Below are 57671 nucleotides of genomic sequence, written 5' to 3' on the forward strand. Positions count from 1 at the left end.
GCAAACCCATTAAAAAGGATGAGAACTACGCAAACGCTTGCATAATAGTTCCATTTAATAAGAAGATACGGATGTTTTTTACCTGATGTGATACAAAATAAATGTATAATCAAGAAAATTATAGTTGCTTTAACGTTTTAAATAAAACCTGAGAGGTTAGCCGTTAAATCTCAGCACAAACGTTTGTTTTGAATTATCAATCCCGATTCAGACAATGACTTTAGTCGGATCACCATTTAATCCACGCAAACGGCGAAGAAACATTTCGGCCATGAGTTCAGCTCTGTTTTTAGCCTCTGCTGCCATTTCCCCTTCGAAATCTTCCTCAATAGTTGCCCTGAACAAGATTAACCAGCGTTCAAAATGTTTTGCTTCAATAGCCAGTGGAGCGTGTTTGGCAAAAGGGTTTCCCCGAAAACCAGGAACCCCGAATAATGCAGCATTCCAAAACCTGTACATTTGCTGCAGATGAGGGTTCCAGTCTTGCAGTACACTTGCGAAAACAGGCCCGATCAGTTCGTCCTGCTGAACTTTCCCGTAAAATTTATCTACGAACAGCATAATATCTTCCACGTTTTTAATGTCAGCCTTCATTGTTACAAATTTACGGATTAAGCGCTTTGAAAAAATCATATCAAAAATCATAGTTATGTAACATTCCTAAGATAATAATATATTATTTCAGGAAATATTTGTTTTTGTGATTTAAAAGTAGAGATTTGTTTCAATGGGTTTAATCAGACACTTACTTTACACGCTTCGAATGGCGATTGCATCAAAAATGCAACCTGCCCGTGTTCTGCAACGTCAACCCGTTTCTTACCACTCTAATTTAGGATACTTTTTCCGTAAAAATAGCAAAGACTTTATTCAGTAAGTCCCGGCCCCGCATCAGGTTTGGGGCCAGCGATAAAGCTTTATTTTTTTATATCTTAATTTATTTTGTTAATGAAAACAATCCTTACACACCGCTTTATTTATGCAATGCTCGAAATTTCCTTTACCAGGGAAATGTGCGCTTCATTTGCAATGTATTGCCGCATGATAGCTATTCATTATCATTTTGGATTCCACTCCCAAACTACCAGCAAGGACTTTATTAAGTAAGCCCCGACCCTCATTTGGTTTGGGGCCTTCAGGAAAATCATGAAGCTGTATACCAGACAGCTCCACTCTCTTTTTTTACTGAATTAATAGTTTATATGATTAATAAATTTAAATCCATTTCATGGATCGGCTTGGGCTTGATAGGTCTTTTCGGCTTAAATGTAATGCTTGTTCTCGCTGCTTTACTTCTGGATGATGATTGGTTAACTGTGCTGTCTATCCTGTTCACTGTGCTGCAATTATTCCTGTATCGTAAGCTTAAACCGCAACAACGAAAGTTTAAAATCCATAGCCGGCTGCTCAATCTTCAGAAATCGCATGCTGCGAATTAATAAATAAAATCTAATAAATATCATATGGACCCGACATCATTATTTTAATGATCAAAGGCTCCATATGACCAAAAAAAACAATAAACAAATAAGCATATGAAAACGGAACAATTAATGATCGTTAAAAAAGAACTGGATCTGTTAAAAAAACATCTTAAAGATTCTAATCTTTCCGAATACAATAAAAACCAGTTACTTGCAGAGTTAGGTTCTGCAAAAGTTGTCAAAGAAGATGAGCTACCTGATGATGCGGTATGTATCGGATCAGAAGTAGAGATCCAGGAAGAATTAAGTGAAAGAAAATATACTTTTCAAATTGTCTTTCCTGCGGAAGCCAATATGAAAGAAAATAAAATGTCTGTCTTTGCCCCTATCGGCACCGCCTTATTAGGCTACCGCGTGGGCTCCAAAGTTCAATGGGAAATGCCCGATGGCATGAGAACATTTGCTATTTTAAAGGTTACCCATAAAAAAGGCTAAGCGAGTTAAAGCCTATAAAAAATGCCCTGTTAATTAGCTTAACAGGGCATTTCAATTTAAAAACCTGGTGCTGTTTAGAATCCAGGATTATTTGGTAATAAGCTTGAATTCACATCCGTTTCCTGTTTAGGCAAAGGGAACAACAATTGCTTCTCTGAGAATGTTGCGCCGAAAACTGTTTTGTGCCCTACAAAATTGTCCCAGTTGCCAGTCACATCATTGTGAACCTTCCTGGTACGAATCATATCAAACCACATTTTATTCTCGAAACACAATTCATAGTAACGTTGTGCCCATACTTCCTGCTCAAAAGCCGCCGATGATAACGCGCCGATCGGAGCTAGTTTAGCTCTTCTTCTAATATCATTCACAAACTGAATCGCTGTCCCATTAGGTGCACCTTCTGCCTGATTTGAAGCTTCTGCGTACATTAATTCTACATCCGCTAAACGGTACAAAGTAAAGTTAAGATCAGACTTCAATGTACCAGATACTGCAGTAGAGTCAAACCATTTATAGATATAATTCCCTTTAAACTGCACAATATCGTTGTTCTTATAGCTCTTATAACTTGTATAGAAAAACTGTTTTTCTGCTACCCTTTTATCACCAGGTGCATAAGAACTGATAAACTGTGGCGTTGGATAAACTGAACCATATTCATCCGAATAACCCGAAATACCTGAATAATTCGGGATAGTCAGTGAAGTCAATGGATTGTTTGAAGGAACAGAAGCTGCATACTGAACCTGGAAAATAAATTCCCCGTTGTTTTTATTTGCAGGTTTCAGCATATCCGTATACTCCGGAAATAAAGAAAAACCTCCTGTTTGCGCAACCGCCAGTGAACGTTTGGCCGATTCAGCATAATATTGTTTTCCGCCGTTGATTGCTGCACCAGCATAAGTTAAATATACATCTGCCAGAATTGATTTTACAGCGCTCATAGACACTTTTCCTGTAATATCCTTCCAGGGTAAAGTAGATTTCTCTGCTTCCAGTAAATCCGGGATAATCACGGTATCATAAATATCCTTTGCAGCTGTTCTTGGAATCGACAGGTTCAGGTTTTTAGGAATTTCAGTAACCTTTGGAACAGCTCCGTACATTCTCACCAGGAAAAAATAGTATAAAGCTCTAAGCGTACGCGCTTCGGCCATCAGGTTTGTTTTATCTGCTTCACTAAGTCCCGGAGCGTTGATACCAGGTATTTTTTCGATAGCGATATTACATGCACCAACTCCCTGGTACATTTTCTGCCACCAGGTATCGATATAAAATGAAGTCGTATTGTAAGAAAGATTCTGGAAATTAACTGCTCCGGTTTGTCCAAGATCACTATTTGCTTTTCCGGTCATAAATTCCATCAGGTTATAGGTATTTCCTCCGTATGATGAAGGTTGTCCCTGCAACATCCCCTGCAGATATTGATAACTTGAATTCGCAAAGGCTCTGGCTACTTTAGCACTGGAAAGCTCTGAATCCGGAGTTATAAAATCGGTGGGCTTTTCATCCAGGAATTTTTTACAAGAAGCACAGGTAAGTAAAACCAGTACCGCAAATAATATATTTTTTGTCGTTTTCATGTGATTCAGTTTTAAAAGGTAAGTTGAACGCCTAAATTCCAGATACGAGGTCTTGGCGTAGCGAAAAAGTCAATATTTTGAGAGAAAGAAGCATTTGAACCGTAAGTCTGGTTAAATGTATCTACCTCCGGATCATATCCTGTGTACTTGGTGATGATAAACAAGTTCTGAACGTTTGCGTAAATTCTTAAACGATTGATGTGCAACTTCTGATTTACTGCCGCAGGTAAGCTATAACCCACGATAAAATTCTGACCACGGATAAATGAACCATCCTCTACCCACCAGCTGTCAAAGTGTGAATCCTGAGCGAATTTATAGTTACGTACCTGGGAAATAGAAGTATTTTGATTTTGTGGTGTCCACGCATTTAACACTGTTGCCAAACTATTCGAGATCGTCTGTCTGTCTTCAGTAGAGTGTTTAAAGTTAGCTGCTGTATTGACACCCTGAACAAAACGAATATCAAATGATAAATCCCAGTTTTTATATTTAAAACTACTGCTGAATGTTCCTGTCCATTTTGGATAAGCCCGGCCTATAATACTATAGTTCACGCTACCATCCTCATTGTAAAGGTATTTTCTGTCTCCGGTTTTTAAGCCATGTGATGCGGCCTCAGCTGCTTCATTTTCACCATAAGTGCCCAGACGTGTCATTCCGTAAAAAGATCCGATTGGTTCGCCTACACGAACTACATAATTCTGACCAAGGAAGTTCGGGCCAGGGAAAATGTCAGCGTTACCATCATTCAACTTGATAACTTTGTTTTTATTCGCAGAGAACAGGAAGCTGGTTGACCAGGTGAAATTATCTGTTTTAACATTGACCGTATTCAAACTGATCTCTATTCCGGAATTTCTTACTGAACCTACGTTTTTGTAAACATTTGCATTGGTAAATCCTGCGGACCACGGAATTGGGGTCTGTAACAATAAATCTTTGGTGACACGGTTATAATAATCAAAAGTCAGGTTAATTCTATCATTGAATAACCCTAATTCAACTCCTGCATCTGCTTGGATTGATCTCTCCCATTTCAAATCCTGATTACCGATATAACTAGGCAATAGTGTTGATTGTGCTGAACCACCTAAAACAGTTGTACTTGGCTGAATTTGTGATAAAGAACGGGCTTGTCCAATTTCCTGGTTACCTGAAGTACCATAACTTGCACGGATCTTTAAATTAGAAACGGTTTTACTGTTTTTAAGGAAATCTTCTTGTGAAACGCGCCATGCAGCACCTACAGAAGGGAAAAAGGCATATTTATTGTTTTTTCCAAATCTCGAAGAACCATCATAACGGCCTGTAGCTGTAAATAAATATTTATCATCCAGACTATAGTTTACCCTTGCATAGAATGAACTTAAAGCAGATTTAGTATCATAAGATTCAGATGCAGATCTTACTGAACCAGCCTGAAGATAATGATATTGAAAAATATCATCTACAAAGTTTTGCGTTTCTGCACGAACTCTTTCATAACCAGTTTGCTGTAAAGATGCGCCTAATAAGGCTGTAAATTTTTGACGTTCATTGATTTTTTTGTTCCACGTCAAATAATTTTCTGTCTGCCAGTAATAGTTATCATAAGCATTGATATTGGCTACCCCGCCTTCATCGGCAGATAAATGCTGCAAATTCTGAGAAGAAAAGAAGTTATTTTTATTGGAGCTCAGGTTATATCCAAAGTCAGTTTTAAAATCAAGTTCGCTGGTAATATGAACTAAAGCATAAACATTACCCAGCATTTGTAAAGTATTATTGATCGTATATCTGTTGTTTGCAATATCTATCGGATTTGGTGCACCCTCTAAACCAGCAATATCAAAATTCCCTGCATATAGGCCATTAGCATATTTTACAGGTAAAATCGGCACTTCTTCGCCTACTGCCCTGGCAACATTTAAACTTCCGTTACCATCGGTAACTAAACGTTGTATGCTTCTGATCAGGTTCACATTACCACCTAATTTTAACCAGCTTTTCACATCATTATCTAAGGTCATCTTTACAGAATAGCGCTTAAAGCCTGAAGTAGGAGCCAGTCCTTTTTGATTCAGATAACCTAATGATAAACTGTACAGGGATTTTTCATTACCACCTTGTACATTTAACTGGTGATTTTGTGAGAAAGCAGGTTTATAAGTTTCCTTTTCCCAGTTTGTATCATAAAGAGGTTTATTGTTGGTATCAAATAATAATGGATAATTTGCATAATTCAAGGCTTTTGGAGGAGTCCATACGCCACCTGCAGGGTCAAATTTTGTACCGTTCGCGAAAGCCTCATTGTAAACTTTCAGGAATTCTTCTGAATTTAACGATTTCACATGTCTGTATAATTCACTCACGTTTGCATTCGCCTCGTAACTAATTTGCGTTCCCTCTCTGCGCCCTCTTTTTGTGGTGATCATAATGACCCCATTTGCACCTCTTGAACCATAAATAGCGGTAGAAGAAGCGTCTTTTAAGACTTCTAATGAAGCCACATCATTCGGGTTAATCGAATTCGGATCAACACCCGCAACCCCGTCAATTACATATAAAGGATCAATATTGGAGTTAATAGATCCAATACCCCTTACCCGTACTTTCGCGGCTGTTCCTGGAGCTGCACTGTTCAAACTCACCTCAACACCTGCTATTTTACCTTGCAGGGCCTGGGAGATATTTGCAACAGGTTTATCCATCAGCTGTTCACCTTTAATGGTGGCAACAGCTCCGGTTAAATCTGATTTCTTAACCGTACCGTAACCAATTACAACTACTTCGTTCAGGTTATCGGCCTTTTCATCCAGCTGGATGTTGATGGTACTTCTACCGCTGATCGTTCTTTCCTGTGCTGTAAAACCTGTAGAAGAGAAAACCAGGATAGCCTTATCATCAGCTACCTGAATTTGGTAATTTCCAGCAGCATCAGTTATTGCGCCTCCAGCTGCCCCCTTTATTTTGACACTAACCCCGGGGATCGCGAGGTTGTCCTTTAAACCGGTGACCTTCCCGGTAATTTTAATTTGTGCCATCACCTGCAGGGAAAGCAGTGAGAGCAAAATGGAGTAAATAAATGCTTTTTTCATAATTTGGTTTTTAGTTTTTGGTTTTTGGTGTGGTTATATGATCGTTTTAAAAGCTGTTCAGTTGTTAGTTTTTGGCGGCCCATTGTTTAAGAGATTCAACGGCATCGAATAAAACGCCCGCCTCTCCTCTGAAATCACCGGACCCTTTGGCTTCGCCGGTTTGTACATTGTACCATTCATAAAATCCTTTATGGGCAATTGCGCGGTCTACCATAGGCATTAATTCTTCATAAGCTTCTTTAATCAGCTGATTAGAGATTAAACCAGGAATCATCCGGCCACCGAACCAGGTCCAGTCACCGCCATTTTGATAAGAATAAGGAAGCATATTTGGAAATTCACTTTCCGGATAAGGGGGATAAACTGTAAAGCCTATCGTTGCAAATTTTTCTTTTGCTGCGGCAGCTACGATTTGAAGGTTAATTTGTTGTACCTCTTTTGGAGTGTTAAATCCAGCCAGAATTGCACATACAGAGCCACCACAGTATAAAATCTTGTCTTCGTCAAATGTTTTAGAGAAAGGACTGCCGTTTAAATACAAATGAGGTCTGTATTTTTGAGCTTCAGGCATCCACAGGTGTTTGCGGACATTTGCTTTAATTTTACTGGCCACGCCCGCCCAATCTTGCTGTGTTTTGTAGTTTGCAGGTTTCATAGCCAGAAAATCATTTATGGCGATGACAAACATGGCATTATCATAAATATCAACTGCCCATTTGGTATGTGCATTGATCGCTACCCCCCAGCCTTTTTCTGGTTGTACGTCTCCCCAGTCAACCGTAGCAGCACCTTTTACAAGACCATATTTAGCTGACCATCTATCTTTTAAGATATAGGAGAACGATTCTTCCATACGTTGCAAAATGGTTTTAGCTCCGATACGTTCGGAAAGAATACTTTGATCACCAGTCACGTCAATATACTTGCTCACCGCTTGTACCAATGAGGATTCCTGATCAGTTTCTACTGTATTTTTATGGGCGGCCCATCCTGGCAATAAAGTGGAGTAACGGTACTGATAGCCACCGTTTGCTTTTGCACTATCCACTACACCATCCACAATATTACCATCATCACCCTGAATTTTAAAGAACATCAGGAGCATATTCCGCACTTTCTCTTTGGGTTGAATTTTTAAAGAGCCTTTGATAAAGGTATTAAAGTCTCTGATCCATACTTCGTCATAAGATGTACCAGCAGAAAATCCGGTAAGTAGTTGAATTGCCCTTGCCTGAATCGTATCTAAACGAGTATCAGCGCGTATGGACCTCGCGAGTGCTGCCCTATCTGCTACCTGTGCGGTAGAGTTCAGATGTAGTAAACAAAAAACAGCAGAAAAAAGGAGTAGAGATTTTTTCATTCAGTTTTATTTAAATACGATAAATAAAAGCGCACATATCCCTGTTTTTAATAGGAAACATGATTACCGTCTATATTTGGTTGTTAATAGTTATGTACAAACATAGAAGTATTCTAGGTATTTCCAAATTTTAGATGATCTTTTTTCATATTGATAAAACGGTTAAGCTTTATCCAGGTTTGATTGCCATTTTACTTATTATTCATAGTTAACGTTGTGAATAATTTCACTAACTATGATCTTTTCGTCAGACTTCTATTTTTGTTCATTCCGCTTAACCTGAATGAGTAATCGGCAGGTATCAAGTTGCAGCACATATATACCTACATTCCTATTTGCTATGTATGTACTAAAAAGCTTAATTTTACAACCGATCACCGCATCGTTATTAAACTACTATGAATATTTCCATTGACCATAAAAGTCATATCCCACTTCACATCCAGGCAGAACTCTTACTCAGAGAACTTATCAAAGATCCAGCATACCAGGCTGGTAAACTCTTACCGAATGAAGTAGATCTTGCCAAGAAACTGGCGATCTCCAGAACAACCCTTCGCCAGGCTTTGAACAAATTGGTTTATGAAGAATTACTAGTGCGTAAAAAAGGGTATGGAACCAAGGTTGCTCCTTCTAAAATAAGCTCTAAATCAATGAATTGGCTGAGTTTTTCTCAGGAAATGAAAGCAAGGGGCGTACCTGTCAAAAACTATGAGTTACATGTAAGCTGGGTCTACCCGGATGAACAGATTGCCAATTTATTCGATATTAAAACCGATAAAAAGATCTTGAAATTAGAGCGTTTGCGCGGTGGGGCTGATAGTGCTTTTGTGTATTTCATTTCTTACTTCCATCCCAGAATAGGCCTTACAGGAGAGGAAGATTTTAAGCTGCCTTTATATGAAATGCTGGAAACAGAACATTCAGTCATCGCCAATTTATCGAAGGAAGAGATCAGTGCCATCACGGCAAACAAATTTATTGCCGGCAAGCTGGAAGTGGAAACCGGAAGCCCTATTTTATTCAGAAAAAGATTCGTCTATGATCAGGGTGATCGTGCAATGGAATATAACTTAGGCTATTACAATGCCGAAAGCTTTATCTATACCGTAGAGAGCAGAAGAAATCACTAGATTTTTATCGATTTTAAAAAGGGCTTTGAATATTCAGGAGAAATGTCATATGTTTGGACATTATAACATATAACTAATCAAACCTGATGACGGATCCTTACCCAAACGGAATAAATACCGATATAGGTACTTTGCGGAATACAACGCAATTTATTATTCCAGCAGAAAAAGCTCAAACCACTCAGCAGGGATATGATATTTATCCCGCTTTTAAGATTGCAGACACCATCTATTCAGGTTTCAACAGCCTGGCTGAATGGATCGTTAATCAGGATCAAAATATTGTAATTGATGGATATTCCGGTGTCTGCTGGGACCAGTTCGTCAAACAGCTTCATAAACATTTAACGCAAAAAGGTAAAACCGTCCGCTGGATAACAATTGATACGGCGTTAAAACCCGCCGCAGTAATTGAGGAGTTAATTGCTGTTAATTTACAGCAAAATGATCCTGTATTTGGTAAAAGGTATGAAGGGGAATTAATAGACTTTTTTGATTTGAAAAAGCTCCGCTCAATTCAACCAGATTCCCATGAATTAACCATTATCTATGGCTGTGGAGCTGCATTAGCCCCTATTCATGCTAAAACAATTTATATTGATGTCCCCAAAAATGAGATTCAGTTCCGTTCCAGAGCAAATGTGCTGCGTAATCTTGGTGCCTCAGAAACTGCCGATCCTAAAACACAGTATAAACGCTTTTATTTTGTAGACTGGCCTGTTTTAAATAAACATAAGCAGCAGTTATTAGCGCGTATTGATGCTATTGTGGACGAACAGCGAATCATTGAAATAGCCTGGATGACTGGGGCAGCGCTTCGCAATTCATTAACTAAAATGTCCAGACATGCTTTCCGGGCCCGGCCTTGGTTTGAACCTGGTGTATGGGGTGGCCAATGGATTAAAGACAATATAGCGGGACTCAATCCGGACGTTATAAACTATGCCTGGTCATTTGAATTGATAGCTCCCGAAAACGGGATTGTACTGGAAAATGAAGGCCGGTTATTGGAAGTCTCTTTTGATTCCCTGCTTTTTCATAACAGTAATGCGATCTTAGGTAAAGCTGCCAAACGTTTCGGTTATCATTTTCCGATACGCTTTGATTTCCTGGATACCATGAATGGCGCTCCATTGTCCTTACAGTGCCATCCTACCATAGCTTATACCAAAGAACATTTTGGGGAAGACTTTACACAGGATGAAACTTATTACATTCTTGAACATCAGCAGCAAGCCAAAGTATATTTAGGTTTTCAGGAAAATATTGATCCGCAAGAATTTAAACGGGTTCTGCAAGACAGTTTTAATCACCATACACCTGTAGCGGTAGAAACGTATGTACAGACATTTAATTCTAAAAAACATGAGCTATATCTGATTCCAAATGGCACTGTGCATAGTTCTGGCAAGAACAACCTGGTATTGGAAATTAGTGCAACACCTTATATTTTCACCTTTAAAATGTACGATTGGCTGCGCCCTGATTTAAATGGTAAACCAAGGCCATTGAATATCGAACGTGCTTTTGCCAACCTGAATTTTGAAAGAAAGGGTGATGTAGTTAAAGACACCCTGATTGCAAAACAAAGTATCATTAAGCAGGGCGACGACTGGCAGGTAATCAACCTGATGACTCATCCTGATCATTTTTATGCAATTCACCGCTTTGAATTCGATACCGTTATTGAAGGACATACCAATGGGCAATGTCATATCCTGAGCCTGGTAGAAGGAGATCTTATTTTGGTTAGAACCGGACAGATGGAACAGGTAATTCATTATGCGGAAACTTTTATTATTCCTGCTGATGCGGTACAATACCAAATCATAAATAAAGGAAAGGGACGGGCTAAAGTCCTCACTGCCTTTGTAAAGGACGAATGTTGTTAATTAATTTAAAGACTATCAATCACCATGGGAACCACACCTGAAAAGTATCAATTTAAAATACTATTTATTGCTTTTATAACCATAAGCAGCTTCAATGTATTTGGGCAGCAGGCTATTTTTACAGACATTCAACTACAGCCAACCATAGCTTATTTAAAGTATAATGGAGAAAGCAGAAGGATGGTCAGGCTGATTTTTAAAAACGGCAAAAACTATCAAAAGGGAGAAATCTCTGTATCTTTTAATAACTTAACGGAAAAGATCAGTATCGCTGCAAATAAGCAAGGAGCAGCGTATTGGGAGATCCCGCTACCCGGTATTCCGGTTACTAAAGCGACACAAGCAACAGTTTCAGTTTCCTTTAATCGTCAAACCTATACAGCACGCTGCATTGTTGAACCTTCCAGGAGCTGGAACATCTATGTGCTGCCCCATTCTCATGTAGATATTGGCTATACCAATACACAGGCTAAAGTGCTGAAACTGCATATGGATAATATTGACGAATCTATCGCTCTTGCAGAAAAGACAAAAGACTATCCGGCTTCTGCACGCTTCAAATGGACAACTGAAGCGATGTGGGTGGTAGATAATTATTTAATGCTTGCCAGTCAGGAGAAAAAAGACAGATTCTGGAACGCCGTAAAAAAAGGATGGATCAGCCTGGACGGTGCTTATGGAAATATCAATACCAGTCTTACCGATTCCAAACAATTAATGCAAATGTTCGCCAAATCACAAAAACTGGCCAAAGAACAGGGCATTGAGATCAACACCTTATTTCAGGGTGATGTACCGGGAGCTTCCTGGGGTTTGGCGGCGCAGGTTGAGCAAACAGGAATCCGATATTTCCTCTCTGGCCCGAATGCTTCAGACCGGATAGGAAATCTGGCGAAATGGCAGGATAAACCTTTCTACTGGCTCTCCCCTTCCGGCAAACAAAAACTCTTGTTCTGGCAATGTCAGCCTTATTCATTAGGTTATCAATTGAAAGGAGACAAAATACCTAATTTCTTTACGATCAAAGATCCGAAACCTTTCTATACAGGTCATCCTTCAGAAAACTTCCTGAACCCTTATTTATTTAACTATCTGGATGAACTGGCGCAAAAAGGCTTCCCTTATGACATGTCCATTTTAACCTGGGCGATGAGTGATAATGCACCAATTGATCCGGAATTACCAGATGCAGTGAAGGCATGGAATGAAAAATATGCGTCACCGCAGTTGATTATTACCTCTACAAAACAGTTTTTCACTGACTTTGAGCAAAAATATGCGGCTAAAATCCCTTCTTTTGCAGGGGACTATACCGAGTACTGGACAGATGGGGTATCTTCTGCGGCTAAAGAAACTGCGCTTAACCGTAATTTATCTGATCAGCTCAAACAAGCGGATGCAATCTGGGCTATCCGCAATAAATCTTCTTATCCGGTGCAAAGTTTTGATGAAAGCTGGAAAAACTTATTACTATTCAATGAGCATACCTGGGGTGCTTTTAATAGTGTATCTCACCCCGATGATGAAAAAGTAAAGAGTGAATGGGCAGTCAAGCAATCTTATGTTTTGAAAGCAAAAGATATTATTGATACTTTAACTGCACAGTCTTTAAAAAGTGAGCGAAGTAAAGATAACCAGGTTGATGTTTATAATACGGTTTCCTGGTCACGTACAAACATAGTTTATATCCCCGCATCTTTAAGCGAGGCTGGTGATCTCGTTAAAGATTCATCCGGAAAACCTGTAATTTCTCAACGTTTAAGCACTGGCGAACTCGCTTTTATAGCCGATCAGGTACCACAAATGGGGAAAAGCACTTTTAGCATTTATCCCGGAAAAGCTTACAGCCGTGCAGAAAAAACTCACAACAAAGGTGGTGGGAAGAATCAGATCTCTGCAAACACCTTAAACAACGGAGTTTATCAAATTGAGCTGGCCCCACAAACCGGAGATATTAAAAAGCTGATCAAGCTGGCGAATAACCGCAATTATCTTTCTGCAGATTCTGCCGGCCTCAATCAATATTTATACATGCCGGGTGACTCTATTGAGAAAATTCAATCCAGTTCAAACGCCAGTATAACATTCAAAGAAAAGGGGCCATTGGTCAATAGTTTACTGATTACTTCTGCCGCGCCTGGTACCAACGGAATTACCAGGGAAATACGGTTAATTACTGGCCTTGATCAAATTGAGCTGATTAATACGATTGATAAGCAGGCAATCCGGAGAAAGGAAAGTGTTCATTTCGCCTTTCCTTTTCATGTACCGGATGCCAAAGTCCGTTACAGTATTCCATGGGGAAGTATTACCGCAGAAACTGATCAGTTACCTTATTCAAACAGAAACTGGTATACGATGCAAAGATGGATAGACATATCAAATAATAGTTATGGGATTACCTTATCCAGTCCTGATGCTCCGTTATTTGAAATTGGAAAGATAACTACAGCCAATTTACTTGGTGGCCTACCTCATGCACCACTTTGGTTATCATTTACGCCACAATCTTCTCATATTTATTCGTGGGTAATGAATAATTTATGGCACACGAACTTCAAAGCAGATCAGCAAGGGCCTGTTACTTTCCACTATTTTATTCAGGCACATGAAAGCGGGTATGATAGCTATCAGGCTAATCAAACCGGGTTAAATAACCATCAACCGCTGCTGGTCGCTCCTGCTGCCGCAACTCTTGAAAAAGGCCTGCCTTTTACTATCCAGGGAAATAATGTCTATGTGGAAGCTGTTAAAAAAGCCGGCGATGGAAAAAGCATTATCCTGCAGCTGGTGAATTGCGGTGAAAAAGATAGTGAAGTTATTATCCATCCAAAAAACAATTCATCCCTGGGTATTTGGGAAAGCGATCTTTTAGAAACACGTAAAAAGTCATTGAAGAACCAATTTATCCTTCCGGCAAAAGAGATCATGACAGTTTGTATTGAAAATTGAATTAACCTTAAACAACCATGAACCTAAACAATGAACCACAGGTTTCGGCTCCAAAGTCAACCGTTTTTTTAATCGCAATTACCATGGTAGCCACATTAGGCGGGCTGCTTTTTGGCTTTGACATGGCCGTTATTTCAGGCGTACTGCCTTTTGTAAAACAACAGTTTAGTTTATCACCAGCGGCAGAAGGCTGGTTTGTTTCTTCGGCACTGGTCGGCTGTATTATCGGAGTTGCTTTTGCCGGAGAGCTCAGTGACCGTTTTGGCAGAAAGAAAATGCTGATGTTATCAGCTATATTATTTTTACTATCAGCAATTGGTACGGCAGGTTCTGCTGATTATACTTTATTAATTCTGGCAAGGATGATGGGCGGCATGGGGGTCGGTGTGGCATCCATAGTCGCCCCCTTGTATATTTCAGAAATAGCTCCGGCTGCTATCCGCGGCCGGTTGGTTACTTTTTATCAACTGGCTATAACAGCAGGTATTCTGGTTGCTTACCTGACTAATGCGGGCTTATTAAGTTTATCAATTACCTATCAGAATCAATCTTTAGGAGAACTATTAAATTATATAGTGATTCAGGAAGTATGGAGATCGATGCTCGGGTTGGGGGTAATTCCATCACTGCTGTTTTTAATTGGGTTGTGGTTTGTACCCGAGAGCCCGAGGTGGCTGATTTATCAGGGCAGGGAGCAGGAAGGCATCAATATCTTAAGCAGGATCAGTGGTTCTGCAAGTGCAGCTGCCGATCTGGTATTGCTTAAAAAAACGCCAAAACAAGAATCAGGTTCTTACAAAGAGTTATTTGCTAAGGAGATGAGAAGGCCGTTATTGATTGGTTTATTACTTCCTTTATTCTCTCAGTTTAGCGGGATCAACGCGATTATCTATTACGGGCCCCGTATTTTAAATGATGCAGGAATTAATATCACTAATGCTTTATCAGGACAGATCGTTTTCGGTCTGGCGAACTTCCTTTTTACCCTGATTGCGGTATGGAAAGTTGACCAGATAGGACGCAGGCCTCTTTATATTATTGGTGCTATTGGTGCGACTATTTCCTTGTTTTTTACGGGCTGGTGTTTTTACAGCGGTGCGACAAACAATATTGCACTGGTTATAAGTATCATTTTGTTTCTCGCCTGTTTTGCCTTCTCTATAGGGCCATTGAAATTCGTAATAGCTTCCGAGATTTTCCCGACAAGAATTCGCGGGAGAGCTATGGGTTTAAGTATCATGGTCATGTGGATTGCAGATACTATTGTAGGGCAACTCACGCCGCTGTTATTGGGTTCTGCGGGTGCAGCGGTCACGTTCTGGTTTTTCGCTGCCTGCTGCCTGGTTTCATTTATAGTGGTTTATAAAATGGTACCAGAAACTAAGGGAAAGTCACTGGAAGAGGTACAGGACATCTTTGTACATTAGAATGAAAAGATGATAATTAATTATGATTATATAGTTGATGATCAATTAGTCGGTATCGCCGTACAGCTAATAATCAATATCACTATATAAAGATGTATAGATATCTTTATATAGTGATATTGATTTACTATTTCAGTCCACCCTGCCCCTGATATAAACTCACGGGTTTATCCAGTTCCAGTGCCAGCACTGACATATATTCATCCTGTGTATCTTCAGGAACATTAATAAATACTAGTCCCGGAACCGGGCTCCAGGAGATCTTGCCAACAACTTTAGGCTCAATGGTTCTGGAAGTACCCACTACACGAATTTTCTTAATTGTATTCTTTAACCCTTTCACAACTACATTTCCGGAAACCTTTCCCTGAAGGAATAAATACAGTGTAGCAGAATCTTTTGGTAAAGTGGTAGGGCCGTAGAAATGACCCTGAGGCAGACCACCTACCGTACTAAAGATAGCTTCGCCATGTTTATTATTCCATTTGCCCAATTCTTTCAAAATATGCACCTCTTGTTCCGGTATTGTTCCGTCTTGTTTCGGGCCAATATCAAGAAGCATATTTCCGCCATTACTGATCGCATCTGCAAAAATAGAAATCACTTCAGCAGGTGTTTTCCAGGCGGTATCCTGCGGCTGATAACCCCAGTTGTTATTGATCGTCATACAAAGTTCCCACCAGTTGAAATGAGGTCTGCTGACCGGGAAATTCTGCTCAGGTGTATCATAATCGCCATAACCCTGCAAGCGTCCGTTGAGGATCGCATCTGGTTTAATTTTTAAGATATTCTGACGGATCAATGGTGCTTTCCATTCGGCAGCAGAATGTTCCCAGTCTCCATCAAACCACCACAGATCAGGTTTAAATGTTTTATTGAGCTCATCTATTTGCGCCTGGTTAAAGGTAAGAAAACGTTGCCAGCGTGCCGGATCGTCACTTATTTTATAACGCGTACTATCTTTTGTAAATGCCGGGTAATCGGGCGAACTCCAATCTATCAAAGAATAATAAGCACCACGTTTGATACCCTGCTGATCAAGTGAAGCATAAAATGGGGTAAGCAGATCTCTTTTTGCTGGCGTATTTTTTACCACGCTATAATGTTTTTGTTTCGTGTTCCAAAGCGCAACACCATCATGATGTTTGGTGGTCATCACTGCATATTTAGCTCCGCTCTCCTTGATTAATGCTGCCCATTCTTCCGGGTGATAGTTAGCAGAAGTAAAGCCTTTTAGCTGTTTCATATAATCAGCATAACTAATCTTTTTATTGTAAAAACTCCAGCTTTCATCAATCCCGTTCACCGAGTAAATACCCCAATGAATGAATATGCCCAGTTTTGCATCGGCAAACCACTGCATTTTAGTCCTGATGGAATCGGGATTAATCTTTGATTGTGCTGTTGCAGCAGTAAAAAGCGACATCGTTATCAAAAAAATACAGCTTAATCTTAAAAGGAACCGTCTTATCATAGTTGTTTATTATTTGGAACCTAAACATAAGATTTATCTGTTTTTTTTACCAGAGAATCTCCCCGAAAACTTTATTCCTCCTATAAATAATACAAAACCTATTCCTGAATAATGCAAAACCTATTCCTGAATAATGCAAAACCCATTCCTGAATAATACAAAACCCATTCCTGAATAATACAAAACTCACTCCTGAATAAGATATACTTATCCTGGTATATAGAGTTCCTTTTCGCCAGTTAACAATTGATGAATAAGCAGGCCATGCGCCGGAATAGTTCTGCCCTGAGTTGTAAAAGGCACATTGCTGAAATTGGCGGTGATCTCCATGTTTTTCCCAAACGTAGTTCGCTGTACCAGCCTGTCTTTTGTTAACCAATCAAATCCGGTCATTTCCAATTGAACCGCCTGCTCATGTGTCTTAGAAAAAACCTTCACCTGTTTACTGATAATCCTTTTATATTTTATCCATTCCAACTGATTAAGATGGTACAATGGTGGTACATTATATAAAATCTCCTTCAGCGCCGTATTTTTAATTTCACCAGGAATCTTCAAACTCCCGCATTCCCAATGATGAGAAGTAATTACAGCATTGTTATAAACCAATTGATACAAAGGGATATTAAAACGACTATCAAAATAGATATACAAATATTCATCCTTTAGGGGTGCCTGCAAACCATATCTGCCCGGTACTCCCCCGTCGCTGGAATAATAAGCACCAATATAATAAGGAGAATTCTTATTTTTCCGCATATCCGGGTCACTCCATGCAATCACCGGAGTGGTCATCCCATGCCCGAAAGCAATCGTATTGGCAGCGTAATCATTTCCGACCTCAGTGCCAATAACCAGTTTATACTGATCTCTGATCCAGGCCATTCTCATTAACCTTGCTTCCAGATCCTGCTCCTGATCAGTCATTCTGCCCGGTGTATAATCATCCAGAATTTCACCTGTTCCATCGCAATCAATAAACCAGGAATTGAATTCCTGTGCCGGGCCTTTCATTAAACCCATTATTCTTTGTTTAACCACAGGCATTGCCAGTACAGGACTTAATTGTCTCCCCTGCCCTAAAAAAGCATGTGCAGGTTTGCCGTTTTTATTCATTACATAAGCCCGGTTGTATAAAGTTGTATCTTCAAATTTTGCAGTTATCCAGACCTCTTTTCCAGGAGGATGTATACTATGATAAGAATCATAAGGCCCTATTAAATATCCTTTATCCTTAGCCTTCAACACAAACTCCGGATGAATCTCACCTGCCTCCCAGTCATTCAAACCTAACCACGCATCTTTTATACCGGCGGCCTTCATCTGATCCAACATCGCTAACGGAGCTCCACCCCAATCCTGAACTGGTTGAAAACACAAAGGATAGGCTTCATTTAATGTTTCCTTACTCAGACCCCGGCTTTTTAAACTTAATTCTCTATTTTTCAAATTCACCTCTCCACTTTTCAAATTCACCTCTCCACTTTTCAAATTCACCTCTTCACTTTTCAAACTCACCACTCCGTCTTTCAAGGCTTCATTCAAGGCCCTTAATAACAAGCTTTTGTGGAACTTGCTGATATAAGCATCCTTTTTAAATTCACTGAACGCTGCTAAAAATTCCCGGCCTGCTTCCGCATTTTTATGCCCAAACAATTCAAAAATATGTTTTGTCGGGTTCATGGTGGCGGCAGCAGATTCCTTAATTATTTTATCTTTTAATAGTTTCCAGTTTTTGACATCATCATTCACCAAAAACTCATTGTTCCAGATATAAATATGGGGAGCACCGTATAATTTCCTGATATTACCATTATCTCTTGCCTTCTCTGCCAGTGTGAGAATTGGTGATTTCTCTTCGACATATTTCCGATAAGTTTTCGCAATAGTTACCGGATCATTATTGACCAGGTATATCCGAAAACCAAACTGTTTATCCTTTACCGTAGCCGGGAACTCATGCTTAAACTGCAGGGCCAGTGTCTTCTGATGCGTATAGAATTCCAATTTATTGTTAAACATGTTTTTAATCACATAGACCAATGCCTTATCATCAAAATTCGTTGCAAAGAACTGCATAGACAAATCCTGAGATCCGGAAACTGAAGGATTTTTTGTAAAGTGGGCCTGCCATTTTTCGTCTTGTGCAGGAATGTATTTCCCCTGATGTAAAGGAATGGTAAAAGCACTAAACCTGGATTCAACTTTTGGCCAGCTCAAATGCGCTGTATCAGCAGACTTTACAGTCACATCAAGATAATCGTCATTCAACTCCACAAAAACCGTTAAATCTTCTCCAAAGGCCCAGGAAAGATGAGTTTTATCTTGTTTAACATGCCGTGCAATACGTTTGACTAATGGAGCTGAAATCACGTATTGATTACCTTTTTTATCGGTTGTAGTTACGGCAAATGTTTCAGGATTTACTGATACTTTTATCTGCTCATTTGATAACTCCCTATCCTGAGCCAATCCCGCCTGAGCAGTCATCAGCAAGATAAAAAACAGACTATACTTTATTGATAAGCTCACGCAGTTAACCAATCTCATCTTCACTTTAAATTAAATTTTGTGTATTCTTAGTTTGTTATCAATTTATAACCAAAACCCCTGATATTGACAATCTGTATATCAGGATCATCTTTTAAGTGTTTACGCAGTTTGGTTATAAAAACATCCATACTCCGGGCATTGAAAAAGTTATCTGCTCCCCAAAGTGATTCAAGTGCAGTCTTTCTGGATAAAACCTCATTCTTATTCTCAACTAAAAGCTTCAACAAACTAGATTCCCGGAAAGACAGCTTAGCCAGTTGATTTCCTTTAGTCAATTCCTGGGCAACAGAATTAAAATAATATTCCCCTATCGGACACTTTAACTCTCCGTTAGCCTGTTGATTTTTCCTGAATGGGATTCTGAGTAAAGAATTGATACGGACAATCAGTTCTTCCATACTAAATGGTTTTTTTAGATAGTCATTTCCCCCTATTTCAAAGCCATTCACCACATCTTCAGTTAAAGACCTGGCCGTTAAAAAGATTATCGGCGTTTCAGCATTCATTTTCCTAATATCCTGAGTCAGCGTAAATCCATCCATTTCAGGCATAGTCACATCAAAAACACAGATGTCCGGTTTATATTCAACAAACAGTGCAAGCGCTTTTGTTCCATTATCTACCTGTTTCACTTCAAAACCTCTTGATTCCAGGCTCTCTTTTACAATACGGGCCAAAAAAGGTTCATCTTCAGCTAGTAATATTTTAATTCGTCCCATAATCAGTATAAAGATTTATTGTAAACACACTTCCTCTTCCAGGTTTGCTGCTTAAAGCTATACTTCCATTGTGCATATTGATAATGTTAGCAGCATAACTCAGTCCCAAGCCAAAACCACTTACATTAGCAAGTTTACCGCTTGGTACCCTAAAAAACTTATCAAATATCTTTTCCTGATAAACTTCATCAATACCAATCCCGTTATCTTTAATTTGAATACAAACCATGTTTCCTTGCTGACTACAACTAATTTCAATCAACGGAGACGTACCGGAATATTTGATACTATTATCAATCATATTATAGATCACACTATTCAAATGAACCCAATCTGCTTTGATAAAAAGTGCTTTTTCATCATGTTTAAAAACAAGTTTTACCTCCTTGCTTTTTAGCTGTAACTGCATATTGTCGATCACCCGCTGAATGAGTAAAATCACATCTACAGACTGCAATAACAATTTGATCTCACTGCGCTCAAAAGCTGACATTTTCAGTACTTTCTCCACCATATCTCCTACCCGCTGGATCTCATGCGCACAGATTTCCAGGTACTCCATTGCGCGGTCTGGCTGATGCAGTACCTCGAAATTCTTCATCGCCTCGATGCCCAACGCAACGGTTGTTATAGGGGTTTTAAACTCATGAGTCATGTTATTGATAAAATCATTCTTGATTTCAGCAATCTTTTTCTGTTGAAATATAGTCCGTAACATATAAATAAAAGACCAGCCGATAATCAGCAAAATAAGCACAGAAGCCGGCAGAATCCATTGCATCTTTCTAAACACATAACCTGTATTGCTATCCAGAGCTAACCGTACTTCGTAAACATCCAGCAAGCCAATTTTCACAGGCCTGGAATTTTCCTGGAATTTATGATAAGCTGCAACGTCAGAAATAAAAGGTTTACCCTTACCATTTGTATTAGAGATTTTAATAGCGAACTGGCTATGAATTCCCTTCTCTTTTAATAACGAATCAATCTTTTTATGCAGCGGAATGTAAAATCCGGCCAATTCATTTACACTATAAACCACATTAGATTTCATTGTATAAGATTGATCTTTTTTAAGCCGGTCTGCCGAAGCGCTGCTATCCCCCGGTAAGGTCAGTTCAATATTGATCTCCACCCCTTTTTTTCCGGCGCTGGATTTTTTCATATTATCGACAGCACGTATAGAAAGCAATACACGGCTCAATTTGGATGCAGAAACATTATCACTTAATAAACTATCCTTCGTAAAAATCTTTTCCCGCAGTACTTCATCCAACGCAATCACATGGTTAGCTCTTTGTAAAACCTCAGCAATATCCCATTTGAACTGCTGCTTTGTTATCCCATAAGAAGTATATAACCAGTACGCCTGAAAAACAGATAAGCTGATCAGCGAAAGTCCCATAATGGCGATAATAAACCGCAGTTTTTTTCTCATTAGTCTCTGTTTTTATAAAGGATAGTAAATCTTATCCAAATGAATAGTAACCTTCATTTCAACAAATCTAATATTATCTAAAGCATAGCCAGTCCCTGTTAACACTGTTTAACACTAAATAACTAAAACCCCAAATAATTCTCACAACTGCTGACATAGGGCTGTCACTACAGCGCCGTTTCTTCGCAGTTCAATTCAAACAAAAGATGAGAAAATTAGACTTGACAAAACTTTTTAAAACTTACTATTCTGCAGGTAAGGCTCCTGCTTTATTAGACCTCGATCAAGCTAAATACATTGCTATACCTGGCATTGGAAATACAAATGATGCCAATTTTGCCGAGAGAGTTCAGGCTTTATATGCGACCGCATACGCTATTAAATTTATGCACAAAGCAATCAAACAGGATTTCATTGTTTCTAAATTAGAAGGCTTATGGGATCTCAACGAACATCCCCCACAACGGAAATGGAAATATATTTTGCTGATCCGTATACCAGCTTATATTCAAAAAGATTCGCTTTACACCGCTATTGAACACGTAGTTTCAACTAAGGAAATACTCTTGGCCAAAGAAATAGAACTTTATACGATGCAGGAAAATAATGTAGTACAAGTGCTGCATACCGGATCATTTTGTACAGAACCTGGAGCTGTACAACAACTGCATGCCTTTATAGAGAAAAAGGGTCTTCAAAAAACTGGTTTACATCACGAAGTCTATCTGAGTGATTTTCGAAATACAGTTCCTGAAAAATTAAGGACGATATTACGTCAGCCCGTAAGATAATCAGAACTCAATCTGATCGGGCTTAATATTTTCTATATGGTTTGCGATCAGCCAATTTTTGAACTGCTCAGTATCGGCTGCTGTATAATGAACGATTTTTCCATCCTTAAGCAAAATTGTAAAAATGTCAACAGCACAAATGAACTTATGTAATAAATGCGCGGCATATTCAAATCCCGGATAGGTATCCGCAGCCTCCAAAACTAAACTCTTTATCATCGTTTTATAAATAGTCAATTGATTAATTATAAATACAGGTGGTTGAAGTGTAGCTCCTAGCGGTACTACACTTCAATCCTGTATTTTCAAAACACCCCCAAGAGGTTAATACCTATTCACAAAACTCGTCACATCGTATGGAAAACCAAATACGTAAAAACAAGTAAATCGAATACGTAAAACAGCGTATTTTATAAACAGAGCCTCATTTAAATTGAATTACAGGATCATTCATTAAGTTTATTGATCAGCTCCACTTTATTGGATACACCCACTTTTATAAAGATATTCTGTACGTGTTTGGATACCGTCCGCTCAGAAATAAACAGTTCTTCTGCAATAGATTTATATTTTAATCCTTTATGGATCAGTTTTACAATTCCCGTTTCCCTGGCTGTCAGACTGTAAAGTTTACAATTCAGCTCATACCTTTCTTCTTGTTTAACTTGTCCTTTATTCATCTGCTGCAATAGCTCGTATTCAGCCTTTGACTCTTTAATAGACTGTCTGATGAAAATTATGGTGATGATACAGAAACCACTGTTACAAACCAGAACCTCTACCGTCTGGCTGCAATCCATATAAACAATAACAGGTAAAATTGACCACGGTAAAACAGCACAGCAGACAATTACAGCATTGATAATATTTTCATTGTTTACATTCTCTTTGAGCTTTTTATAGACCTCCTTAAAAATCACATAAACAAAATATCCGCCATACAGCATCGGTATAAACAGCCCCCGCTGACTCGCGGTATCCAGGTCGCCATCTAAAGAATAGCCAATTACAAAGAATACAATAAAAGGAGCGACGATAAACAACAATGTCCCATATAAAGCCAGAAAGCGAATTTTCTTTAAATCATATACCTTATAAAAGTAATAAGGAATGTAAGCAGCCATCAAAAAACCGCTGCTATAAGCAATAATATTCTGAAGAATGACAGGCAACGGGATGCGCTCATCAGGAAAGAGATTCGCACCAAAATTATAGATCAGCAATAAAAATAACAGGATCAAATACAGTAACCTCTTCTGGTCCTGCGGTCTGAACAAATAATAAATAAACTGAAAAAAGAATATAAGACATTCGAATAACACAAAAACGAAGGTTATCAGCTCCATTTCCGTACCGAAGACTAGCATAAGATGAATAGATTAATGTGATTAGTTATCACGACAAAATTATAGCTAAAACAAAATTAACTGCACAAATAAAGCGTTTTTATTTAAGTTAAACTAATAATTGTCTACCTGAAATCCAAAACAGCCTGATAAAATCTATTATTTCCTTAGAATTACAAGCATTATTCCCAAAAAGAGTGATTATTTAACCTCATAAACTTAAGAAAGCATTACCGGTTGCCCTGTTTTAACTGATTCATCACAAGCAAATGCAATTCTCAAACTGTTTATCGCATCATTCGTTGGATTTATCAAGTCTATATCCTCCAAAATTGATTTCAGAAAATAACGTTGCTCCCGGTTACAAAGTTCCTGGTGATCAGGCTCATCTACCAGATCAATCCAGCTATCCTGCTTTGCAAAATGATCCTGATCATCCAGCGCTGCGTAATGTACTTTGATAGATTCTGTTTGCGTATGTGCTGCTATAGTAGATGATTTACCCACCCCTGCTGCCTCCTTTGCTACAATTGACACCGCGCCTTTCGGCCCGATCACATCCTTGATAAAAAAAGCAGTTTCACTCATCATCGGCCCCCAGCCAGATTCATACCAACCTATGGAACCATCCTGAAAACGAATCTGTAACTGTCCGTAGTTATAAGTATCCTCACTAATATCAGCCGTAAGCCTTGCCCCGATGGCGTTGACCTGGACGGGCTTAGATCCTGTCATCTGGCACATCACATCAATATAATGTACCCCACAGTCCACGATAGGGCTTAAACTCTTCAACAAATTACGGTGCACCGCCCATTTTGCACCCTGACTCTGCTGATTTAAATTCATCCGCATCACCAGTGGTTTACCCAGCTCTGAAGACAATTCAATAAATTTCTTCCACGAAGGATGGTAACGCAAAATATACCCCACTAATAACTTCTTACCGAATTTCTGAGCCGCATCCGCTACACGCTGTGCACCTTCCAGCGTATCTGCTAAGGGTTTTTCTATAAAGACATGACAGCCGCTTTCCATAGCCTTAATTGCAAACGCCTCATGGGTATCCGGATAAGTAGCAATACAGACCGCATCGGGACTGGTTGCCTTCAAAGCCTCTTCATAATCACTAAACAGCGAATAATTGCCCCCTAGCTTTTCATTTAAAACTATTTTACTATTACCTGTGGAAACCAGTCCGCAGATTTCAAACCCGGTTAAAGTGTGGTAAGCGGTAGCATGGGAAGCCCCCATGTTACCGCAACCTACTACAAGTACCCGTAGATTTTTATTATTTAAAGTCATTTTTATTCAATTAAGCACCTAAACTCCATCCTTGACGATATTCTCTTTTCACATATTGATTTACCGCATCGAAATTCGTTACCCGCAGATTTTGCTTATCCCACAGCAATTTAATATCCCTTCCAGGATAGTCAAACCCTGTTCCACCAGCTTTTGGCTTTTGAATTTCACTACCTCTGATCGCTAAATTAGCAATCAAAAGCGTTTCAGTAAGCGGACCTGCAATATCAAAAGGAGAACTCAGCTGTATTTTTCCATAACCTGCAATAGCCGCCTCTACCCATTGCCAGTAATGACCGTCTACCCCGCCTTTCACGCGCGCTATTCTCTGTTTAGTATGTACCTCATTGTTGCGCGTTAAAGGTAAAAGCCTTGGATTAGACCCATAAACATCACACATCATTTTACCTTTTGTTCCCTCAAATAAAACACCGTTAGCACCAAAGCTTTCATTTGCACCCAGTTCCTCAGGACGGGCAGGCTTAATTCCTCCATCCATCCAGTGAATCTGCAAATTGCCTTTCGTCTTTTTAGTTTTCTCAAAAGTCATAATCACATGACTTGAAGGCGGGCAGCTGTCCGGGAAATATCCACGTTTAAATTCATCAATATAAATACTTCCTACGCTGCATTGTACATCAATCGGCGTACTTAAACCCAATACACGGAAAGGAGGCTCTACCAAATGGCAGCCCATGTCTCCAATTGCTCCCGTCCCGTAATCCCACCAGCCCCGCCAGTTAAAGGGAACCAGCTTATCGATATAAGGTTTATTAGGCGCACTGCCCAGCCAAAGGTCCCAATCCAGTTCTTTAGGAACCGGCGTACCACCTGCTGCCGGCCATGGAATTCCCTGTGGCCATATCGGACGATCCGTCCAGCAATACACATTATGTACCTTTCCAATCACTCCATCATCACACCAGTCCTGTAATTGCCTTACCCCGTCGCCTGATGCCCCCTGGTTACCCATTTGAGTTACTACGCGGTAACGTGCTGCTGCTTCAGTTAATTTACGCGCCTCAAAAATGTCATGAGATAAAGGCTTCTCTACATAAACGTGTTTCCCTAACTGCATGGCAGCCAGTGCAATCATCGCATGGTTATGATCTGGCGTAGAAACAACTACGCCATCAATATTTTTGCCTTCTTTATCCAGCATTTCCCGGTAATCTTTGTAATATTTTGCTTTAGGGAAGCTCTTCACTGAATTCGCCGCTCTGCGGTCATCTACATCACAGAGAAAAGCAATATCCGCCTTTCCTCCTTTATAGATATTGCTTAAGTTACTCTCCCCCTTTCCTCCAACTCCTACACCCGCCACCATTAAACGGTCGCTAGGTGCTAAAAACCCCTTTCCTCCCAAAACATGGCGGGGTACAATCATAAATGCTGCTGCTGCAATCGCAGAGTTTTTAATAAAGTCTCTTCTTGAATTATCAGCAGCTGAATCTTTTTGCTCTTCAATCATAAAATTTGTTATTTACCTAAATCCTTGATTCTTATATTTCTGAACTGTACTGGGGAACCGTGGCCCAGAAAGCCAATATGACCACTCTCACGGCTTAGTCCCGGGTGTTTCTGCCCATCGACAGTCCCATTTTTTCGCGCATCCGTAATATCCGCATCCAGAATTGCTGTGCCATTTAAGATCACTTTAACTTTCGCCCCTTTTACAATAACTTCTTCATAATTCCATTCTCCAACAGGTTTCAGGAACCCTTTTTTTGCAGCAATGGCTCCATAAATTGATCCATGAAACTGATAAGCGTGTAAATCTTTATAGATGGGCGCGTTATCGTCTAAAATCTGCAATTCCATTCCTTCATAAGCTGCATCCCCTTCAAGCGGGGCTCTGATTCCCAGTCCATTATTCGCACCCGGAGTCAATTGAAATTCAAAGCGAAATACAAAATTTCCATACTCCTGCTTCGTGAATAAATTACCACCCGAGCCTTTTCCCGGTTTCGGACGAATTGCAATATTGCCATCCTCAATCACATAATCGGTAGTATTGCCCATCCAGTTGTGCATATTCGTTCCATCGAACAAAACTTTAAAACCTTCTTTTTTTTCTGCTGAACTTAATTCAAAAGGTTTTACACGTGGAATCTCCCTGATATATACATCACGGTATGCAACCGGAGATCCATGTGCCTGTAACTCAATCTGCTCTTCTGCAAAGATTGGGAGCGTTCTGTCCCAATAATTTTCAAGGATCACGTTATCTGTAACCAGTTCACCGTTCAGATAAACCGTTACCCGATCCCCCTTCATTAAAATGCGGAAGGTATTCCACTCATCCAGTTTATTGTCAGCGACTTTTAAAGGCTTGCTTTCATTCACCTGATTGTTATATAAACCACCAGAACCAACCTGTGCACCTTCATTTACCCTTGCATTATCCCAAATCTGTACCTGTGGAGATCCGCGGAGATAAATCCCGGCATCCCCCTTCTGCTTGTGGTCGTCAATAATTTTCCAGTCCACCAGCATTTCAAAATCACCATACTTTTTAATGGTCGCCAGGTTATTTCCATGGCTCATAAATAGCAGTTCACCATTCACTACGTGCCAGCTATCCAGCATTTCAGCATTTGCTTTTTCCTGTGCAGCCGCTAAATCTTTCGGCTCCATTTTAGACCTTTTAACCGGGTCTTCTACTAAACCTTTCCAGCCAGTAAGATCTTTGCCATTAAACATGGAAACAAAACCTTCACCTTGCGGCATTTCTGCCAGGTATTTCTGTATAGCCTGTTTTTGATATTCACTATCCGCACCCTTTAAATTCGCTATTGTTTTAGCCAAATAACCTTTAACCAAAGCTCCCTGGTAAGTTTTATCAGCTAACGCGATGTTCATCACTGTACTGGCAGCTGTTGCGCCAAGCGCAGGATCATCAAGATAATTGCCCGCAAAAATTAACGAGTTAAAGCATTTAGCATTTTCTACATCTTTTAATATCTGCTGTTGTTGTGCAGGAGTTTTAGCTAAATTCATCGCTTCACGCAACAACAATAACCGCTGTTCTGCAGGATAATCACCTTTTCTGACCAAAGCCAGGTAGCCGTCAATTGCCTGGTTCACCTGCTCACTGTTTTTAGTTTCTCTCCCTATGCGCATCAACGGTCTGGCAGCTTCACCATCGGCCCAGAAAGCCAAAGCAGCGATGGCCGATTTTTGTTGTTGCGCATCACCTGTATTAAACCCATTTTGAACCGCTTCTAAGCCTTTAGTACCACCTAAACTAGCCAGCATTTTATAAAAAAGAGGTTTTTTATCAGCAGAAGCCTTATCCATTTGCTGCAATAACAAATCTGTTTGCCCTGCTTTGTTTGCTGTTCCGTGATTAGCTGCAATAATTGCATCCTGGATACTTATTAATGCCGTTTGATCGGAGGTTTCGTTCAATAAAGTGAACAGCTGAGGAAGGTCAGCACTGGTCACAACCGATTTCAAAGCCGTAAAAGCCGTTTGTCTGACTTCTGGTTGCTTACTTTTCAGCAGCTCAGAAACTGTGGTCAGCTGATCATTTGCTGCACGTGATGCCAGCAGATTAAGCAAGGCAATTTGCATTGCAGGATTCGATTTCGCTGTATATTGTGCTAATTGAGACGTAATACCGTCACCTTTCATTCTTTTAACCGCATCAGAAACTACAGCCGCTGTAGCCGCATCGCTTTTACTCATCACGCGAAGCAAGTCACCCAGAACCTGGCTCTGGCCTATATTGGCTGCCGCATTGATCGCTGCATATTTAACCGCCTGATCATTGCTGTTGACTAATTTAAGGACGACAGGCAGGGCCGATTTCACCTCATTTGCACCCAGCATATTGATAATTTCTGCCTGGGTAACTGCATCAGATTTTTCCAGTTTAGCAATCCAGAGCACTGTAGATGCCGGATTTAAATAAGGTACCGCAAATTTTAATGCCGCAGCACGGTATTGACTATTTTTGTCAGCTACTGCTTCAATCAAAATATTTGAACCTTGGCCTTTACGGCTGTCTGTTAATATTTTAAGCGCAGCAGAGCGAATACCGACCTGGTTATCTGCCGATGCCTGTTTCAGAAAAGATTCGGCAATCTGACCAGATAAAGTATTGTTTCCCTCTTTTAACAGGTTTTCTGCATAAAGTAATGCAGCTGCAGTAGCATTCGTATTTTCATAGCGAAAACCACTTTGTTCTGCCGCCTCTGTCATTATTTTTTCTGACGAAGGATCAGCGATATTGGCCAGTGCATATAAAGCTATTTTCTTTAATTCAGGTTGCGCATCAGCTGTAAGTTTGTTGATTGCTGCTGCTGCATCTTTAGAGCGGCTATCCCCTAAAGCATTTACAATAGCAATTTGTGCCGGGCCGGCAGCCTTTGCCAAACCAGTTAATAACGCGTTTTTAGAAGCCGGAGAGTTGATTTTCACCAGTGCCCTTGATGCAGGATCTGAAAGCTGACTGTCGTTTAAAAATCCTTGTAAACAGGAAATTGCGCTATCATCGCCAACTAATTCCAGCTGAGTGATGATGAAGGCCTTATTTTTAGGATCAGATAATTTCGTTAAGGCTTTACAATAAGCAGCAATGCTCATCTTTTTTGCACTCTCACGCCCGGTTTTGCTGGCATAAGCAGAGTAACCACCTACCGCATATTCCAATAAAGCATTATTGCCTTTTCCCCCGGCCGCCATGCCGCCAATCATTGTTGCATAACCTTCTTCTCCCATATTGGAGATTTCCTGCATGCCTGCTGTCAACAACTCAGCATTTTGAGCAGGTAATTGCGCATATAAATCTGCGATTTGGGTAGTCGTTGTGCGCTGCTCTGTTTTTTCCTGGGCAAAACAATTGTTTTGTAACAGGGCAACAGCCAACAGCATAAAAAATATCTTTTTTATCATGAGCTGGGAATAATTAGCGTGTTTGTAAATAGAAAAATGAGTGATTTAAATAGTCCATGGTGCACGCAAAACGGGGTTAATTAACCTGTTAGCTGCATCATCATCTATAAATACCTGTTTTACGGGATCAAACTTCAAAGAGCGTCCTAAGCGTAAAGCAATCAATCCCATATTAATGATATTACAAGAACGATGACCATTCTGCTCATTCAATGCAAATTGCTGCCTGCTTTTCACCGCCTGCGTAAAATCAGTAATTTGTGGTGCAGGATCAGGGAAACTGGCCAGTTTTCTTTCCAAATCAGGAATATCTGACTTAAATCCCGGGTAGAGTTTACCTTTTGGCCCTTCGATATAAGGTACGTTGGTATCTTTTCCTTCCCCATCCAGAATAATCTGGCAACCATCTGCATAAGTATAGGTGATTCTGCGCCAGGTACCTACTGCATCTGTATGTTGTTGTGGTGCATCTATTTCAACCGATACCGGGTTGGTATCGTCCTTACCCAGAAAATACTGGATCGGATCGATATAATGCTGTCCCATATCGCTTAATCCACCGCCATCGTAATCCCAATACCCTCTGAAAGTCTGGTGTACACGGTGCGTACTGTAAGGCTTGTATTGTGCAGGTCCCAGCCAGGCTTCGTAATCCAGTTCTGCGGGCACAGGCTCGACAGGTAAATTGTCTTTTCCTACCCAGTAAAATTTCCAGTCAAAACCAGTATGTTTACCAACCGTAACTTTTAAAGGCCAGCCCAGTAGTCCGCTGTCAACCAATTTCTTAATCGGTTTTACAGGAGTTCCCATGCCATAAAAATCATCTTTAAAACGGAACCAGGTATTCAGGCGGAAGATCCGGCCATGTTGCTGTACAGCTTCCATCACCCTTTTTCCTTCGCCAATACTATGAGTCATTGGCTTTTCACACCAGACATCTTTGCCTGCATTTGCTGCATCAACAGACATAATACCATGCCAGTGCGGAGGGGTAGCAATATGGACAATATCCACTTCAGAAAGCTTGAGCAGCTCCCTGTAATCACTAAAAGTTTTTACGCCTTTATCCAGCATTGGCAAAGCCAGCGCCAGATGCCTTTGATCCACATCACAAATTGCTACAACTTGTGTACCATCATAAGGAAAATGGTTCCGGCCCATTCCGCCGACACCGATAACAGCTTTAGTTAGTTTGTCACTTGGGGCTATAAATCCATTTCCACCAAGGACGTATCTCGGGACAATAGAGAATACGGCAAGCCCCACCGCCGTTTTTTTGATGAAGTTTCTTCTTGAATTTGGTTCTTCAGCTTGCATATATATTGTATTTGGTTAGGTTTCATATATATTATTGTACGGGTATTGTTCAGTTTTTTTATTTTAATACGTTCCCCACCAACCTTCAAAACAGCTGCGCTCTTATTCCAAATATAATATTATTACCGAATAACCGATGTATCATTATTGATAAAAAGCATATTGTTAACATAAAGTTAAAGCACCAATTAACCGTTATTTTCCTTAACATTGCACGAAAAAACAACAATATGAAGAAAATAGTCCTGTTACTTGCGCTTACCTTACTAACTGCTACCTTATCATTTAGCCAGGACAACACAGCTTACAGAGAAAGCTTTAGAAAGATGATGATCGCCAACGGATCGGAGCAAACTTTTAAGGTTGTAATTGATCAGATGATCACATCCTATAAAACACAAAGACCAGAAGTAAAACAAGTGATCTGGGACGGCCTTGCAGAGTCATTTCACAAACTTGGAATCAACGAGCTTTTGGACCTGCTTTTACCAGTTTATCAAAAACACTTATCACTGGAAGATATTAAAAACATGACTGCATTTTATGATACCCCGACAGGAAAAAGATTTGCAGAACAAACCCCTGCCATTACACAAGAATCCATGCAGGCCGGACAGGTATGGGGTCAGAAAATCGGGGAAGAATTTGCTAAAAAGCTTGCTGAAAAAGGAAACTAATTCAGACAGATTTTAGTCTTGTTAAAATCGAAACTTACTTTATTCAAATATAAAAGACTGAGCATATAACTGATCATCTCTGCCTGATCTACCTGGACAGGCAGAGAAAACTCATAAACGTTTTCAGGCACATTGTTGATATTACAAGTCTCAAAAATCACATTGACCATTTTCGGTTTCCGTTGTCCATGCAGCTCATAAGGGATGACTGTTATTTTTTTACCGACCTGCCTGGTCTGTAAATGTGTTTTAAAAAAAAGACAACTATTGCTGTAAGTCACCAGCCTTTTGTTGATTGTCAATCGCTCCCTCCCGTAAAGCTTCCATAAGCTATACCTTAAATAAAAGGCCAATAACAATATGGCCGCAAGCGCAACTGCGGGCATCCGGAAAATTATAGCAAGCACTCCCATTGCTAAAAAAACCAGGTTACAACAGATTAAAAATATCCGGTGCGGGAAACTCACCCTGCTCTTAATCGTAATACATACATTATTTCCATCATAATCCAGAGTTAAATCATTTTGGCTCATCTTTAAATTGATCAGTTTGATAGCTAAAATTACTGATTTGCTTACCTTCAAACATCAATACAATGTAAAAAACAAATGCTTTTAGCCAAAGTATCATCCATGGTATATATATTTGCCTCATGAAGATCGAAGATGAATTACAGCATCAGTTTTTAAATGCTCAGCAAAGAGTAAGTACTAATATCATCTTCACGGCAAACTGGATTTTAAACAAAATTTCTGTTGCTTTAAAACCAACCGGGCTCTCGTTACAGCAGTTTAATGTGCTGAGTATCTTAAATGGGCAACCACAGCATAGCGCAACCGTTAATTTAATCAAAGACCGTTTAATTGACCGGATGCCAAATGTATCCCGCCTGCTAAATAAGCTGATGGAAAAAGGATTAATTCAAAAGGAACGAAACCTTTCCGATCAACGCGTTGTTTATATTAAACTAACCCCTGCGGGAGAAAAATTAAGAATACAAGGCAGGCAGATTTTAAACAATATCTCTCTGGGCATCAGCGATGAACATGCAAATTTATTAAATGAGCTTTTAGAAAAAATGCGTCCTTAAAAAAATTTACCTAAATATAATCCATGGATTATAAATCCAGGGGAACAGAAGAATAGATAATTAAATTAATACCAGTAATTATGAATAATGTAATCACTTTAAATAGCAGACCTGTTGGAAAACCACAGCTTAGCAACTTTAAATTTCTCACTGAGCCTATGCCAGTGCCAGGCGAAAATGAAGTTTTACTAAAAACACTATATGTATCTGTTGATCCTTACCTGAGAGGCAGGATGAACGATTCAAAATCATATGTCCCCCCATTTCAGCTTCATGAGCCAATGCAATCCGGCATTATTGCTGAGGTTGTTGAATCTAACCATACCGGGTTCACTAAAGGCGATTTCGTTTCCGGCGCTTTAGCCTGGAAAGAATTTCAGGTTTCCAGTGGAAAAGGGCTTTCCAAAGTTGATGCTGAAGCGGCTCCCCTGAGCGCTTATCTGGGCGCACTAGGTATGACAGGCTTAACCGCCTACCTGGGTTTAACAATAATCGGTGCGCCAAAAGCAGGCGAAACCCTGGTTATTTCAGGTGCAGCTGGCGCAGTAGGCAGTATTGTTGGACAGATTGGTAAAATACTGGGTCTGCGGGTAGTTGGAATTGCTGGAACTGATGAAAAAACAGCGCTGCTGAAGAACCGTTTTGGCTTTGATGAAGCTATCAATTATAAAACAACAAAAGATATGAAAGCAGCCATCGCAGCGGCATGTCCGGATGGTGTAGATATTTATTTTGACAATGTAGGCGGCGATATTTCTGATGCAGTAATGGCCAGCCTGAACAGATTTGCGCGGGTTCCGGTATGTGGTGCTATCTCTTTGTACAATGCAACAGAAGCACAAACAGGGCCAAGATTACAACCAATCCTGGTTACTAAAAGTGTCTTGATGCGCGGGTTCATCGTGTCGGAGTTTGCTGCTGAATTTCAACAGGGAATTACACAACTGACAAACTGGCTGAAAGATGGTAAACTAAATTATACAGAGACTGTTGTAGAAGGGTTCAACAACATTCCGGAAGCCTTTATGGACCTTTTTGAAGGTAAGAATGAAGGTAAAATGATCGTAAAAATCTAAAAACAAATTATATGAAAGTTTTAATCGTATTAACCTCACATAGTGAGTTAGGCAACACAGGTGAAAAAACAGGCTTTTGGGTAGAAGAATTTGCAGCACCATATTATGTACTGGCAGATGCGGGTGCAACATTAACGCTGGCCTCTCCAAAAGGTGGTCAGCCCCCTATTGACCCTAAAAGTGAATTACCGGATTTCCAGACCGATGCTACGCACCGTTTTGATCAGGATACGGAATTGCAAAGCAAATTAGCACAAACTGTAAAATTAAGCGAGGTGAATGCAGCTGATTATGATGCTGTATTTTATCCGGGCGGACATGGCCCAATGTGGGATTTAGCGAATGATACAACTTCTATTCAATTGATAGAAACCTTCCTTCAGCAACAAAAACCGATAGCACTGGTTTGTCATGCACCTGCAGCTTTGGTAAAAGTTAAAGATGAAAATGGCGATCCTTTAGTAAAAGGTAAACAGGTAACAGGCTTTTCAAATTCTGAAGAAGAGGCCGTTCAACTGACGGATGTAGTTCCTTTCCTTTTAGAAGACGAATTAAAAAGATTAGGCGGAAGCTATAGCAAAGGGGTTGACTGGGGACCGTATGTAAAAAAAGACGGTTTATTAATCACTGGCCAGAATCCGGGTTCTTCGGAGGAAGCAGCCTTAGAATTATTAAAAGCATTGAAAAAATAACTGAATTCAAATTGATAAGTATACCGTCTGCCGCATATTCAGCAGACGGTATACTTATTTATACAGATTTGATAACCAGCTACCTTAAAAAGTAAATTCTCCTATAAATACACCACCCTGTTTTTTATCAGAGAGCTGCAATGCAATTATCTTACGCTCCTGGTCTTTAGTGCCATAATGCGTATAAATCTCAGCCATTATTGTAGTAGGCCCGCTGATACTGAGCTGGCTATCCCCATAATAATTTACTTCAATTTTATAAGTGCCCCTGATCGCTTTTTTAAGCATAAACTGTTCAGGCCCATAACCACTTGTAAAGTCATCACTGATTCTTCCCCCCGCTTTAGTCCGTTTATTACCGTAAAAACACTTATCACCATTGGGATCTGTTACCCAAAGGTCTATATCAGTATCCTTTTTATTCCAGTTCATCACTACTCTAACGTCAACCGGGAGATTAAAAATAACTCTTTTGTCTATCTTCCTGCTATTCAGCTTTGCGCGATGAAGGTTAATCAGGTTATTAATTTCCGCCAGGATAATCTCTTCAATACCATGGTCACGGTCTGCATTATCCATACTGTAGCTTTGATTCAACACGGTATATAAGGTATCCAGTGCGCGTTGATACTCCCCGCAATCTGCCAAAGCAAGTGCATAATCGCGGTAACTTTGCGCATCCATAGGCCTCCACTCCAGGACCTTGTGGCTGGCAAACAATTCAGCTTTTACATGGCCTGTTTCTCTAAGTTTGCAGGTTAAAGTTTTATAGATTTCAGCGTTTTCCAAATCCAGTTCAGCGAGGTTACTCAAAATCATTAATGCTCTGTCCACATCCTGATGCTGTTGGAACCAATTGGAAATATCAAGATAAAAAGAAGGTGTAGTTTGATAATCTTTTCTAACCGAAAGATATTGCTGATAAGCCTGATCCGGACTGCCACTTATCTTTTTCATATATTCCTGATCACTTTTGAATTCAGGAATGATAATAACAGGTTGTTCTGCAGCTGCTCTGCTTGTTACATCAGCTGAAGCAGTATTGCTTAATTTACCTTTCGCTGCCGATGAATTCACCACAACTTCAGCTAACATTTCTCTGGATTCAGTGATGTTCTGTCTGTGCGGGGCATTATTTCCCCTGATCCTGATCGCCGAATTCTGCCTTGCTAATGGTGCTTCAGATTGATCAGCTGCAGCTACCGGATACCCGGCCGCATTTACCCTTTCAGGCTTAGGGAAAAACTTCTGCGGTTTAAAAACGGTGTTCCACCATTTTTTCAATTCTGCAGCCATCACTATAGCTTCTTCCATCAAATCTTTTTTCCGGTTCTCTTTTTCCCGTATCCTGCCTTTCATTTCTTTCTCATAAGCTGCTCTTAATTCTGCAGGAGGTGCGACCCCATAGCGGATATAATCATCAACTGATTCCAGTACCAGCAGGCTGGTATTCCTGGTCACGATGCCAAACTGCTGCCCGAGCTGACTGATTTTCTCTTTATTCTGTTCATAATTCACATCCATATCCGAGAGCTTTTTCTGGGCCCAGATCTTGCTGACATCAATCACACCTGCATTTTGGGCAGCCGCATTTAACTTCACAGTTCGCTCCAGTGTTACTTCTTTACCATAACCAAATTGCAACACCAGGTTTTCAGTTCCCGAAGCAGCCAAGCCTGCAATACTCAGGTAACCATTCACGCGCACAGGTAAAGCAGGATACAACTCACTGATCCCCGGATTATTTTTGACACCTATAAACTGCATTTCTTCCTTTGTCATTTGCTGACAGGCAGCCGCTGCAGTTAACACATTTAAATTAATAAACTGTCCGCCTGTTTTAGCACTGATATTTTTTAGCAGGCTAAAATCTGCGCGCAAAGAAGAATTAATCATATATACAGGTTTATTGAGGGATACTACAGCCGGTCCGAAACCTGATAAGCCATCTGTGAAAAACAAATACTCTTCTGCCTGAAGCAACCCCGGATTGAGCTGACTGTAATCAGTACCTCCATCATAAACCAGTTGCTTTAATTTCGCTTTTAATTCTTTCCAATTTCCGTCTTTAATGATAAATATCCCACCCTTTTTAAAAGTATTATTTAATAAGCCCAGGTTAATCGTCAGGTTTTTTTTCTCTTTGATCACTGCATCTAACAAGGCGATTTCTTTTGCCTGATCTCTTTGCAAACCACTTAAAGATACATCCCAGATCAGCCCGATCTGATCACTCCAATGGTGTGTACGTGCTGGTGCATTCACCAGCACATTGGCCAGAAAATAATAACTCTGCCCTGCTTTTTGCATCAAGGCATCCATTGCAGTATCCCCGGCAGGCAGATTAATAACCAGTCCATGCAGAGGGGAAAAATCCTTACGCTGCATTTCAGCAATATAAGTTTTATCCTTGCGCTGAAAACTAAAACTGCCATCAGGCTGCTCACTCATCGAGGGTTTTTCTTTACTTTCCAACACGCTTACTTTCAGGAAAAATTCAGGAACTGCCTTTTTATAATCCAATGGCAAGTGATAACGGAGTTCTTGTTCAGGAGAAAAATGAAGCTCTTGTTCATAACTGATTTTCACGGTTCTGGTACCACCAGCAGGAAAAGGATAAATACGGGTACGGAAGTTATTTCCTTCCACCTTTTCCAATAAACCAGGGTCTACCCTGCGATGTTCCACGCTCTCAAAAACTTCTGTAGCTCTTGCTTTTTCCACAGGCACGGCTTCTCTCATTTTACCATTGATGTCCAGCGCATACCCGGTTATACTCACTCCATCTGGCATTGGAAAAGTAAGTTCTCCTTCCAGAATGCGGGAACTGGTATTCACAAAAGACATCGTCATCATTGTAGTTGCTATGTTTCCATAAACCTGTACTTCGATATGTACTGATTTCAGGCTGACTGCTTTTAATGCAGCTGCAGCTGTTGTACCCAAAATTTTAACCTGGGGAGTTTGGCCGTTACTATCCGTAAACTGGGTAAGCAAAAGAAAGAATAGCAAGACCAGGGGCTGAAAAATAGATCGTAGTTTCATAAAGTAGTTTTTATTCAGATGCGGGCAGTGCGGTTATTCCATAATAGAAGTTATGGAATAAATTTTTCTAAACATTTCCGGTAGTATACTGTTAATAGGATATATCAACAATTTAAAAGGAATGGGATTATTAAAAACAGCGTTAATTGGAGCCGCGGTTTACGGTGCAATTAAGTATATCACAAAGAAAGATGCCTTTGGCAGATCTATAGTCGACGATCTTCAGGATAAAGCTCCTGAATGGGTAGATAAAGCAAAACGCTTTAAAGACGATATAGAACAAAAATATAATTCAGAGCTTGATCCTTATACGGAAGTTAAACCTTAAATAAAAAGGATTACTCAATTGAGCAGATGGCTGGGATTTATTCCGGTCATTTTTTATTTAAAAGCTAATTTTTAAATTTGCTTAATAGTAACATAATTAATTTATAATTGAAAAACAACTCACAACAGGTATACATTCTGATTGGCTGATGGTTTTTTGGAAGCCGGCTCCATATTGTCTTAAAAGAAAATCATTAATTATAATGTTCTCTTTCAAAAGCTTTCCACTTTTCAATCATAAAGACTTTAAAGCGTTCAGGGATACCTGCTTCATATTTCATTGTTCCAGGTATCTCCTCTCCGATATTCACTGAAGTTGTCCCTCTGATCACATATTTGTTCTTATTCTCCAGCATAATCAACTTCATCACTTTATTATCCACTCCACCTGTACAGGTTAAATGATAAGCAAAAGTACATTCAGCAACTCCATCCCCGTTGAGATCTGTGATAAACAAAGCACCGGGAATAAATCTGGTCACAATATCTACCGGGCACGAACTGATCTGATCATTGACAGCAGCAATTATCTTCCATACCGTATCCGTTTTCACATAGTGATACACGTGCAATTCCGAATCTCTGTTGTCTTCATATTCTGCCAAATCTGCTGAAGCAAACTCCCCGGTTTCAGTCAGTACCAGAAGATTGTCCCCCAGTTTATCTTTCCAGCTCATTATCTTAACAGGTTTCCCGTGATAAGTTATACCGGCAGGCAACACTGCAGCTTTCACCGTATCACTTTTAATTTCAACCGATCCGGTTTCTCCTTTTGCAATAGTAGTACTATCAATGGTATGCTTATTTTCAGCCGTACCTGAATGACTGCAAGCGGACAATAAAACGGCGAATACTAAAATAATACTGGTACAAAAACCAGTGCTCAAAATTGAGGAAAGCGGTCTTTTCATAGACCGTAAAGCTATAATTTAATCTGCATAGTCAGAAAAAAACTACGGGCACTATGATTGCTTATCTTTTGAATACTATCTGATAAATAGCTTATGATTTAATTCATCTTTTTCTATGGTGATACCCAGAGAGATGGCAATTGCTTTGAACAGTGCATCTTCCGAACTTACAGAGAAAGTGCCTGATAATCTTTTATCACCAATTGAACTATCTTTTAATACAGACTGATAACCATAGTTATCTTCGATCAGGCTCAGCACTTTCCAGAGCGGCATATTGTCGAAATGCAGTTCTCCATTTTTCCAGGCGGCAATATCCGCTGCTTGTACCCTGGTTTTTACCAGTGCGGTTTTACGTCCAAGGTATTCACCCATTTCGCCCGGTTGAAGGTTGATCTCCGATTCCCGGATACCTTCTACCCCAAGTCTGACCTTTCCTGTAAGCAAGGCTACTTTAACCTGGTTCCTTCTGTTGTTTACATTAAAAGAGGTACCCAGAACCTCTACATTCAGCTTTTGTGCATGGACAATAAATCTTTCGGAATCTTTGATAAGCCCTGACTGATGCAGATGATTGACCTTAAAAAAGGCTTCTCCTTCTATCCAGACTTCGCGGATAGCTGACTTGTCCCAGTTTTTAGGATATTTTAAGGTGGAATTCGCATTTAACGTAACCACTGTACCATCTGGCAAAGCAAGGGTCCTGGTCTGTCCGTATACCGTACTGATTTCCTGCTTTTGATAATGGGTATAATAAAATAGAGAAAGAATAGATACTATACCCAGCAGCAGTACCGCAGCAGCTGCACGTAACCAGAGAGAAAAAGTTCTTCCGCGCTTTTCCGGGCTCATTTTGACTTTCAGTTCAATACTTTCCCAAAGCAACTGCTGTTCGTTGAGATCCATACTTTCCACTGAAATATTCATAGCTAAAATGATCTTCCTGGCATCTTTAATTATTGGCTGAGTTTCAGGATATTCATTTTGTACCTGCTGCCAGAATAAATTCAGGGCATCATCCGGCAAAGTAACCCACGAAATAAATTGGGGGTCAGCTATAAAATCTTCGAGTTGATAAGTATTAATCTTTTTTGATTGCTTCATAAGCCAGGTTTTCGTTCCTATTAGCTGATTATTTCTTTTTTTACCCCACGCCGGGCACACATTTCGCCACAAAAACAATAAATAACTGATTATCAGTTAAATAATTTCATGTAAAACAAGGATAATAAAATCAGGAACTCATCTTTTGATAAGTTTTCTCTCAGAAAGCCTAATGATCTGGCCATAATTTTATAGGTCGCCTTCACAGAGATCCCCATGACCCCGGCAATTTCATCGTAAGAAAGATTCTCATAAAATTTAAGAAAGATAGCCTCTTTTTGTCTGTCAGTAAGTTTTTGCAAAGCCGGTTCCAGTCTTTTTTTAACTTCTTCTTTTTGCTCCCCTTCCACCATTATATCCTCTATACTTAAGGTGATTGAAAATGGATAATCTGCAGTTTCCTCAAACTCCTGATGTTTCTGAAGCTGAGTTATTTTCTTAAAAACAGAAAGTCTGAAAGCTTTAAAAAGATAATTTTTGACATCCGCAGGGGTACTGATGAAATCTCTCCTGGTCCAGATATTAACAAACAGTTCTTGTATACATTCTTTGATCAGGTCTTTATCCACGCTAAACTTTGACCCATAGTTATATAAAGAATTTGAATACAACTTAAAGAGCGATTCCAATGCAGCTGCATTTCCATTTTTCAATAACAACCAGTACTGCTTTGCCGATGCGGAATCTTTAGATATAACCAATGTTTTTTTTCGCTAGAATACTAAATTACCCATCAAACATAAGAAATACTAAATAATCCATCGCGATTAATGTTTACATTTGAGTAAATAAGTGCGTTCTCTTTGATTATTCTCTACCATGGCTATAAATTCTAATAAGCAATATATTATAGCCATAGGTGCGTCTGCAGGTGGTCTTGACGCAATTTCTGCCTTCTTTGACTACACCCCCTTAGATGGTGTGTCTTATATTGTAATCCAGCATCTTTCTCCCGATTTCAAAAGTCAGATGGTACAATTGCTCAGCAGGCACAGTAAACTTCATATTGCAGAAGCTACCCATGGCATTCAAATAGAATCGAATAAGGTATACCTGATACCCAGTTCCGATTTTATGCAGGTCAAAGATGGCAGGCTTCTTTTATCTGATAAAAAAGATAAGCCAAGACCGCATATGACTATCGATCATTTCTTTATTTCTTTAGCTAAAGAACAAGGAAACAAGGCCATCGCTGTCATCTTATCCGGGTCTGGAAATGATGGGACCAAAGGAGCAGAAGCTATTCGCAAAGCTGGTGGCATTGTGATCGCTCAGGACCCTGCAACTGCAGCTTATAAGGAAATGCCCATGGCAGTAATCGCCAGTAATTCTGTCGATAACATCCTATCTCCCAAAGATATGCCCAGATACATCGAAGCCTATGTAAAAGAAGGAGAAGCGCAGGAAACAATCTATCCTGAAGAGGAAGAAATCAGTGAAAACGGGCATATAGAGATTATCAATTTAATCAAAGATACCCTGCCTTTTGATTTTACAGATTATAAGCATCCCACGATTATACGCAGAGTGAAAAGGAGAATGGAGCAGCAGCATATAGATGACGTTGCAAAGTACTATGCTTTTTTACAGCAGAATCCCGAAGAAATAGAGCTGCTGGCCAATGATTTCTTAATTGGTGTAACCTGCTTTTTCAGGGACCCGGATGCCTTTGCTATTGTTGAAGAAAAGGTAATCAAGGATATTATTGACCATAAAGAACCCGGTGATGTGATAAAAATCTGGGTTGCAGGTTGTTCAACAGGTGAAGAAGCCTATTCCTTAGCAATATTATTAAGAGAATATCTGGATAAAAAACAACACCAGGCAGAGGTAAAGATATTTGCAACTGATATTAGTAAATCGGCTTTGGAATTCGCTTCAAAAGGAGTTTATACACAAACCCTGGTCAAAGGAATAAGGCCAGACAGGCTGAAGTTTTTCACCCGGGAGGGAGAACACTATAAAGTGAAACCAGAAATCAGGAAAATGCTCATTTTTGCGCATCATGATCTGGCTAAAAACCCTCCATACTGTAATATTGACCTGATCAGCTGCCGGAATCTGTTAATTTACATGAATGCTTCATTGCAGAAAAAAGTATTCTCCATGATGTATTTCGGTTTAAAAAAAGATGGGTATCTATTTTTAGGACCAAGCGAAAGTGCTGCAATTCTGCAAAAAAATTTTTCGGAAATCAGCAGTAAATGGAATATACTAAAACGTAATAAAAATGGAAGCACTATCCGCTTTGATATATTTCCTTCTCCGGTGATTGAAGGAATAAAAAATACTACCATGGAAATCAGCAAGAAAACTATAGTCCCTCTTTCAAAATTCGCTGTCTCAGATGAGATCAATAAAGCGTTATTAGAGGAGGCCGGATTCAGAGGTGTTTGTACTGATGAGAATTTAAAAGTTATTTACTCTTTCGGTGATCCCGCAGTTTATCTCAAAAATGAACTGTTCAACTTTGATCTGAATGACCTGATCCCTGATCACCTGGCTATTGCTTTTAAGGCTGCTGCGCATAAAGCGCTAAAGCAGAACCAAAGGATTATCCTCAAAAATCTGGAGTTTGAACTTGAAGAAAAGCCAGTAAAAAGTACTGTCGATCTGGTGATTAAGCCATTTTTAGCTACAAAATCAAGCACACAATTGTTACTGGTCCTGTTTTTAGAGCAGAAAAACGACAAAGACGGAGATAGTTATGTAATGGCAGATGATATTTCACCACTCACTAAAGAATATGTAACGAACCTGGAAAATGAGCTGGCAGAAGCTAAGCATCAGCTGGAAGTGGCGCATGACTGGATTGCTTCCTCAAATGAGAACATGCAGTCTTTTAATGAAGAACTTTTATCGGCCAATGAAGAAATGCAAAGTGCGAATGAAGAATTGCAGTCTTTAAATGAGGAATTACAAACCATTAACAAAGAACAGCACTATACCAATACAGAGCTTGCAGAATTGAATGATGATTTGAATAATTACTTCCGGAGCAATTTAAACGGACAATTATTTGTAGACCACGATTTACTGCTTAAAAAGTTCTCTCCTTCGGCTGTGGAGCATATTAACATCCGCGACAGTGATATTGGCCGTCCGTTAAGCAACATTACCACAAATATCAGGATGGATGGCTGGATAGATGACATTAAAGAAGTCATGTACATCAACAACACGATCGTCAGAGAAGCCAGATCTGAAAAAGGTAAGATCTACCAGATCATGACCATGCCTTATATCAGGAAAAACAGTACAAAAGCAAGCGGAGCAGTCATTAGCTTTTATGACATTACAGAATTAAAAACTTTAGCTTCTAAAATAGCAGTCAGCAATGAAGACCTGCTGAAGAAAAATGAAGAAATTACAGAAGTTAATGCAGAGCTTTTAGAGCGCAATGAACAGTTAAGCAACTCTAAACAATACACAGAAGAGATATTCAATACGATACACGATCCCCTGGTTATTTTGGATAAAGAGCTGAAAGTATTACGTGCATCTGAGGGCTTCTTCCATATGTTTAAGGTTAAAGAAGAGGAAACCAAGGGTGCATTTTTATATGACCTTGGGAATAAACAATGGGACATTCCTGCGCTGCGTAATCAATTAGATACTATTTTACCCCAAAAAGGGAATTTTAAAGCCTTTGAAGTTGACCATGTATTTAACTTGATCGGACGCAGAATTATAAGGCTTACTGCCAGACAGTTTGACACCCATAACCAGGAAAAACTAATCTTACTGGCCCTGCATGACATCACCGATAAACGCAAAGTGGAAGAAGGACTTGCAGTGGCAGAGCGGTTATTGGCAGAAAGTAAAGAAAGATTACATTTTGCCATTGAATCTGCTGGTATAGGAGCCTGGGATTTTAACCCGCTGACGAATGAACTGATCTGGGATAACCGTTGTAAAGAGCTATTCGGTCTTGTACCAGGAGACTATGTGGATCACTCCGTATTTCTGGCCCATGTTGTAGCTGAAGACCGTAAAATGGTGGAAGAGAAAATGCAGGAAGCCTTAAGTGGCATAGCTGATGGTGAATTTAATACCGAATATCGCGCTGTTGTTGCTAAGGATCAAAAACAGCGCTGGATAAAGTCAAAAGGAAAGGCTTATTTCAATGCAAAAAATGAAGCTACCCGTTTCATTGGAACGGTACTGGATGTTTCCGGTGAGAAAACTGAGGAAGAAAATACCAGAGAGCTGCTGTTGAGAAAAGACGAGTTTATCAGTATTGCAAGTCATGAGCTGAAAACTCCCATAACCAGTCTTAAAGCTGCCCTGCAATTGTTAGAGCGGATGAAAGATAATCCATCGCCGACCATGTTTCCGATTCTTTTAGCGCAGTCTACCAAGAGTATGGAAAAAGTAACCAGTCTGATTGATGATTTATTAAATGTAACCCGCCTCAATGAAGGACAGATTCATTTGAATAAATCGACCTTCAATATAGCTGAGCTGCTGAATGCCTGTTGCACACACGTCAGAGCAGATGGCAAACATGAAATTATTGTGCAGGGCGATGAAGATATTGAGGTTTTTGCAGATGAAAACAGAATAGACCAGGTCATTGTCAATTTCGTTAACAATGCCGTGAAATATGCACCACTTTCTAAAAATATTTACCTGCTGATTGAAAAAGAGAATGGGATGACTAAAGTATCCATCAAAGATGGTGGCCCGGGTATTCCAGAAGAGAAAACACGACATCTGTTTGACCGGTATTACCGCACAGATTATGAGGGCGGACAATATTCCGGCCTTGGTTTAGGTCTTTATATCTGTTCGGAAATCATTAAACGTCACGGAGGAAATATCGGTGTGGACAGTGTAGTTGGTCAGGGCTCTTCTTTCTGGTTTACATTACCCTAAGATAACAATTCACCTTATTATCACAGGAATCAACCTTTCTGCAACCTTTTTTGGCCTTAACAGGCTTAAAAGCTTTCTCTTTTTCGACTTTTTCAGTAGTATCAATCTGATTTATAGTGGTTAAATTGGAATAAGCCAGCCCAATTACGCTATCAAAAGTAAAAGAATCGGTGGTTTGTTTGCATCCGGAACTGATAAATACAATTAAAGCAAATAACATCAGTAAAAGTCTCATATTTATTATATAAAAATTCATTGTTCAATAAATATTTATATAATAAACCGAAATAAGAAATTTAATACGTCAACTACCCTTTTACTTACATCAACGCCATGTTACTACTAGAAAACCATATTTAATTAAGATTTTCCGGGGATAGCTTTCAGGCCCATTATATCCGTGGCAAAGCTGAAAGTCTTCGTTTCTACAGCCTGTACTCCTTTGCTTAATAATGGAGAAGCGATCACATGAGTTCCTGCTTCAGGGATTGCTGATTTGACTTTAAGTGCGGCAGTTGTACCCAGTTCATCAAACATTTTTAACATCGCATCGATTTTGACTGTTTTATCCTGATGCTGCTCATCCTTATAATAATATAACATCAATACGGGTTGTTTGACCTGCTGATAAGTTTGTTTGATATTAGAAGTTTCTATAAACTCCTGCAATTGCGGCACAGCTTCCAGGCGATATTGACTATACCAGTATTGAAGGACTTTCGGGTCCGTATCTGCAGATTTTTTCGAATACATCCCTCCCATTACTTTACGGATGAGTTGCAGCCCCCAGGGTTTATTGGTCAGCCAGGCAGAACCGTCATTGATTGCAATATTAGGGGAATAAAGAATAATTCCTTTAATCTCGGGGAAGTCTGCAGCTAATCTCACAGCAAGTGCAGCTCCGGTAGAAGTACCCATGATAATTACTTTTTTACCTAGTTTTTTACCAATTGCATAGGCTTCAAGCGTGGAAGCCCACAATTTTTCCGGTGTAAATTCAAGCATGGCATCCTGATCTTTCAATCCATGCCCTGCCAGCCTGGCAAGGTAAAGGTTACAGCCAAACTTTTTGGCAAACTCACGGTGTACAGGATCTCCCTCTCCCTGGCTCGCCGTAAATCCGTGCAGATAGACTAAAGCATATTCAGTTTGCTGATGTGTACTGTCAGCCCAGACAATTCTGGCTTCATTATCAGTTTTCACAGGCAGTCTGGCTTCTCTTTGCTGAATAAAGGTATCGAGCTGAGTAAGCTGATCGGGAACCTGTGGTAGTTCTTTTACATAAACAGGAGTAGCAGGCTTAGGGCCTGAAAAATAAACAACAACCAGCAGAAGTAGCAGAACTCCCAGACCTACAAGAATTTTCATAAAAAGCGTTTTGTGACTATATCAAAATTAGCATTTTTAATTTATTAAAAATTAAACCTGCCAGATATAAGTACAATTAATTATACTTGTCTAATTAACTTATAATTATCAACAATTATTATCTCAGCCAAACCAATGAACCAAAAACCATCAAGTGCATTTATAGGAGCTTCCTGGGCAGCTTTAATGGTAGGATTTGCAGCCTATAACATCGGACTTTTCAATGCAACCATGCTACTGAATGAAAAAGGGTATTACTTTACCATCCTTATTTTAGGGATATTTTCTGCCATATCGGTACAAAAATGTGTGCGTGATCGCCTCGAAGGAGTTCCGGTAACCAATATTTATTATGGAATAGCCTGGTGCTGTACTATGCTTTCACTCGCATTATTAGCTATCGGTCTTTGGAACGCAACGCTTGCTTTAAGTGAAAAAGGGTTTTATGCGATGTCATTCGTATTGACAATTTTCGCCGCTATCTCCGTGCAAAAGAATACAAGAGATAGTCTTGGTGTGGATGCTAAAACATCAAATGATCCTGCTAATTCTAATTAAAAGTATAATGGGCTAACTTTTAAAGGTTAGCCCATTTTGATAAATATTAAACTTTAAGAATCAGCCCATTTCAAAAGGCTTTGCCTGCGTCGGTCAGGTTAAACTGATGCTTTCTGCGTCGTGAAATAACGTCTGTGGTAGTTAATCTGCCCGGTATGATAAGATAAATGGGCTAAAAGATGAATTAAAACATATTCTACAGTCTGCTGCTCATTAACCAGTTTGATTTCTGCAGGATAACCCTCATTCAGACCTTCATCTGTCAATGTTGAGATCGCATCCCCGATCACCTCCGACAATTGATCAAATTCAATAATTAATTCTTCTTTGGTAAATAAGCGGTCTTTAAATTCGGCCTCCCGGTTTCTTTCATAATTGATATGTCCAAAAGGATTACCTACAAAGGCTTTCAGATTGCCAATTAAGTGCTGTAATAGATTACCGCCTGAATTAGCCGTTCCTGGTAATAATTCCCATAGGGTCTGATCATCAGGATACTTTTTCAGTTCATCAGTAACTTTGATAATATCACGTTTGTATAATTGTGTATAAAATTCGGTATTCATTGCTTTTATTTTTAAAACAGGACATCCTGCAGGTCTGAATTCTTATCAAAAACACTTTTTGCAAAAGGGCATAAAGGAAGGATTTTCACGTGTTTAGTTCTTGCATATTGCACAGCTTCCAACACCAGCTTCTTGCCTACCCCTTTTCCCGAAAAATCAGGACTTACCTCAGTATGGTCAATAATCAGTTTATCTGGCCCTGCCCATACATAAGTCATTTCTCCGGCTACTTTTCCTTCTTCTATTGCTTTAAAAAGGCCTTTTCTCTCATCGTTAGTTTGTTCAATATTCATTTTATCTGGTTTTCAGAAGTTTATTTATAGGAAATGACAATATTAAGGCTTGATTTGTTTGCTTTGTGGCGGAAGCGGAACAAATTCTGTTTCTCCCGGAACCGGGGGAAATGCTTGTTCCAGCCATTTAGTTTTAGCTTCTTCAATCCTTTCTTTGCTGGAGGCCACAAAATTCCAGTATATAAATCTTTCTTCAGGGAATGGTTCTCCGCCAAAGATATATACTGTCGTATTTTCTTGCAGTTCAAATTCACAAAGCTGGCTGTCATTGGCAATCAGGATCTGTTTTGGCCCATAAACATGGCCTTCACTTTCAATAGCCCCTTCCAGGATATATAAAGCACTTTCGCCATAAAGGTGTTCTCCGATTTTTACCTTCTGAGGAGTTGTTGTTTTCAGTTCCAGAAAATAAAGCGGGCTGAAAACAGGCACAGGAGATTTTTTACCAAAAGCTTCTCCGGCAATAAGTTTAAAAGAAACCTCACCAGATTTCCAGGCCGGCATTTGATTTTCTTCTATATGTGCAAATTCAGGAGCCATTTCTTCTTTATCTTTTGGAAGTGCTACCCAAATCTGAAGTCCATGCAACATTTTATCGGAGTGGCGCAAATAGCCTGGTGTGCGTTCTGAATGTACAATTCCGCTGCCTGCAGTCATCCAGTTTACCTGTCCCGGTTTAATTTCCACTTCATTCCCTAAACTATCTTTGTGCATGATACTGCCTTCAAAAAGATAAGTCAGTGTCGAAAGGCCGATATGCGGATGAGGGGGCACATCCAGATTTTCATGATCACTTAAACACACAGGGCCCATATGATCAATAAAAGAAAACGGGCCAACCATTCTTTTTTCGCGGAAAGGTAAAAGCCTGCCGACCATAAAATTGCCAATATTGCTTGCTCTTTCTTCTATAATCAGTTTGATATTTGACATCTTTAATCTTGTTTTTTGAATAGAACTAAGATAGGATTAATTGCTTCCGCCCAAATTGCAAACTACAATTCTTTTCTGATGCGGCTTAACTGCGTGGGTGTAATACCGAGGTAAGAAGCGACATGATGCTGTTTAAGACGTTCGTTCAGACCAGGATACCTAAGCAGAAATGCTAAATATCGTTCTTTAGCATTTTGATATTTTGCAGTAATTTCCAGCACTTCTTTAGCAATAATCCAATGTTTTTCCATGTATTTAATATAAAACATAGCGAGATCAGGGAACTTTTCTATCAACTGCAGGAAGGCAGAAAAGTCATATTCCAGAACTTCTGCATCTTCAAGTGCATAGATATTAAACAAACTGGGTTGCTTTTGAAGTAAGGCTGAGGTAGAGGCAACAAATGAGTTCTCGGCAAAAAACTTCTTAATGACAACATTTCCTTCTTCAGTAGTATAATAATAAGAGAAAAGACCTTTTTTAACGAAAGCAATTGTTCTTGGTATGCTTCCTTCTCTGAGCAGGAAGTCATGTTTGAGAATAGTTTTGGGGCGCACTATTTTGATAACCTCTGTGATACAGGCAGCAGATAACGGCGCGTAACTATTTAATGCTTTAACGAATGAATCCATTCTTGTATTTACGTAAATACAAAGGTGGTATTTTCATCCGGTATATACATCAGTTTACGCGGCCGCAAATGCTTGTTTAACGTCAAAACATCACCTAAATTGAACGTTAGTTTTACCTGTTGAATGGTAGTACCTACCTAATTTACTGCAATCATAACCCCCTTGAATGGTAGTACCCGCTTATTTTACTGCAGCCATCACTGCGGTAGCATCAATTTCAATTAACATGCCATCCAGTGCAAGTCTTGGAACCGGAATCAGCGTATTTATCGGGAACTGCTCATCAGGCCATACTTTTTTCCCTTCTTCAATGAGTATTTTGTGTTTATCAGCATCATAATCGACTACGAGTGTGGTCAATTTAGCAATGTGCTGCATTTGAAGGCCTTTACTTTTTAAGGCAATAGCCAGGTTTTCAAAAGTACACCTTACCTGTGTTCTGAAGTCTGTACTCAGTTCTCCCTTGTTATCTGTTCCTGCCTGTCCGGCAACAAATACCAATATACTGTTAGCGGGTACGGTAGCCACGTGAGAATAACCATGCGGACGGGGATCATATAAGCCTTTCGGATTCGTAATTTCCTGTGCGATCCCCTGTTGAGTTAATAAACCTAATGTTGCCATAATTAATAAGGATTGAATGATTTTCATTTTTAAGACCGGATGAAATAGTTATGCAAGAATAGTAATTGAAAAGCTGAAGCTTTTGACCAGTAAGCCGTATCATGCGCGCCCGGACGCTCTATATAATCGTGTGCTATTTTAAGTTTGATCAGTTTTTGATGTAATGCCCTGTTGACTTCCAGCAAAGGATCATCAATACCGCAATCAATAATCAGCTTTAATTCATTGTTCTTCAAAGAAGACACATTATAATTCACCGTATGTTCTTCCCAATTTTTTTCATGGCCTTTATACTCACCAAGGCTCTTTTCAATGTTGTAACCGCTGGTAAAAGAGGTAAAATCTACTGCTCCGCAAATACTGCCGGCAGCTCCAAAAGTTTCTTTATGCCTTATTGCAATAAAAAGTGCTCCATGACCACCCATACTCCACCCATATATCGCTCTCTTTTCTCTTTGGACAAGCGAAGGATAATTTTTGTCTGTGTAATTCACCAGCTCCTTACTCAGGAAAGTTTCGTACCGCAATTGCGCATTAACAGGACTATCAAAATACCAACTGTCAAATCCGCCATCTGCGAGTACAAAAATCATTTGATAAGTATCTGCCTGTGCGGTCAGATCTGGAATATCCTGTTTGATAGTTCTGATAGAATTCCCACTGTAACCATGCAATACATAAACTACCGGAAACTTTTTAATCTCCTTCGTCTGATCCGGTGTGATAAAAACACAGCGGATTTCTTTTTTCATAGCCGCACTATAAACTGATACTGTATCTACTTTTGCTGCAAATGCAGAACCTGTAAACAGCATCGCTATTAAAAGCCCTGATAATTGTTTCATATTTATTAATTTGCGACAAAGTACCGCCTAATTTAGCTGCAAAACATTTACATATGTTGATGAAATTATGATGAGTTGATGAAACTACGATGATTTTTCAAATTACACCACGGAATAAAAACCTGCTATGAGATTCACTTGTTCCCTTATTTTATTCGTCATGCTATTTCATTCTTTATCCGCCCAAAATAATTTCAAACAGCAGCAACTTACCTTTGAAAGGGTAAAGAATGCTTACAATGAAAAATGGGCCGATTTAAAGGCCGAATTACATCAAAAAGGCTTTAAAGATAAATTTGAGTTACACCTGGAAGCTTATAAAAGTGAAGGCAAAGTAGAAATCTGGTTGAAAAATAAAAATCAGGCTAAATACAGTTTACTCAAGACTTATCCTTTCAGCGCACATTCAGGAATTTTAGGGCCAAAGACTAAAAAAGATGACTTGCAGACTCCAGAAGGAAGCTATTTCATTGACCGCTTTAATCCTGAGAGCCGATTTTATTTATCCTTAAGAATTAATTACCCCAATGCAATCGATTTGTTAAGAAGCGGTCAGCAAGACCCCGGATCGGATATTTATATTCACGGCAACCAGGTTACTGCAGGTTGTATCCCGCTAACAGATGATAAGATCAAAGAAGTTTATATACTCGCTGTGGAAGCCGGGAATAGCGGACAAGTACAAATTCCTGTTCATATTTTCCCTTTTAGAATGACAAAAGAAAATATGAACAGGAATACAATAATCTTTCCGCAGCACAAGGTATTCTGGAAGACCTTACAACTGACTTATGACAATTTTAAGAAGTTTAAAACTACAGTCTGAATAGCTTCAAACCACAGCCTGAACAGCTAAAAACCATCCTTTAATCCACCACCATAGAAGACCATGTTTCTTGCAAATGGTGCCATTTCAATTGTCCATCCTCACCTCTGACAAATAAAGCAGAAGCAATTCTTTTGTTATCCCCTTCTTCCCTGTACTGAAATTCTGTGTAAGTCATCAAAACACTATCATTTTGTACATACTGTGCTTTGATGTCTGTCACTTCTACAGAAATATCGGGCTTTACCCCGTAAACTGTAGGTAACCATGCAGATAACTCTTCAAAATTCACAGCTACGCCGCCGGGTGTAATCATGATAAAGTCAGGGTGAAATTTCCTCAGTATTGCATCCTCCCCCGCTTTGTTTCCTTCCACATCACTGCGAAACCATTCTCCGATATTTTGTATAAAGAGATTAATCTCTTCCGTTGCCTGTGCTATAATATTCATATCTATTGTTAATTAATGTTTCCTGAACTGCACATCAGGCTATAAAAATAGTATTATTTAATTTCAATACGGAGTCAGGGTAAAATCCAATCAGGTTGTCACAAGATAAACCACAAGAAAATGACTCATCCGTCAATGCCTGTTCCCCACTGGTCAATCATTTTGTTGCCAACCTCAATTCACACCTAATTTAGTAATCTTATGACAGGTCAGACTCATTCATTATGTATTATGTTCAGCGGCTTTCTATCAATTGCATTGGTCATTGCAATTATTATAGTCATTTATTTATTAAAAATTGTCCATGAATCTTGTGAGGAATAAACTTTTCAATCAGCTGTATCCATTTGTTTTCTTTCCTATTTACCTGGTTAGCCTGCTCCCGCATTCCATTGCAGCGCCAACGATTGGAAGATTCCTATACTTTATTTCCTACAACATATTCAGGTATCGTTACAATGTAGTCCTGCAAAATCTCTCCAGGTCTTTACCTGCCAAGTCCTATCAGGAGATCCAGGAAATTGCGAAGGAATTTTATAAACACCTGATCTCCATGGTCATTGAAACCATCAAACTTTTTTCTGTGAGCAGTCACGATCTCGATAAAAAAGTGCAGCTCGTGAATACAGAATTATTAACCAGGTATCATCAGCAAAACAGGAACATCATCGCTGTTCTTGGGCACTATGGGAACTGGGAATATCTGAATATACTGCCCGCGCAGCTTCCTTTTACGGTAAATGCGATCTATAAACCACTCACTAATCCACTGATGAACAGACTCGTTCATTACGTAAGAGGGCGCTTCGGCATGCAGCTTGTCCCTGCAAACCAGGCACTCAGACATCTTTTGAAACAAAAAGATAAACCACAATTATCAATTTTCATTGCAGATCAATTTCCGGGTAATTGTGAACAGGAGAAATTTGATTTCCTCCATCAATCGACAAACATGTTTAATGGCGCAGAGAAACTGGCTATGGCCACAAATTCAGTAGTTGTTTACCTGGAAATGAAAAGAAAGCCAGACCACTGCTGGGAAATAAGTTTTTCCCTGATTACTGATGCTCCAAAGGAAACCAGTAACCAGGAAATCACTAAATGTTTTGCAAACCAGCTTCAGCGGACCATCAGGAAAGATCCCTCTTACTGGTTATGGTCGCACAAAAGATGGAAGAAATAACACGTTTAAAATGAAAATATGAACACCTTATTTCCATCCTCCTCCAAGTGCTCTGTATAAAGATACAGTAGCTTGCAATTGCTGTAATTGATCATTGACCTGGCTCAGTTGCGCCGCCAGAAAACTTTGCTGCGCAGTCAGTACTTCCGTATAGTTTGCAGAACCGTACCGCACCAGCGCCTGTGTATATTGAACTGATTTTTCCAGGTTCTCTAATTGGCTGGACCTGGTAATTTTCTTTTCCGAAGCCTTCTGATAAGAATACATCGCATTGGAAACCTCCTGCCCTGCAGTCAATATCGCCGTCTGAAAACTTAATACGGCTTGCTGCTGCTGCTCTAAAGCTACCTTTAACCTTGTTTTGTTAGCCCCTTTGTTAAATATAGGCTGCGTCAACCCGCCAGTTAAACTGCTGATCCATGAGCCCGGCCCGAAGAAACTGCTAAAGCTGGTATACCCTCCTGCTGCTGAAATGGTTAGCGAAGGATAAAAATAAGTCCGCGCCACATTGCTGAGTTCAAAGGCGTTTTTAAAACCATATTCCGCAGCCTGTACATCCGGCCTGTTGGCTAATAATTGTACGGGCACACCAGTTTGCAACAAGGTAATCGGGTGGATCTGATCAAATTTGCTGCGTGCTATCGGCCCCGGAACATTGCCTAACAATAAGTTCAGTCCGTTTTCAGTTTCCCGGATCGACTGCATCAGATCAGGGATAGTCACTGCAACGGCATATTTACTGGATTCACTTTGTACAACTGCTGCCCCGGTCACCACATCTGCAATTTTCAGCTTTTTCATAATATCGACAGTAGACTGCCAGTTTTTCAAACTTTGCTGGGTAATCAATAGCTGATCATCCAAGGCTAGTAACCGGTAATAATTAGTCGCGATACTGGCAACAAGTTCAGTCTGAACAGCCCTTGCACTTGCTTCTGCCTGCAATAAAGACGCTAAATTAGCCCGCTTTGCACTGCTAAGTTTCCCCCATAAATCGGCTTCCCAGCTTGTGGTCAGCTCGGCCTGGTACTGGTAAGGAATAATACTTTTTGCTTCATTCGGATTAGAAGAGCCAGTGGCTATTGCACTCGCATCCTCATTTAAAGAAGGTAAAAAGGCAAGCTTACTTTGTTCAAAATAAGCTTTAGACTGCCGGATACGGGAATACGCAGCTTGCAGGTTCAGATTCCGCTGGATACCTTGTCCAATCAGCTTTTGTAATAAAGTATCCGTGAACATTTCTTTCCAATGCAGGTTTGCAATGGTAATCGTATCAGCAGCTACATGTTCTCTGTATAAACCCTCCATATCCACAACCGGTTTTTCATAAGGCTTTGTGACTTTGCAGGAAGCAAATAACACGATGATCAACCCAATGACGGGCAGATGTATTTTCAAGTATCTTTTCATAATTACGAGTTCCGGTAATTAAATTATAATTTGTGCTCGGGTTTCTTCTTTTTCAACTTCTCCTGAAGCGTCTGAAACACGATAAATAAAGTCGGTGTAATAAACAGCCCGAACACTGTTCCAATGAGCATCCCGCCAACAGCGCCCACACCAATAGAACGGTTACCATTCGCGCCTGCGCCTGTAGCCAGCATTAACGGAACCAGTCCTAATATAAAGGCAAAAGAGGTCATTAATATAGGTCTGAGCCTTGCTTGCGCCCCTTTTACGGCAGCTTCTACAATCTCCATACCTGAGCGCCTTCTTTCCACAGCAAACTCTACGATCAGGATGGCATTTTTAGCCAGCAGTCCAATCAGCATGACCAGGGTAATCTGGACATAAATATTATTACTGATTCCAAATAAATGGGCAAACATAAAGGCCCCGGCAGTACCTACAGGTATGGTCAGCAAAATAGATAAAGGCAACAGATAACTTTCATATTGCGCACTCAGCAGTAAATAAACAAAGACCAGGCAAAGCAGGAAGATGAAAATCGTCTGGCTGTTTCCGGCAAGCTCTTCCCTGGTAATTCCTGAATATTCATAACTATAACCTGCAGGTAATGTTTTTGCAGCAACTTCCTGTATCGCAGCAATCGCCTGCCCGGAACTATATGAGGCATTCGGCGTTCCGTTGACACTGATGGAGTTATACAAATTGAAACGGGTGATCGCTTGTGGCCCATAAGTCTGTGTCAGGGTAAAGAACTCTGTTACAGGCACCATTTGTCCATCAGGTGTACGTACAAAAACCCCGTTCAAACTTTCCGGAGTCAGCCTGTATTCTGGTGAAGATTGTACCATTACCCTGAACTGCTGTCCGAACTGGTTAAAGTTTGAGGCATAAATCCCCCCGAAATAACCTTGCATCGCAGAAGTAATATCGACCACATTCAGCCCCGCTTCTTTAATCTTCGGCACATTCATGTTCATCAGATATTGAGGGAAGTTCGGATTAAAAGAAGTCGTGGCAAATTGTATTTCCGGCCGCTCAGATAAGGCAGTTAAAAAGTCTTTACTGGCTTTATAAAAAGGAGGAATTTCCCCACCTGTTCTGTCTTGCAGCTGAAAAGCAAAACCATTGGTTGTTCCAAACCCCTGGATGGTGGCCGGAGCAAAGAACTTCACCTCAGCTTCTGTAATATCAGAAGATTTCTTGATCAGTTCACTGATAATCGCCTGCACGTCTCTTTTTCTTTCATTCCAGGGAATAAGCCGCATCACTACAGTGGCATAATTACTTCCCGTTCCGGATAACTGACCACGCCCGGTGATAGCCAGTACGTTATTGATTTCCGGGATCGTATGTGCAAGTTTTTCTATTTTTCGGGTCACCACATCAGTCCTTTCCAGCGAAGCACTGGGCGGTAAAGTGATATTACAGTTCACTGCCCCTAAATCTTCGTTGGGCACAAATCCTGTTGCTGTATTTTTAGCCAGGAAAAACAGCGCGGCCATAAAGAAGGCCAATATGGAAAGCGGAATCCATTTCTTATGGCTGAAAAAAGCAATCGTGTTCGCATACTTGTTGCTCATCCGCTCAAAAGCAGTATTAAAAGCAGTATAGAATTTCTCCATGAAACTCATTTTGGCCGTCCCTTTTTCATGATGGCTCTTTAAAAACAGAGCACATAATGCCGGGCTGAGTGTCAACGCGTTAATGGCCGACAGGATAATCGCAATAGCCAGGGTAAGTCCAAATTGTTTATAGAAAACTCCCGATGACCCGCTAATGAAACTAACGGGAATAAATACCGCAGACATCACTAAAGTAATAGAAACGATGGCACTTGAAATTTCGCCCAGTGCGTCGATACTCGCTTCTTTTGCAGAAGTATAACCACTGTCCAGTTTCGCATGGACTGCCTCGACGACGACGATCGCATCATCCACTACAATACCAATCGCAAGAATCAGGGCAAAGAGCGTCAGTAAATTAATGGTAAACCCGAATAATTTCAGGAAGAAAAATGTCCCTATAATGGCCACCGGTACAGAAATAGCCGGAATAAGTGTAGACCGGAAGTCCTGCAAGAAGACAAATACGACGACAAACACGAGTATAAATGCTTCAAATAAAGTATGCAGCACCTTTTCAATGGAGGCGGTCAGGAAATCATCGACACTTTGCAACACAACGTAATGTATCCCCTTAGGAAAGGTTTTAGAAGCCTTGTCCATCACTTTAAGGGTTTGCTGAATAACTTCACGGGCATTGGAACCTGCAACCTGCGCCACATTTATTGATACCGCAGGATGGCCGTTAGTTCTTGTACTGTTAAAATAACTCAATGCACCGAGCTGAATCCTGGCAATATCTTTCAGTCTTAATAAGCGGCTGCGGTCAGCAGAACGAATCACGATGTTTCCAAATTGCGCGGTATCAACCAGTGTACCCGGATATTTGATCACATACTGAAAAGCTTGTCCGCCACGCTCCCCGAATTGTCCGGGAGCTGCTTGTATATTCTGGTCAGAAAGCGCTGCAGTTACATCATTAGGAACTAATCCATAAGAAGCCATAGCCTGTGGATTAAGCCAGATACGCATAGAATAATCCATTTGACCGGAGGCAGAAGCATCACCGACACCCTGAATCCTTTTCACCTCTGGTACAATATTAATATCTACATAATTCTGCAGAAAGGTCTGATCATAAGCCGGGTTATCACTATAAACCGAAAAGATGAGCAGCGTACTGGTTTGTTTTTTCTGAACAGTTACCCCGGCTTTAGTTACTTCCTGAGGCAATAAAGGAGTAGCGCGGGAAACAGCGTTCTGCACATTAACGGCTGCCATATTCGGATCACTGCCAATTTTAAAACTTACGGTTATATTCCCTGAACCGTCGTTACCGGCCGTAGAGGTAATATAGTCCATATCTTCGACCCCGTTGATCTGTTGTTCAAGAGGTACAATTACACTTTTCAAAACGACATCGGCACTC

46 protein-coding genes (1 of these 46 only partly in view) are annotated in these 57671 nt (G+C 40.0%); 16 read left to right on the forward strand and 30 right to left on the reverse strand.

The annotated features are described in order from the left end of the window. Positions 1-207: 207 nt before the first annotated feature. Positions 208-594: a group III truncated hemoglobin gene (locus LY11_RS01285; protein WP_111632234.1), complete on the reverse strand. Its 387-nt coding sequence runs from the start codon at positions 592-594 to the stop codon at positions 208-210. 608 nt (positions 595-1202) lie between these two features. On the opposite strand from LY11_RS01285, the gene LY11_RS01290 reads away from it, so the two are divergent. Together LY11_RS01290 and LY11_RS01295 are read left to right on the forward strand one after the other, a co-directional pair. Then, positions 1203-1439, forward strand: a complete 237-nt coding sequence (locus LY11_RS01290; RefSeq protein WP_146610780.1) for a hypothetical protein — start codon at positions 1203-1205, stop codon at positions 1437-1439. Between the two features lie 96 nt (positions 1440-1535). Beyond that, positions 1536-1919 carry a GreA/GreB family elongation factor gene (locus LY11_RS01295; RefSeq protein ID WP_111631917.1) on the forward strand — a complete coding sequence of 128 codons (384 nt, stop codon included), beginning with the start codon at positions 1536-1538 and terminating at the stop codon, positions 1917-1919. A gap of 74 nt (positions 1920-1993) precedes the next feature. Here LY11_RS01295 and LY11_RS01300 read toward each other — a convergent pair whose 3' ends face one another. From LY11_RS01300 to LY11_RS01310, 3 genes are all read right to left on the reverse strand, one after another. Then, positions 1994-3505 carry a RagB/SusD family nutrient uptake outer membrane protein gene (locus tag LY11_RS01300; protein WP_111631918.1) on the reverse strand — a complete coding sequence of 504 codons (1512 nt, stop codon included), beginning with the start codon at positions 3503-3505 and terminating at the stop codon, positions 1994-1996. An 11-nt stretch (positions 3506-3516) separates the two neighbouring features. Then, positions 3517-6585: a SusC/RagA family TonB-linked outer membrane protein gene (locus tag LY11_RS01305; protein WP_111631919.1), complete on the reverse strand. Its 3069-nt coding sequence runs from the start codon at positions 6583-6585 to the stop codon at positions 3517-3519. A gap of 64 nt (positions 6586-6649) precedes the next feature. Beyond that, positions 6650-7945: a glucosidase family protein gene (locus LY11_RS01310; protein ID WP_111631920.1), complete on the reverse strand. Its 1296-nt coding sequence runs from the start codon at positions 7943-7945 to the stop codon at positions 6650-6652. Positions 7946-8343: 398 nt separating this feature from the next. Between LY11_RS01310 and LY11_RS01315 the strand changes: the two genes are divergently transcribed. The 4 genes from LY11_RS01315 to LY11_RS01330 all read left to right on the forward strand — a co-directional run bounded on the left by LY11_RS01315 (position 8344) and on the right by LY11_RS01330 (position 15349). Next, the gene (locus LY11_RS01315; RefSeq protein ID WP_111631921.1) at positions 8344-9078 is read left to right on the forward strand and encodes a GntR family transcriptional regulator; all 735 of its coding nucleotides are present in this window, start codon (positions 8344-8346) and stop codon (positions 9076-9078) included. An 86-nt stretch (positions 9079-9164) separates the two neighbouring features. Beyond that, the gene (locus LY11_RS01320; RefSeq protein WP_111631922.1) at positions 9165-10970 is read left to right on the forward strand and encodes a class I mannose-6-phosphate isomerase; all 1806 of its coding nucleotides are present in this window, start codon (positions 9165-9167) and stop codon (positions 10968-10970) included. 24 nt (positions 10971-10994) lie between these two features. After that, positions 10995-13922 (forward strand): glycoside hydrolase family 38 N-terminal domain-containing protein, encoded by a 2928-nt coding sequence (locus tag LY11_RS01325; protein WP_111631923.1) that lies wholly within the window; start codon positions 10995-10997, stop codon positions 13920-13922. A gap of 17 nt (positions 13923-13939) precedes the next feature. Further along, a complete protein-coding gene (locus LY11_RS01330) occupies positions 13940-15349 on the forward strand; it encodes a sugar porter family MFS transporter (protein WP_111631924.1) in 1410 nt (469 codons plus the stop codon). A gap of 127 nt (positions 15350-15476) precedes the next feature. Here LY11_RS01330 and LY11_RS01335 read toward each other — a convergent pair whose 3' ends face one another. The 4 genes from LY11_RS01335 to LY11_RS01350 all read right to left on the reverse strand — a co-directional run bounded on the left by LY11_RS01335 (position 15477) and on the right by LY11_RS01350 (position 21533). Further along, positions 15477-16775, reverse strand: coding sequence for an alpha-L-fucosidase (locus LY11_RS01335; RefSeq protein ID WP_245952546.1), 1299 nt, complete (start codon positions 16773-16775; stop codon positions 15477-15479). Between the two features lie 255 nt (positions 16776-17030). Next, complete coding sequence (locus LY11_RS01340) at positions 17031-19373, reverse strand: glycoside hydrolase (RefSeq protein WP_111631926.1); 2343 nt, start codon at positions 19371-19373, stop codon at positions 17031-17033. 29 nt (positions 19374-19402) lie between these two features. Beyond that, positions 19403-20095, reverse strand: coding sequence for a response regulator transcription factor (locus tag LY11_RS01345; RefSeq protein WP_111631927.1), 693 nt, complete (start codon positions 20093-20095; stop codon positions 19403-19405). Next, on the reverse strand, positions 20082-21533 hold the full coding sequence (locus tag LY11_RS01350) for a sensor histidine kinase (RefSeq protein WP_111631928.1): 1452 nt from the start codon (positions 21531-21533) through the stop codon (positions 20082-20084). Before LY11_RS01350 ends, LY11_RS01345 begins: the two co-directional genes overlap by 14 nt. Before the next feature lie 206 nt (positions 21534-21739). Here LY11_RS01350 and LY11_RS01355 point away from each other — a divergent pair, with 206 nt between their 5' ends. Beyond that, complete coding sequence (locus LY11_RS01355) at positions 21740-22324, forward strand: GyrI-like domain-containing protein (RefSeq protein ID WP_111631929.1); 585 nt, start codon at positions 21740-21742, stop codon at positions 22322-22324. On the opposite strand, the gene LY11_RS01360 is transcribed toward LY11_RS01355, so the two are convergent. The 6 genes from LY11_RS01360 to LY11_RS01385 form a co-directional block, all read right to left on the reverse strand. After that, on the reverse strand, positions 22325-22543 hold the full coding sequence (locus LY11_RS01360; protein WP_111631930.1) for a hypothetical protein: 219 nt from the start codon (positions 22541-22543) through the stop codon (positions 22325-22327). A gap of 227 nt (positions 22544-22770) precedes the next feature. Then, positions 22771-23691 carry a response regulator transcription factor gene (locus LY11_RS01365; RefSeq protein ID WP_111631931.1) on the reverse strand — a complete coding sequence of 307 codons (921 nt, stop codon included), beginning with the start codon at positions 23689-23691 and terminating at the stop codon, positions 22771-22773. Between the two features lie 198 nt (positions 23692-23889). Then, the gene (locus LY11_RS01370; protein ID WP_111631932.1) at positions 23890-24975 is read right to left on the reverse strand and encodes a Gfo/Idh/MocA family protein; all 1086 of its coding nucleotides are present in this window, start codon (positions 24973-24975) and stop codon (positions 23890-23892) included. A 10-nt stretch (positions 24976-24985) separates the two neighbouring features. Further along, the gene (locus LY11_RS01375; RefSeq protein WP_111631933.1) at positions 24986-26446 is read right to left on the reverse strand and encodes a Gfo/Idh/MocA family protein; all 1461 of its coding nucleotides are present in this window, start codon (positions 26444-26446) and stop codon (positions 24986-24988) included. Between the two features lie 8 nt (positions 26447-26454). Then, positions 26455-29874 carry a DUF1080 domain-containing protein gene (locus LY11_RS01380; protein WP_111631934.1) on the reverse strand — a complete coding sequence of 1140 codons (3420 nt, stop codon included), beginning with the start codon at positions 29872-29874 and terminating at the stop codon, positions 26455-26457. A 45-nt stretch (positions 29875-29919) separates the two neighbouring features. Beyond that, positions 29920-31191: a Gfo/Idh/MocA family oxidoreductase gene (locus LY11_RS01385; protein ID WP_111631935.1), complete on the reverse strand. Its 1272-nt coding sequence runs from the start codon at positions 31189-31191 to the stop codon at positions 29920-29922. A 230-nt stretch (positions 31192-31421) separates the two neighbouring features. Between LY11_RS01385 and LY11_RS01390 the strand changes: the two genes are divergently transcribed. After that, on the forward strand, positions 31422-31868 hold the full coding sequence (locus tag LY11_RS01390; protein WP_111631936.1) for a DUF2059 domain-containing protein: 447 nt from the start codon (positions 31422-31424) through the stop codon (positions 31866-31868). On the opposite strand, the gene LY11_RS01395 is transcribed toward LY11_RS01390, so the two are convergent. Continuing rightward, positions 31865-32401, reverse strand: a complete 537-nt coding sequence (locus LY11_RS01395; RefSeq protein ID WP_111631937.1) for a hypothetical protein — start codon at positions 32399-32401, stop codon at positions 31865-31867. The two genes, LY11_RS01390 and LY11_RS01395, sit on opposite strands and share 4 nt — an antisense overlap. A gap of 119 nt (positions 32402-32520) precedes the next feature. Here LY11_RS01395 and LY11_RS01400 point away from each other — a divergent pair, with 119 nt between their 5' ends. The 3 genes from LY11_RS01400 to LY11_RS01410 all read left to right on the forward strand — a co-directional run bounded on the left by LY11_RS01400 (position 32521) and on the right by LY11_RS01410 (position 34726). Beyond that, entirely contained in the window at positions 32521-32958 is a 438-nt protein-coding gene (locus LY11_RS01400) for a MarR family winged helix-turn-helix transcriptional regulator (RefSeq protein ID WP_111631938.1), read from the forward strand. A gap of 80 nt (positions 32959-33038) precedes the next feature. Continuing rightward, the gene (locus LY11_RS01405; protein ID WP_111631939.1) at positions 33039-34034 is read left to right on the forward strand and encodes an NADP-dependent oxidoreductase; all 996 of its coding nucleotides are present in this window, start codon (positions 33039-33041) and stop codon (positions 34032-34034) included. Positions 34035-34045: 11 nt separating this feature from the next. Next, positions 34046-34726, forward strand: coding sequence for a type 1 glutamine amidotransferase domain-containing protein (locus LY11_RS01410; protein ID WP_111631940.1), 681 nt, complete (start codon positions 34046-34048; stop codon positions 34724-34726). Positions 34727-34810: 84 nt separating this feature from the next. Here LY11_RS01410 and LY11_RS01415 read toward each other — a convergent pair whose 3' ends face one another. Continuing rightward, on the reverse strand, positions 34811-37771 hold the full coding sequence (locus LY11_RS01415) for a VIT domain-containing protein (protein WP_111631941.1): 2961 nt from the start codon (positions 37769-37771) through the stop codon (positions 34811-34813). A 121-nt stretch (positions 37772-37892) separates the two neighbouring features. On the opposite strand from LY11_RS01415, the gene LY11_RS01420 reads away from it, so the two are divergent. Beyond that, complete coding sequence (locus tag LY11_RS01420; RefSeq protein WP_068401833.1) at positions 37893-38099, forward strand: hypothetical protein; 207 nt, start codon at positions 37893-37895, stop codon at positions 38097-38099. 193 nt (positions 38100-38292) lie between these two features. Here LY11_RS01420 and LY11_RS01425 read toward each other — a convergent pair whose 3' ends face one another. The 3 genes from LY11_RS01425 to LY11_RS01435 all read right to left on the reverse strand — a co-directional run bounded on the left by LY11_RS01425 (position 38293) and on the right by LY11_RS01435 (position 40814). Then, a complete protein-coding gene (locus tag LY11_RS01425) occupies positions 38293-39009 on the reverse strand; it encodes a M949_RS01915 family surface polysaccharide biosynthesis protein (protein WP_111631942.1) in 717 nt (238 codons plus the stop codon). Positions 39010-39084: 75 nt separating this feature from the next. Next, positions 39085-40113 carry a FecR family protein gene (locus tag LY11_RS01430; RefSeq protein WP_146610781.1) on the reverse strand — a complete coding sequence of 343 codons (1029 nt, stop codon included), beginning with the start codon at positions 40111-40113 and terminating at the stop codon, positions 39085-39087. 92 nt (positions 40114-40205) lie between these two features. Beyond that, positions 40206-40814 carry an RNA polymerase sigma factor gene (locus LY11_RS01435; RefSeq protein ID WP_111631944.1) on the reverse strand — a complete coding sequence of 203 codons (609 nt, stop codon included), beginning with the start codon at positions 40812-40814 and terminating at the stop codon, positions 40206-40208. Positions 40815-40932: 118 nt separating this feature from the next. On the opposite strand from LY11_RS01435, the gene LY11_RS01440 reads away from it, so the two are divergent. Next, positions 40933-44991 carry a CheR family methyltransferase gene (locus LY11_RS01440; RefSeq protein WP_111631945.1) on the forward strand — a complete coding sequence of 1353 codons (4059 nt, stop codon included), beginning with the start codon at positions 40933-40935 and terminating at the stop codon, positions 44989-44991. Here the strand turns inward: LY11_RS01440 and LY11_RS26560 are convergent. Next, positions 44978-45226 (reverse strand): hypothetical protein, encoded by a 249-nt coding sequence (locus LY11_RS26560; protein ID WP_111631946.1) that lies wholly within the window; start codon positions 45224-45226, stop codon positions 44978-44980. The two genes, LY11_RS01440 and LY11_RS26560, sit on opposite strands and share 14 nt — an antisense overlap. A gap of 125 nt (positions 45227-45351) precedes the next feature. Continuing rightward, positions 45352-46359 (reverse strand): alpha/beta hydrolase, encoded by a 1008-nt coding sequence (locus LY11_RS01450; protein ID WP_111631947.1) that lies wholly within the window; start codon positions 46357-46359, stop codon positions 45352-45354. A gap of 135 nt (positions 46360-46494) precedes the next feature. On the opposite strand from LY11_RS01450, the gene yiaA reads away from it, so the two are divergent. Next, entirely contained in the window at positions 46495-46917 is a 423-nt protein-coding gene (yiaA, locus tag LY11_RS01455) for an inner membrane protein YiaA (RefSeq protein WP_111631948.1), read from the forward strand. 98 nt (positions 46918-47015) lie between these two features. On the opposite strand, the gene LY11_RS01460 is transcribed toward yiaA, so the two are convergent. The 6 genes from LY11_RS01460 to LY11_RS01485 all read right to left on the reverse strand — a co-directional run bounded on the left by LY11_RS01460 (position 47016) and on the right by LY11_RS01485 (position 50810). Then, complete coding sequence (locus tag LY11_RS01460; RefSeq protein WP_111631949.1) at positions 47016-47483, reverse strand: DUF1572 family protein; 468 nt, start codon at positions 47481-47483, stop codon at positions 47016-47018. An 11-nt stretch (positions 47484-47494) separates the two neighbouring features. After that, on the reverse strand, positions 47495-47776 hold the full coding sequence (locus tag LY11_RS01465; protein WP_111631950.1) for a GNAT family N-acetyltransferase: 282 nt from the start codon (positions 47774-47776) through the stop codon (positions 47495-47497). Between the two features lie 42 nt (positions 47777-47818). Further along, the gene (locus tag LY11_RS01470; RefSeq protein ID WP_111631951.1) at positions 47819-48709 is read right to left on the reverse strand and encodes a pirin family protein; all 891 of its coding nucleotides are present in this window, start codon (positions 48707-48709) and stop codon (positions 47819-47821) included. A 62-nt stretch (positions 48710-48771) separates the two neighbouring features. After that, positions 48772-49341 carry a Crp/Fnr family transcriptional regulator gene (locus LY11_RS01475; protein ID WP_111631952.1) on the reverse strand — a complete coding sequence of 190 codons (570 nt, stop codon included), beginning with the start codon at positions 49339-49341 and terminating at the stop codon, positions 48772-48774. 180 nt (positions 49342-49521) lie between these two features. Then, positions 49522-49992 (reverse strand): RidA family protein, encoded by a 471-nt coding sequence (locus tag LY11_RS01480; protein WP_211321463.1) that lies wholly within the window; start codon positions 49990-49992, stop codon positions 49522-49524. 2 nt (positions 49993-49994) lie between these two features. Next, on the reverse strand, positions 49995-50810 hold the full coding sequence (locus tag LY11_RS01485) for an alpha/beta hydrolase (RefSeq protein ID WP_111631953.1): 816 nt from the start codon (positions 50808-50810) through the stop codon (positions 49995-49997). A gap of 127 nt (positions 50811-50937) precedes the next feature. Between LY11_RS01485 and LY11_RS01490 the strand changes: the two genes are divergently transcribed. Beyond that, the gene (locus LY11_RS01490) at positions 50938-51636 is read left to right on the forward strand and encodes a L,D-transpeptidase family protein (RefSeq protein ID WP_111631954.1); all 699 of its coding nucleotides are present in this window, start codon (positions 50938-50940) and stop codon (positions 51634-51636) included. A gap of 40 nt (positions 51637-51676) precedes the next feature. Here LY11_RS01490 and LY11_RS01495 read toward each other — a convergent pair whose 3' ends face one another. Further along, positions 51677-52087: a DUF4440 domain-containing protein gene (locus LY11_RS01495; RefSeq protein WP_111631955.1), complete on the reverse strand. Its 411-nt coding sequence runs from the start codon at positions 52085-52087 to the stop codon at positions 51677-51679. A 304-nt stretch (positions 52088-52391) separates the two neighbouring features. On the opposite strand from LY11_RS01495, the gene LY11_RS01500 reads away from it, so the two are divergent. Beyond that, positions 52392-53270, forward strand: a complete 879-nt coding sequence (locus LY11_RS01500; RefSeq protein ID WP_111631956.1) for a lysophospholipid acyltransferase family protein — start codon at positions 52392-52394, stop codon at positions 53268-53270. Between the two features lie 27 nt (positions 53271-53297). Here the strand turns inward: LY11_RS01500 and LY11_RS01505 are convergent, their stop codons facing one another. Continuing rightward, the gene (locus tag LY11_RS01505; protein ID WP_111631957.1) at positions 53298-54680 is read right to left on the reverse strand and encodes a TolC family protein; all 1383 of its coding nucleotides are present in this window, start codon (positions 54678-54680) and stop codon (positions 53298-53300) included. A 23-nt stretch (positions 54681-54703) separates the two neighbouring features. After that, on the reverse strand, positions 54704-57671 hold the 3' portion of the coding sequence (locus tag LY11_RS01510) for an efflux RND transporter permease subunit (RefSeq protein ID WP_111631958.1). It continues 155 nt past the right edge of the window; only the last 2968 of its 3123 coding nucleotides appear in the window; its start codon lies beyond the right edge, outside the window — the gene reads right to left on this strand; its stop codon occupies positions 54704-54706.

The organism is Pedobacter cryoconitis (assembly GCF_003259615.1).
GTDB lineage: Bacteria > Bacteroidota > Bacteroidia > Sphingobacteriales > Sphingobacteriaceae > Pedobacter > Pedobacter cryoconitis.

What these genes read in the sequence shown, in the direction of transcription:
- LY11_RS01400 (WP_111631938.1), top strand. Translation starts at nt 32,521, where the DNA reads ATGAAGATCGAAGATGAATTACAGCATCAGTTTTTAAATGCTCAGCAA.
- LY11_RS01465 (WP_111631950.1), bottom strand. Translation starts at nt 47,776, where the DNA reads ATGAATATTGAACAAACTAACGATGAGAGAAAAGGCCTTTTTAAAGCA.
- LY11_RS01340 (WP_111631926.1), bottom strand. Translation starts at nt 19,373, where the DNA reads ATGAGATTGGTTAACTGCGTGAGCTTATCAATAAAGTATAGTCTGTTT.
- LY11_RS01335 (WP_245952546.1), bottom strand. Translation starts at nt 16,775, where the DNA reads ATGTCGCTTTTTACTGCTGCAACAGCACAATCAAAGATTAATCCCGAT.
- LY11_RS01385 (WP_111631935.1), bottom strand. Translation starts at nt 31,191, where the DNA reads ATGCAAGCTGAAGAACCAAATTCAAGAAGAAACTTCATCAAAAAAACG.
- LY11_RS01330 (WP_111631924.1), top strand. Translation starts at nt 13,940, where the DNA reads ATGAACCTAAACAATGAACCACAGGTTTCGGCTCCAAAGTCAACCGTT.
- LY11_RS01425 (WP_111631942.1), bottom strand. Translation starts at nt 39,009, where the DNA reads ATGAAAAGACCGCTTTCCTCAATTTTGAGCACTGGTTTTTGTACCAGT.
- LY11_RS01450 (WP_111631947.1), bottom strand. Translation starts at nt 46,359, where the DNA reads ATGAAAATTCTTGTAGGTCTGGGAGTTCTGCTACTTCTGCTGGTTGTT.
- LY11_RS01495 (WP_111631955.1), bottom strand. Translation starts at nt 52,087, where the DNA reads ATGAATATTATAGCACAGGCAACGGAAGAGATTAATCTCTTTATACAA.
- LY11_RS01390 (WP_111631936.1), top strand. Translation starts at nt 31,422, where the DNA reads ATGAAGAAAATAGTCCTGTTACTTGCGCTTACCTTACTAACTGCTACC.
- LY11_RS01475 (WP_111631952.1), bottom strand. Translation starts at nt 49,341, where the DNA reads ATGGATTCATTCGTTAAAGCATTAAATAGTTACGCGCCGTTATCTGCT.
- LY11_RS01500 (WP_111631956.1), top strand. Translation starts at nt 52,392, where the DNA reads ATGAATCTTGTGAGGAATAAACTTTTCAATCAGCTGTATCCATTTGTT.
- LY11_RS01395 (WP_111631937.1), bottom strand. Translation starts at nt 32,401, where the DNA reads ATGAGCCAAAATGATTTAACTCTGGATTATGATGGAAATAATGTATGT.
- LY11_RS01325 (WP_111631923.1), top strand. Translation starts at nt 10,995, where the DNA reads ATGGGAACCACACCTGAAAAGTATCAATTTAAAATACTATTTATTGCT.
- LY11_RS01480 (WP_211321463.1), bottom strand. Translation starts at nt 49,992, where the DNA reads ATGAAAATCATTCAATCCTTATTAATTATGGCAACATTAGGTTTATTA.
- LY11_RS01295 (WP_111631917.1), top strand. Translation starts at nt 1,536, where the DNA reads ATGAAAACGGAACAATTAATGATCGTTAAAAAAGAACTGGATCTGTTA.
- LY11_RS01505 (WP_111631957.1), bottom strand. Translation starts at nt 54,680, where the DNA reads ATGAAAAGATACTTGAAAATACATCTGCCCGTCATTGGGTTGATCATC.
- LY11_RS01305 (WP_111631919.1), bottom strand. Translation starts at nt 6,585, where the DNA reads ATGAAAAAAGCATTTATTTACTCCATTTTGCTCTCACTGCTTTCCCTG.
- LY11_RS01420 (WP_068401833.1), top strand. Translation starts at nt 37,893, where the DNA reads ATGGGATTATTAAAAACAGCGTTAATTGGAGCCGCGGTTTACGGTGCA.
- LY11_RS01415 (WP_111631941.1), bottom strand. Translation starts at nt 37,771, where the DNA reads ATGAAACTACGATCTATTTTTCAGCCCCTGGTCTTGCTATTCTTTCTT.
- LY11_RS01365 (WP_111631931.1), bottom strand. Translation starts at nt 23,691, where the DNA reads ATGCTAGTCTTCGGTACGGAAATGGAGCTGATAACCTTCGTTTTTGTG.
- LY11_RS26560 (WP_111631946.1), bottom strand. Translation starts at nt 45,226, where the DNA reads ATGAGACTTTTACTGATGTTATTTGCTTTAATTGTATTTATCAGTTCC.
- LY11_RS01360 (WP_111631930.1), bottom strand. Translation starts at nt 22,543, where the DNA reads ATGATAAAGAGTTTAGTTTTGGAGGCTGCGGATACCTATCCGGGATTT.
- LY11_RS01430 (WP_146610781.1), bottom strand. Translation starts at nt 40,113, where the DNA reads ATGAAGCAATCAAAAAAGATTAATACTTATCAACTCGAAGATTTTATA.
- LY11_RS01490 (WP_111631954.1), top strand. Translation starts at nt 50,938, where the DNA reads ATGAGATTCACTTGTTCCCTTATTTTATTCGTCATGCTATTTCATTCT.
- yiaA (WP_111631948.1), top strand. Translation starts at nt 46,495, where the DNA reads ATGAACCAAAAACCATCAAGTGCATTTATAGGAGCTTCCTGGGCAGCT.
- LY11_RS01485 (WP_111631953.1), bottom strand. Translation starts at nt 50,810, where the DNA reads ATGAAACAATTATCAGGGCTTTTAATAGCGATGCTGTTTACAGGTTCT.
- LY11_RS01410 (WP_111631940.1), top strand. Translation starts at nt 34,046, where the DNA reads ATGAAAGTTTTAATCGTATTAACCTCACATAGTGAGTTAGGCAACACA.
- LY11_RS01315 (WP_111631921.1), top strand. Translation starts at nt 8,344, where the DNA reads ATGAATATTTCCATTGACCATAAAAGTCATATCCCACTTCACATCCAG.
- LY11_RS01460 (WP_111631949.1), bottom strand. Translation starts at nt 47,483, where the DNA reads ATGAATACCGAATTTTATACACAATTATACAAACGTGATATTATCAAA.
- LY11_RS01320 (WP_111631922.1), top strand. Translation starts at nt 9,165, where the DNA reads ATGACGGATCCTTACCCAAACGGAATAAATACCGATATAGGTACTTTG.
- LY11_RS01355 (WP_111631929.1), top strand. Translation starts at nt 21,740, where the DNA reads ATGAGAAAATTAGACTTGACAAAACTTTTTAAAACTTACTATTCTGCA.
- LY11_RS01345 (WP_111631927.1), bottom strand. Translation starts at nt 20,095, where the DNA reads ATGGGACGAATTAAAATATTACTAGCTGAAGATGAACCTTTTTTGGCC.
- LY11_RS01440 (WP_111631945.1), top strand. Translation starts at nt 40,933, where the DNA reads ATGGCTATAAATTCTAATAAGCAATATATTATAGCCATAGGTGCGTCT.
- LY11_RS01405 (WP_111631939.1), top strand. Translation starts at nt 33,039, where the DNA reads ATGAATAATGTAATCACTTTAAATAGCAGACCTGTTGGAAAACCACAG.
- LY11_RS01350 (WP_111631928.1), bottom strand. Translation starts at nt 21,533, where the DNA reads ATGAGAAAAAAACTGCGGTTTATTATCGCCATTATGGGACTTTCGCTG.
- LY11_RS01470 (WP_111631951.1), bottom strand. Translation starts at nt 48,709, where the DNA reads ATGTCAAATATCAAACTGATTATAGAAGAAAGAGCAAGCAATATTGGC.
- LY11_RS01380 (WP_111631934.1), bottom strand. Translation starts at nt 29,874, where the DNA reads ATGATAAAAAAGATATTTTTTATGCTGTTGGCTGTTGCCCTGTTACAA.
- LY11_RS01310 (WP_111631920.1), bottom strand. Translation starts at nt 7,945, where the DNA reads ATGAAAAAATCTCTACTCCTTTTTTCTGCTGTTTTTTGTTTACTACAT.
- LY11_RS01300 (WP_111631918.1), bottom strand. Translation starts at nt 3,505, where the DNA reads ATGAAAACGACAAAAAATATATTATTTGCGGTACTGGTTTTACTTACC.
- LY11_RS01285 (WP_111632234.1), bottom strand. Translation starts at nt 594, where the DNA reads ATGAAGGCTGACATTAAAAACGTGGAAGATATTATGCTGTTCGTAGAT.
- LY11_RS01375 (WP_111631933.1), bottom strand. Translation starts at nt 26,446, where the DNA reads ATGATTGAAGAGCAAAAAGATTCAGCTGCTGATAATTCAAGAAGAGAC.
- LY11_RS01290 (WP_146610780.1), top strand. Translation starts at nt 1,203, where the DNA reads ATGATTAATAAATTTAAATCCATTTCATGGATCGGCTTGGGCTTGATA.
- LY11_RS01370 (WP_111631932.1), bottom strand. Translation starts at nt 24,975, where the DNA reads ATGACTTTAAATAATAAAAATCTACGGGTACTTGTAGTAGGTTGCGGT.